A 53,039-nucleotide genomic window follows, 5' to 3' on the forward strand; every position below is an offset into this window, starting at 1 on the left:
AGGTCCTTGCCCATGGACGTGGCCGGGAAGAGCGCGGCGTCGCAGCCGTGCTGCTGGATGAAGTTGACAATGACGGTGGTGTAGCCCTCGGCCGAGTAGGTGCCGAACGCCTCGGCCTCGCCCACGAACACCTTGTCGGCGCCCACGCGGCCCAGCTCGGCCGCGGCCGCTCCGATGCCGGAGCCGCCCAGCACCACGGCGTGCACCTCGGTGCCCAGCGCATCGGCCAGCTTGCGCGCGGCGGTCACCACTTCCTGCGAAACCTTGCGGAGTTCGCCGTCACGCGTTTCGGCGAACGCGAAAATGCCTGGCATATGAGTAGTTCCTCTCGCCTTTAGATGACCTTGGCCTCTTCGCGCAGCAGCCGCAGCAGCGCGGGCACCGCGTCGGCGCCTTCGCCCACGATGCGGCCGGCCTGGCGCTCGGCGGGATAGCTGAGCTTGCGCACCTGCACCCCGGAGTCGCCCGCGGTGGCGTCCTTCTGCTCCAGCGGCTTCTTCTTGGCCGCCATGATGCCCTTGAGCGACGCGTAGCGCGGCTCGTAGGCACCCTTGGTGAGCGTCAGCGCGCAGGGAATCCTGAGCTCCACCACCTCGTGGCCGCCCTCGATCTCGCGGTTCGCCGTCACCTTGCCGTCGGCCACGCTGAACTCGGTGACCGCGCTGGCGCAGGGAATTCCCAGCAGCTCGGCGGTCATGGGCCCCACGGCCTGCAGGTCGTCGTCGATGGCCTTCATCCCGAAGAGCACCAGGTCGTACTCGCGGCCCTTGATCTCTTCGGCCAGGGCGCGCGCGGCGGCCAGGCCCTCGGGCTTGGTGTCGGACTTGAGCAGGACGGCGTCGTCGGCGCCCATGGCCAGGCCGGTGCGCAGCGTCTCCGCGCTCTCGCTGCCCCCTACCGTCATCACCGTCACGCTGCCGGCGCCCGCGGCTTCCTTGTGCTTCAGGGCGGCCTCGACGGCAAACTCGTCGTACGGGTTCAGGACGAACTTGATGCCGGCGGCATCCACGCTCTTTTCGTCGCCGGCGATGCGAACGCGCGCCTCGGTGTCCGGGACGCGCTTCACGCACACGATGCTCTTCACGCGCATCTCCCTTGAGTCGATGGTACGTCCCGGCCGTCCGGCGGCTCGGGAGCCGGGGATTATACCGCGTGTCGCGTGGATCGGGCAACCCGGCTCCCTTCCTTCCGTGAGCAGATGAATCTGCCGCAACAAAAGCAGGAAGCCTCCCCAAACCCCGGGGAGGCTTCACCTGCACGCACGCCGAAGTCGCCGAGTGCGCTCAGGTTTGGTGTGTACCCCCTCTCCCACGCTGTTTGTGGGAGAGGGTGGACGCGTGTCAGCGCGGACGGGTGAGGGCCCCACGGCAGCCGAGGCCTCGGCTTGGGTGACCGCTGCCGCGCCTCGGTTAGTTCGTGCCCCAGGCTAGATCCTTCGGCCCGCGAGGTTCGGCGTGCGGGGCGAGTGCCGCGCGCCGGGGCCTGAATAGAAAAAGTCCAGTTCGTCCAAATCATAAACGGCGCCCGCGAGCCCTTTTCATCCCTCAGGGTCGGCCGGAGGACGGTGAAAGACTCAGGATGACAGGCTCTGGTGCGGCTTGAAGGTTGGGGAGACGCCCCGGACTGGCTCCCTTCCCCCGCGCAGTTTGCGGGGGAAGGGTTGGCGATGGGGGGCGCCGGCCGGCGCACGGGGCTCAGCCTGACACGCCCGGTGTTGTGTGACGGATCCCGAAGCGCGCCCCGTTACTCCTGGGGCCGGATCGGCAGGTCGAACTGGCCCTGGCCGATGTTGATGGTGTTCTGGAAGCCGGGATTGTCTGCCCGGACCGCCACCGCCTGGAAGGTGCCCTTGATCCGCAGGCGCGTGCGCGAAACCACCTCCACGGCCCCCAGCGCCAGGACGTAGCTCTTGGCCATCAGCTCGGAGGGATCTCGCGTGTTGGGCAGATCCGTCGCGGCCACGTCCGGAACGAAAATGCCGATGCGGCACTCCGGCGCCGGCTGCTGCTGGCAGGCGGTGGGATTCAGCTGCAGTGTTCCCTTCTCCGCGTCGCCCAGCAGGAGCGCGAATGCATCTCCCCGCCCCGCCCCGCGCGCCTGGAACGCCACGAGGGCGATGCTCTCCTCCTCGCGCACGGCCGTGGCGCCGGTTTCCGCCGCCGGCACCGTCCCCGGCTGCGCCTCGATGGCGCCCGTGGCCTGGAACGTTCCGCTGACCGCGCCCTGGTAGCTGAAGCTCAGGGTGCCCACCGGATCGAACTCCTCGGACTTCGACGGGCTGTCGCACCCGCCCAGTACGGCGGCGCCGAGGGCCATCGCCAGATACAGCTTACGAAACATCCTCGCTTCTCCTGCGTCGAGTGGGACTGCCCGGCGCGGCACCTTCCGCGCCACGCGCCGCTCAGTGGTCATGCTCATCCATGTCCGATGCCGCCGGGTACTCCGGCTTCACGAAGCGCTCCCACTGGGCGAGGGCATACGACCGCTGCCTGGCGTGCGCTCTCCCGAAGGCGGGATCGACGTTCCGGTCGCCCCCCGAGTACTCGGACTTGCCGAGCACGGCCGACAAGTCGGTGGTGCCGCGGATGGCGTACTTGGCCTGGCCCTCGTGCATGATCAGCTTGAGCGTGGAGGGGCTGACGTCGCTCGTGCAGGTGAGCGTGTACAGAAACGTGCTCTCGCCCACGCCGTCGTGGTCCAGGTCCGTCACCGAGAGACTGCCCTTCACGAACCTGGCGGTCAGGTCCCAGCCGCAGGTCCGCTCGAAGTCCGTCACCAGCCAGAGCCGCTTCCACGCAGCCCCGTTGCGGGCGAAGTGGTAGGCGCGTATCTCGGCGTCACGGCATGGGTGATCGACGTCGCACTCGCCGGCCGCCGGGAACTCGCCCGTCTCGGCCAGCACCACCACGTTCTCGCCGTTGGCATCCCGCCACCGGGCGCCATCTACCACGTCGCCGGTCACGTCGGCGTTCGGGGGCAGCGCCTCCGGATCGAACGAGAGCACCTCCAGGGCTGCCACCTCGGCTGAACGGACCCGTTCCGCCGTGTCGGCGGCCAGCGAGCGGCGGGCATCGTCCTCGGAGGCGGGCTCGCACCCGAGGAGCGCCGCGGCGGCCACACAGCCGAATACGCGGCAGGAGGCATGAATCGACATTCTCATTTTCTGTTGAGATGGAGTGAGACGGGCGAGCCGTGCGGGAGAAGACCCGCCCGGCTCATGATGAAGAGATGGGACGGCGAGACTGCTACCGCGGGGCGGGCTGCAGGCGCGAGGCGATCAGGCGCTCCAGGTGGCCGGTGCTGGTGCACGTCACGTCGTTGCCGGCCGTGTCGCGCGGCCGCGCGGTGGCCTCCAGAACGGTTTGCACCCGCGTGGCGGCCGGCGCTTCGGCATTCAGCTGCGTGGTCATCGTGAGCGTGACGGCGTACGCGTCGGCATTGGGGAGCGACACGGTGTGACCGCAATCCAGGAAGCGCGCCAGGCGCTCGCCGTTCACCCGGCGCGGCATCGTCGCGGGCCCCATGCCGAAGCGCCGCTGCCCTGGATCCACGATGCCGGCCCCGGACAGCCCCAGGCCCTCGTACACGCCGGGGAGCGCCGCCCAGGCCTGCTCCACGGGCGCCAGCACCACGCTGCTGTGCGCGTGCGGGCGAGCGGCCACCATCCGCACCTCCGCGCTTCCTCCCGGTGTTTCGATGATCACCGTGCTCATCCGCTCTGGCCCGACGGGAACCTGGGATGCCTGCGGAGCACAGGCGCAGAGCAGGACCAGAGGCAGGATGGCCGATCGAGGCATGGATGGAATCATCGGGTGAGCGTCGTGAGGGGCACGGGGCGCGAGCCGGTCCCGCCCGTGAGAGCCACTGCCCTCAGGGGGCGCGCTGCAGTTGCCGGGCGATGCGCCGCTCCAGCTCGCCCGTGCTGGTGCACAGCACCGGGTTGCCTGACATTTCGCGCGAGCGGGCGGTGCCCTCCACGAGCGTCTGTACGCGGGTGATGGCCGCGCCCTCGGCGACGAGCTGCGTGGTCACCTGCAGGCGGACGGCGTACGTATCCGCATTGGGGATGAGGCGCGTGGAGCCGCAGTCCACGAACCGCGACAGCGGCGAGTTGTCCAGGCGCCGGGGCAGCGTCGTCGGTGCCACACCGAACTGCCGCGCGGCCTCGTCGATGACTCCGGCCCCCGTCAGGCCCACCGCGGCATACGCGCCGGGAAGCGCCGCCCAGGCGCTATCCAGCGGAAGCAGCACGTTGGCCGTCCGCGGCTCGGCACGCGAACGGACGCTCGCCTCGACCATACCATCGTTGGCGGTCGTCAGGGCAACGGTGCTCACCCGCTCCGGCCCGCGGGGGGTTGGAGCCTGGGCGGCACAGCCGGCGAGAAAGAGCAGGAGAAAGCCGCTGGATCGTGTCATGGAAGGGTCTCGGGAGGATGGGTCGCCGGGAGGAGACGAGGGCGAGTGCCTCGCCCGGACGCTACGCGGATTCCGCCCGCCGCGCAAGCGCCGCGGCGGCGCAGGGCCTTCTTACTGCGCGGGATGGTGGACCAGCGCGTGGAGCTTGAGCATCGTCGCCCAGTTTCTCGACGTCGCCGCGTCGCGGAGCACCTTGCCGGTCGCCTCGGGCAGCTTGCTTGGCAGAATGCCGTCCGGACACCACACGTACGCGAAGCGGCCGGCGAGCGCCAGGCGATCCGTGCCCCAGTCCTGGTCCATCAACGGCTCCAGCTTGCGGCGGTCGGCGGGATCGTAGAGGACGGTCACCAGCAGCCGCGACGCATCGAGCACCTCGTCGCGCCAGGGATTGCCATCCACGGCTTCCCCGATCTCCCGCGCGGTAAGCACCACCACCCGCGAAGACACGCCGGTCCGCTCGCGAAGCGCATCCTCGATGCGCCGCGCCGCGTCGTCCGGGTCTGCTCCAGGCGCGGTGAAGACCACGTTGCCGCTGTTCAGCAGCGTGCTCACGTCGCCGTAGCCGAGGTCCGCGACCAGGGCGCGCAGGTCGGCCATGGCGATGCGCTTGGCCTTGCCCACGTTGATGCCGCGAAGCAGCGCGACGTGCCTGTCCGGCACCGGCATCCCTGCCACGGTGGATGTCAGGACTCGGCGCGAAGCTCGTACTCGAACTCGTACGAGTGCTGCCCGCCCTCGATGATGATCTTCATCGACCCCGAAAGCCCCTCCAGCTCCCCCGTGGCCGAGTCCGGCACCACCGTAAGCGCCAGCTGCTGCACGCCGCGGTTCATGGTGCCGCTGTGCTGCAGGACGAAGGTGCCGGCGCGTCCGTTCAGGGTTCCGTCCACCCGCTCCATCGCCACGTACCCCGCCGAGCCCTGCACGGCGGTGCGATGGGCCAGCATCTCGCCCTTGCTGGTGGCCTGCAGGTCGCCCTGGAACACCTTGTCGATCGAGAGCCGCCCCAGCCCCGACTCTTCGAACGTCACCGCCTGCGGCGCGAGCTTCACTTCGAACGTTCCAGCTGCGTGGGTGGTCGGCATAAGGGTACGTGTAAATGGGATCCAACAGGCCAGCCCGGGGCCAGCAAGGTACGTCGTTGCCGGCCCTGTGCAATGCCCCCAGGGAGGCGAACGTGCAGGACACGAATGCCATACCTGCGTCAATCGGTGCCGCACCTGGCGCGTGACGCCTCGGATCAGGGGGAGGGAGGCGCAAACCGGAAGGTCCGTACGATACCCAGGAACAGGTGCTGGTCCTCCGGCCGGCGGCCCTGCCCCGTGAATAGCTGCGAGTACCCGAACACGTTCATGCGGGTGGAATCCGGGACAGGCCAGGCGTGCACGCTGTACGTCCCTGAACGGTAGCGGGTGACCAGGTACACGCGACGGCCCTGGATCGTTGCGTAGCACTCGCGGGTCCACGACCCGTCGAGCCCGTCCGCCCGAAACGACTCTTCGGCCCATACGCCGCCCGAGAGGCTGATCCGGCGGCCGCGCGAGCGCCACGCACGCCCACCGTGCAGGAACCGGGCGGACCCATCGGGCGCGAACCCCGGAGGCAGGAGAAAGCTGGGCTCCACGCCCACCCTCGTCCACCCCGCCGTATCCCGGGGGAGGACGGCGGCACAGGGGTCGACGGGCGGAGCGGGCGGGCGCCTGGGGAGCGCACACCCGCCCAGGAGCACGCCCGCCGCGACGACCAGGCGAATGCCGGCCGCTCTGCCCATTCCGTCAGAGCCGAACCGTGTACGAAACCCGGACCTGCGCGCCATCGCCCGGCACGATCCGCAGCCCGCCGGCCGAGGCGCCGGACGCGCGCGAGGCGGACACATCCCGCCACTCGCTCGTAGGCACCAGCAGCCCGATCACGGTGCCGCTGGCCAGCCCGATGGTCCCGAGAAGCGTTGCACCGAGCGCCATCTCTTCTTCGCGGCTGAAGATCTCCCACTCGTCGGGGCCGGGGTTCTCGTGCTCGTAGTCCCCGAGAGCCGCACCGAGCACCACGCCGGCCGCCAGGCCGATCCCGCCGCCCCGCAGCACGGAACGCCCTCGGGCGGCGCCCGTCCGGAGCTGCACCCGCTGAACGTCGGCGCAGCGGACGGACAGGAGCGACTGGCCGGGCACCGTCACGGACAGCGCGGTGTCTGACGGCTTGGAGGATTCGGCCACCACGTACGTGTTCGCCCCGGGCGCGTGCAGGCGTACCGTGGCGCCGGCCTGCAGCGCCGGGCAGGCTCCCTGCGCGGCCAGGGTGGAGGGAACGACGGAGAAGGCGAGCAGGCCCAGCATGTAGCGGATACGCATTCGGCAATCTCTGGCTGGTGAACGGGAACCCGCGTCACCGCACCCTTCCACGGTGCCCGCGAGTGGCGGTGGCGGCCACAACATCCGCCGCCGCACGCCTGACTCTACACTGAGCGGCCACTCATGCGCAACCAGCCCCGCCGGTGCGCCGCGGGGCTGGTGGTGGTGTGTCTACGGAATCCGCGGCGCGCGCGCTACTGCGCCGTACCCTGCAGCAGCGGCACCAGCGGCTCGTCGCGCGGGCCGTTCTCGTCGCACACGGCGTAGGTGCCGCCCGGGTACATGCTGACGCCCGCGTGCTCGCCGCGCGCGTTCAGCACGTAGAACTGGATGCCGAAGTTGGGGGTTCCCCGCTCGTTCAGCAGCCGGCGCTCCACCGTGTTCTGCACGATGCGCTTCAGCCCCTCCATCCCGGCGTCCCGGGGCGACATGCCGCGCCGCAGGTTCTCGACGATCAGGTACGACGTCAGGTTGTACAGGTTGGCCTCGCCGCGGCCCGTGCTCCCCGCCGCGCCCACGCCATTGTCCACGTACAGCCCCGCGCCCAGCACCGGCGAGTCGCCCACGCGGCCGGGGATCTTCCACGCCAGGCCGCTCGTGGTCGTGCAGCCGCAGATGTCGCCCGCCGCGTTGATGGCGTTGCAGTTGATCGTCCCGTAGTAGTGGTGCGGATCGATCAGCCCCTCGGCCACCATCTGCAGCCCCGCCTCGTGGCCGGCCTGCGCGCGCTTTTCAGGGTCCAGGAAGCGCGCCGGGTCCGTGCGCCGCTTCCACTCCAGCCACAGCCGGCGCGACTCGGGGGTGTTCAGGTCGTCCTCGATGGTGAATCCCAGCTGCCGCGCGAACCGCTGCGCGTGTTCGCCCACCAGCAGGTGATGGTCGGTGTTCTCCATCACCGCCCTGGCGACGAGCGAGGGCGTGCGGACGCCCTCCAACGCCGCGACGGCGCCCGCGCGCCTGCGGGGCCCGTGCATCACCGAGGCGTCGAGCGACACCACGCCCTCGGCGTTGGGCAATCCGCCGTAGCCCACGCTGGTGTCGGCCGGGTCAAGCTCGTTGAGGTTCACCCCCGCGATGATGGCGTCCAGCACGTCGGCGCCAGCCGTCATGCGCGTGAACGCCGTCTCCACCGCGGCCATGCGGCCGCCGTTGCGGATGTGGTTGCCATTGCCCGACGCGATCACCACCGGCCGCGCGGCGGAGCGGACGATCACCGCGGGCGCGCCGGCCAGCGGCACGGGGAGCGCGGCGGCCACTCCGGCCGCGGCGCCGGTGCGTACGAAGTCACGGCGGCTGATGGGCGTGCTCATGGACACTCGGGCGAGAGGAGTGGGGCAGATGGATTGGATAGCAGCCTACGCAAGCGGGGGCGCGGCAGCAAGCGGAGCAAGGCCGTTCACGCCACGTGCGGCGGACCCTCACGCGACCGGCGTCCAAAGTACACACCCCCGGACAGGAGGGTGATCGAGACCAGGAAGACGGGGACGGCACCGTACTGCGGTTCGCGAAGGAGAAACGCATCCCCGTGGTGCACCTGGTCGTGGTATGCCGTGACCTGATCGCCCGGCGCAAACCGGCTGGCAAGGTCCCATGCCCAGCTTTCGCTTCCAAGCGTCCGGATCGGCGGCACGCGCGTGTCGGCGTACAGGGGAGCGTCGGCAGGATAGCGGTAGTGCACCACCGGCTCCCAGGCGTTCTTGCCGCGGCCGCGCTGCACGACGTCCGTGGAGACCACCACCGCCTGCACGGGCACGTACGTGCGCAACCGCCACCACTGCATCCAGAGCGCCGACCCGGTGGTCCATGCGATGAGGATGAGAAATGCTACAACCGGCGCGAAGAAGATCCAGGTGCCCAACCCGGTGGGAATGCGAATGGAGAAACCACGTTCACCGCTCATGGGCTGGTCGGCTGGGGGATCGATGGGGCGCAGGGCAGCGCCAGGCACGGAGGACACGCACATGTAGCCGGTCCGGTCACCCCTCCGGCGCGAAGAGGCGAACCTGGGTGCAGCCGGGACAGCGCCACGCGTACACCGCAAGGCGGCGGCGCCCCTTGAGCTTGACACCCCACCAGAAGCTCTTTTCCGGCGCGCCTTCCACCCACTGCCCGGCAGACAAGGGGCTCTGCCCGGGAAGGCCGTTCAGCAGAAAGCCGCCCTCCATGCGGCGCTGGCAGTCGGGACAGACAGGTTGGGCCATGGGAGATTTGGAGTGGGGGGCGAGGGTGCGGAGGCTACAACTTTGCCGCGATCTCCCTCCGGCGCCAGCCCGCGTGCAAAACAAAAGACCGCGCGCCGGGAGGGGTTCCCGGCGCGCGGCTCACCAGCGAATCCAGAGTCAGAAGCTGAGGCCGATGCCGAACGCCTTGTAGCTCCCGGTCGTGAGCGCCGCGCGCAGCGTGCCGCCCACCGGCAGCGACACGTCGACGCCCCAGTCCACCACCGCGCGTCCCTCCCACGGGCCCACGTACGGAGCGGGCCCGGAGTGGTGCTCCAGCACCACGCGCGGCGTCATGTACGGGCGAATACTCCCGCCGTCGTACGCGATGCTGAAGCCCAGCGGTGCGCTGACCACCGTCTCGGCGTTCACCCCCACGCCCAGCCCCGTGACCAGCGACGCGCGCACGGGCCCGCCGGCCTGCGGGTTCAGCGGCATCGCGTAGTCGATCCCGGCCATGTACGCGATCTCCCGCCTGCGACTCGTGATTGCCTCGCTGAACGGCCCGGTCCCGAGACCATCCATGATGCCCGCCCGCAGCCGCAGGTCGGCGACGCGCGAGAACGGCCGCACCGCCACCGCGATGCCCATTCCGGCGCCGTTTGCGTCGCTGGACAGAATCTCGAACCGCGACTGATCGAGGGGCGAGCTGAACAGTGGCCCGCCCCACTGCTGTGCGTGTGCCGGCGCGGCGGCGAGAACGGCGGTCGCGACGACGGGAATCAGACGAGAAAGACGCATGGGCATGGCTCCGTGAAGGAGTGTGGATGGATACGGACGCGTCAGGCTACACGCCACGCATCACCACGGTTCCCACGCAGAAAACTGCCCAAAATCCAGCAAAATCACCGGTCAAACGTTCCGACACGGACCGCTAAAAGTTTCAATTCTTTCCCCTGCGCCGTCCCAACTCGCCCGGCCGTGCTGACGCATGGTCCGGTGCGTCACTTCCACACGGCCGCGGAAGCGTATTCGAGACGAAGCGACACATTGATGGGAGATGAAATCGATGGAGGGCCGGACGGCCACACGGCAGCCGCGGGACGAGTCCCCGCGGCTGCCGAGGTGTTCGCCAGCGGCGTGTTCCGCACGGAAGGAGGCCGCGCCGCAAAGCGGCGCGCCGGCTTGGGACGAATGGCTAGCCCTCCTGCTGCGGCAACTCACGCCGAGTGGCGCGCTCCAGCACGGCACGCCAATCACTGCCGGCGAGCCCGGCTCCCATAAGTAGATCTCGCCAGTCAGTAGCCCCTTGGGCGAGCGCCGTATCAAGCTGGGCGCGATCTCCCCTGGAGAGCAGGAGTGCGGCCATTTGGACTCGTTCGCGAAGTTCCGCCCAGTGTTGTTCCGCTGGCGGCTCGCTCAGCGCCCCTAGCTGCTCAAGAACGGTGGCTTGGTCCGCCGGAAATACGGCCGCAACGTATTTCCTGACGAGCGGAGAGACTCTTTCCATGAGACCTGACGTCGCAAGGTCAGTGGTGTAGGGCAAAAACGCGCAGGATCGGCAGCGAGCACGGAACTGTGGCGCTGCCGGTGTGCCAACCAGCCCGGTGGCGTGATCGCCGCAGGCGGCGGTCGTGTTCTAGCCGATGAACCGGCCCCAAGAAGCCGGCAAACGTTATGGAGAGCGTCACCCCGAGCGATGCCCCTTGGAGATGCGTTCAGCAGCACCACGCCGCGCACGCGGCCCATCAGCGCGCAACGGGTCCAGGCGCGAGAAGCCGTAACGTGCCGCCCACGAATCGGACCTGTATGTTCTGGACCACATTCTGCGGCACCTCCACCGAAATGGCTGCCACAGAATGAAACATATGCGCTTTCTTGGCTCGCGGCTTTCGATCGTCCTGACGACCGCGGCCCTCCCGGCGTGCGTCGCCGCGACGGTGTCACCCCCGCCGAAGCCTGCTGGAGCAGCGGACCCGGTGGTACCGCCACCTGCGGCGACCGCCGACAGGCCGCCCTCGCAGAGCATCGAGAGGCTCGCTTTCGGGGCGGAAACCCTCCTGTCCGGGGCCCGGCGGGACACGCTCACCACGCGTGTAACCGTCACCAACCGCGGAACCACTCCCGTGCTGGCGGCGCACGGCGATTGCGCGGTGGAGCTCCGCGCCTGGCGTACGCCTGCACGGCAGGGCGAGCCGGTGTGGCGCTCCAGCCGGGTAGACCACGTCTGCCTGGATTACCTGGACCAGAAGACGCTCGCGCCAGGGGAGGCGTACTCGCCGGACCCGTTCCGCGTCCGGTTCCAGGTGCAGCGCATCCTGGGCGACAGCCTGGCCCCCGCGCGGTACTACTTCGACGCCGAGGTCCGGCTCGTGGACCCGACCCGCACTCCCCAGGGACACCACCGCATCCGCGTCTCCGCCGGCGAGGCGGATCTGCGGCGCCCGTGAGCGGGGGCGTGGACATGGGTTCGCCTCACTCCGTGCCCCGAGCTCGCTCCTCGCTGCGGCGTTTGAGCCCGGCCGCTTCCTGGGCAAGGTACCGCTCGTTGAGGCCCCGCATCATCCAGCCGATGACCCGCCCCAGAAAGCCGCCGAACGTCACCGAGAGCGTTACCCTGGAGCGATGGTCCCCTGCGGTCGGCTCTGCCCAGTGATTCGCTTCGACGGTCGCGCCGGGAGAGCGGCTGAAGAGCCGAAATCCTCGCCCCGGTTCGAGCGCCGTGACCGTCCACTCGGCGGGCGGCACCTTCGGCTGCACGATGCGCAGGCGGTCGCCGAGCGCCAACGGGGCGCCGGCGTCACCGAGGCGCTCTACCCGCGTAACCGTCGGCGTCCACTCCGGCCAGCGCTCCACCTCGCTCAGGACGGCGAACACCACTTCCGGGGGAGCGTCGACCTCTGTCGTAACGGTGAATTGCATTCCTCGTCTCCGAGTCAGGTTTCGCGTGCGCGTTCAGGGAGCCTCGTTGTTCAGCGAGAACCAAGGTAAATCAGGGCGATGAGGAGAAGCAGGTTGATCGCGCCGGTGGTTTGAGCATACCCGGCCCCGGGAAGACGGCGCCACGATCGGCCTCCCGTCGTTGATTTGAGCAGATCTGCGACAAGATAGGTGGAGGGGTCTGCAAGCTGGCTGCGAATGGTGGTGAGTATCGCCTTGTACTCGTCCGAAACTCGATCTCTTTTCCGAATGCGCAGCTGCGTCAGCACGCCGATGATCAGGAGAAAACCCACAGCGCAGGTGCTGATATCGTTCAGCGTACCGAAGGCAGGGGGATTGCTTGCGGTCGAGAGGGCCACCAGGCCAGCCGTGACTGCCGTGACAAGGGTCAGGAGGAAGTTGAGCCGCTTCTCTCCAATGTCTTCGTTGCGGAAGAGCGCTTCAGAGAAGTGGTCGTAGTCCTTCAGGAGAAGTTCGCGCAGGTCACTCATCGGAATCACCCATGAGGAAAGCGGAGGGGAAGCGGTGCGGGGCCGGCGCGTAAACGACTCGCCGGCGAAACTATGGATGGACAGCTCGCCCCGAAAGCTCCTACGCGACGTTGGACGGTACCGACGGGTGGGACGCGCGCTGCTACGGCCGGTACGGCGCGAGGAGCGCTGATCGGCGGCGGCGGATCAACTGCGCGCCAACCCCGACTACCAGGAGCGTGGCCACGGCCACCGTGATGCCGAACGCCATCCCCTGCCCCGGGCGCGGCCGCAGCGCCGGCATCCGTGTGGCAATCTCCGACACGGCAGCCGCGGCCAGCCCCACGTAGGACCACGTCATCCACTGGTAGTGCCGCTCGAGGGCACGCGCACGCGCCACGGGATCGCGGCGCGCCCGGGCCCGGCGTGCTCCGAGAGCCGCGACGGTGCCTGCTACCACGGTGATGAAGCTGAAGATGGCACCCACATGAAACGGTCCGAAACGCCCGAACAAGCGGTAGATCAGGAGCGCCGTCCCGTTGAGCAGGAGCATGCTCACGACGTATACCCAGCCGAGCTGCCGGTGGCGGCGCGTGCCCTTGCGGGTAAGGAGCACCGCCGCGCCCGCTACGAGCGCGGTCGAAGCCGCAATGGTGTGGACCCATCCGAGAGAGATCATCCCTGCCCTACGCCCGCTGCCGCCGCAATGTTTCGCGCGATGTCCAGCGAACCAGCTCTAGTGGCGAGCCCTCGTGCCCGGGAAGCCGGCGGCGGAGCTGGCCGTCAGTCGCACGACGCGGCGGGTTGCTCCGGGATCGGCGTGAATCCCGAGCCGGTCCATCCGATGGCGTGGCCGTGGAGCAGTAGCTCGTCCTGTCCGTCGCGATCGAAGTCCGCCGTGTATTCGTGGAAGCGAAGCGGGTCCGCGCGGATCTCCTGGTAGACGGGCGCACCCCGCGCATCGACCACCAGTACGAGGTATGAGCTCTCGTAATCCGGATACCGGCACGAACGATCGAAGAGAGGGATCGTTCCTACGTAGAGTCGGCCGGATGGGGTCCGGATCTGCCGGAACTGGTCGACGAGGCTCCGGAGCCTCGTCATGTCCAGTGCTGCCAGTACCTCCCGCTGGATGGCGTCAGGGCTCGACGCGTCGTCGATCCCCTTCTGCGTGACGTAGCTCCGGAACCGCTGGGTGATGATCGGGATTTGCTGCCGAGCGATGGGCAGCGCAGCCGTACGCACTGCGGCGGCCAAGCTCGCGGGGGTGGGTTCGCGCAGTGCATACGCGGGGGACACTTGAAAAGCGAGACTCACGCCGAACTTCGCACCCTCGAACGTGCCGGCTTCATCCGGCGCCGCGGCGCTGCGGGTCGGCATCCGCCTGGAGAGGTACAGCCACCCTGACGGATACAGGCCGCCGCGTTTGCTATCACCGGTGGAACGGAATCGGCGCCGGGCGATCACGACGTCGTGGATCGTGTCACCGGTTTTCGGATCCAGGAAGGTGACGCGCTCGTTGACGGTCAGGAGCGGGTCGACAAGTGACGGGTCAGGCTGGAAGATCCATAGCGTGGGTTCACCGGCTCGCGGTGTACCGTGCACGCGCACGACCTCCGCGTACCCATAGGTCCTCCTGACCCGCACCGGTGGGTTTGGCTCGGGGACGACCCCGGCTCTGGAGTCGCGTCCAGCCAGATCCTTGGCCCTGATCTGGCCCTCCAGGAAGTCCTCAGGCGTGCGCTGCTGTGCAGCGGCCGGTGCGGCGGAGGCCAGCAATGCAAACGCGAGCGCTGCGGCGAGCGAGAATCTCATGTGTGGATCCGGGGATCGGTGTGCCCTGGGAACGACCACGCTCGGGAGTATTCGCGCAGCCATTCGTCGCCTGCAACCTCCTTGTTCCAGTAACGCGGAGCAAGCCTGCCTATGGTTCGCAGCGCGCGCGGCCATCCACCCATCCCAATCCGCGACTGCCGCAGCCCGTCTCAGACAGAGGTGCCGAAGCGCTTCGCCGACTGCAGCCGGGCCTTCCGCACCTCCTCCTCGCGGTTCCGCGGCGAGGACTTGGTCTCGATGGAGTCGATGAGCCGTCGCGCACTCGCGGTGATCTCCTCGACCGCGCGATTGAAGGCCTCTTCGTTCGCGCGTGACGGGTGCGTCGTCCCGCTCAGTTTGCGCACGAACTGGAGTGCCGACGCGCGCACCTCGTCATCGGTCGCGGGTGGCTCGAAGTTGGCCAGTGTCTTGATGTTTCGGCACATGAGCGTAGCTCTGATTACAGGTCGGCGAGGAATCGGTGGGCCGCGGCGCCCGTCACCAGACGCCCGGGACCAGCCGGTGGCGTACACGCGCGGCGTACGCCGCATAGCCCGGCAGCTCCCGCTGCAGGACCCGCTCCTCCAGCCTCAGGCGGACCACCATGAGCGCCACCGGGGCCACTGCCGTCAGGGCCGCGGTGTACGACCCCAGCCACAACGCCAAGCCAACGAAGATGAGCGGGTCAGCGGCGTAGAACGGGTGGCGCACGACGCGGTATACCCCCGAGTCCGCGACGGCGTGCGCGCGCTCGCGCTGCACGCGGACCGTGGCGACCGCGAACGCGTTGGCGTAGAGCGCGAGGCTCTTGAGCGACCATCCCAGCGCGAACAGCACCAGCCCCAAGCCGGCCACCGGCCGTGCCGGTTGGGGGAGCAGGTGCCAGTGGAACGCGTCGAGCGCCGCGACAGCGGGCGTGCCCAGGAAACCCGTCGCCAGCACCCCGAGCAGCAGCACCCGGTCGGCCCAGGGCTGCTCCGCGTGAAGCGGGAGCCCGGCGCGTTCCCGCAGGAGTTCGGGGTTTGTGCGATGGACGGCGAATGCGCCGATCGTCCGCACCAGCAGCAGCACCGTCAGCAGCACCCACGCGCGCGGCCACGCGAGCGTGCCGGCGGAGACGAACAGGGCCGTGGCAACGAGCACGGCGTCCGCGAGCAGCCGGAGTACGACCTTCAGCATCGGCGCTTCAACGGTTTCCTGGGTGTATGCTGCGAGTGTGCGGCTCAACGCGGCCTGCGTGCTATCCACCCCAGATCAGGTGCACAGGCTGCGCACGATCCTGGGTGAACTGTGCCGTGTCCAATGAAGCGCTTGCCATCCCGCCTTTCGCGCAGCCTCGACGTTCTGGAGGCTGTCGTCGATGAGCAGCAGGTCTTCCGCGCGCAGCCCAACGGCCGCTCGCACCGCGGCGAAGAACTCCATCTGGGGCTTCCTTGCTCCAAGTTGCGCGGAATAGAAGATCCCGTCCACATGCTCGGCCAAGCCTACCGTCTCCATCAGGTAAGACGCTCTGAGATGTTCCTGGTTAGTCGCCAGGTACACGCGGATCCCCACGGAACGAGCCCACGAAAGTTCCGCCAGCAGCGGGGCGACGATTCGCGAATCGCGCTCGAACCAGTACGAGACGAACTCGGCCGGACTCACACGTGGCGCGATCTTATGCAGTGCAGGCACCAGGTGCTCCATCAACCCGGCGCGGCCGAGCACGATGTTCTCCCAGCACCGGGCAAAGAAGTGCTCGTGGAGTGCGTCAGGAGAGACTCCAAGATCCGCTTCCAGGGACGTCTGCCAGGGGCGCCCGTCTTCTGGCCGGCCATCGACCAGCACGCCATCCACGTCTACCATCAATGCGCTGATCGGCAAAGCGCTCCCTCGTTGCGTCACTCGTGCTCAGTCGCGCAGGCCCACGCCTCTGAGTACAACCCGGCTGCCTACTGAGCGGTGTACCCACCGTCTGCGCTGAGCAGCGCCCCCGTCATGAACCGGCAATCATCGGACAACAGGAACAGGACGGCCCTGCCGATCTCTTCGGGGGTTCCGAGCCGTTGGATCGGTTGTGCCTGCCGCAGCATTGCATGGATTTCCTCGACCCGCATGCCGCTCATCTGGTGGAATCGTTCGATCGATGGCGCAAGCATCGGGGTGTCGATCGTGCCGGGGCAGATGCAGTTGACCCGTACGTTGTGGGGAGCGTAGTCGATGGCGCTGCTCTTGGTGAGCTGCCCCAGGGCCGCCTTGCTCATTCCATACACCGTGCTGGATCCCTTGCCGATGAATACCTGGTCCGATCCCATGAGGACCACATTCCCGTATCGCTGCTTCCTCATGATGGGGAGAACTTCTTTCAGCACGTAGAAAGGACCCTTCAGATTGATGGCCAAAACTCGTTCGAAGTCGGCGATGCTGGTTTCCTCGATGCCGGCGAACAAGTGAACGCCCGCGGCGACGAACAGCAGATCGATCCTGCCTTCCTGGTCCACGATGTTCTGGACGCACCGGCGAACCTGTTCGTAGTCCTGGACGTCACAGGATTGGAACGAGCCGTCCGCGGTCGGCGTGATGTCGAGCACGTGCGTCCGGCAGCCTTCGGCGGCCAGCAGACGCACCGTGGCGTTGCCCATGCCAGACGCTCCGCCGACCACCACTGCCACCTTGCCTTCGAACTCGGCCCTCTTCTGCATTGCGCGTCCTCTTTGATTGTCGATGGGCGCGATCGAGCGGGTGTCGCCCAAGCACGCACGGTTCCGCGGAGCAGGGCGGAACGGAAGGGCGCCGCCGTCTTTGCCTTGCCAATCACGACCTTCCGGCGCGAGGTGCCGGCGGGCAGGGTTTCCTGCCTGCCGGCCCCTGCCCTACATCACGTGAATGTCGTAGAACTCCAGCGTCAGCCGGTCGGCGCCGACGCGCCGGATGATGAAGCGGGCGGTCAGGTCGCTCAGGAACCCGTTGAGCGGCACGTCCGAGTAATGAACCCACCCCAGCTCGTCGTCCCCGTCCACCCGGCGCGGGTCGACGTCGATGGACCGTTCCACGAGCTCGTCACGGTCCGGTCGCCCGCGGAGCGTCGTCACTTCGAACCGCTCGACGCCGTGGTCCTCGCGCATCTCCTGGAGCACGTCGGGATCCGAGTCCACGACGCCGTACCCGTCGATCACACGCTCGAGCAGTTCCGGGGTCCAATCGTACTCCTGCGTCGAGTGAGGGAACGCGCTCAGGGCTTCGGCGAAGCGCTTCTCGGCCAGCAGCTCCGACCACTCCACGACGAGCTCCTTGATCTCGTCATCGCTCGCGTAGATGGGCAGGGTTCGCACTCGCCCGCTCTCCTGACGTGGAGGAGGCTGCACGGCGTCGTGCCTGGCTTCTCCGCTCGTCGATGGCCGCGGCACCCGCCACGAGCGCAACCCCAGGGCGGCGCGGCCCTTTTCACCCGCGAACAGGAATCCGGTCCGCAGGACGCGGCGCCAGTTTCTCGCCCGGACGCCGTCGCTGAAGTTCTCCGCCAGGCAGTCGACGAAGATCTTCGTCAGCAGCGCCAGCCCGCGGTGGAAGGCCGCTTCGGCCTCCGGGTCGCCCTGCACCAGCGGCCACTGGCGACCGTAGACGATACGAATGCTCCGCAGCATGCGCTCCCCGTCGCGCGACGAGCTGGCGCTGTAGCGCCGGTAGCGCGTCACCGCGGGTTCCTCGTAGCACCAGGCCGGGTACGCGCGCGCCACCCGCAGGTAGAAGTCGAGATCGTCCGCGCCCCAGGGATCGCGAAAGCCTCCCACGGCCTCCACGGCCTCGCGCCGGAACATCGCCGACGATGGCGGGATGATGTACCAGTCGAAGCCGAGCAGGATGTTGTACAGCCAGGTTTCGCGCGGCAGGCTGGCCACGCCCCACGGGACGGGAGTTCCCTCGTACGTCATCTCCTCACGCCGGCCGATGACGAACCCGCATTCGGGATGCTCCGCGAACGCACGGAGCCCGGCCTCCAGGGCCTGCGGCAGCAGGTGGTCGTCGGCATCGAGAAACACGAAGTACCGGCCGCGGCTCGCACGGATGCCGGTGTTGCGGGCGACGGCCGATCCACCGTTGGCCTGCCGCAGCGTGACGGTGCCGGCGTGCCGGGCGGTGATGGCGCCCACGTCGAGGGGCGATCCGTCGTCCACGACCACGATCTCGTAGTCGCGGCACGTTTGTGCGGCGACCGTGTGCAGCGTCTCGTCGAGCAGTTCCGCCTGCTTCGGCGTCGCGACGTAGCACGGAATGACGATGGAGACGAGCGGCGCGGGACGCTGCGTCCCGTCCCCCGAATCGGGCAGCGCCACACGTGCATCTACGGGTAGGGTCATCGAGTTCTTAGCAAAAATGTGCCCCGTCCACGAGAGCGTGTACCATGACGAACCATCGGATCTACACCACGAGCGTGGCGAGCGTCTACCTTCACTACGTCGCAACCAGAACACTGCAGCAGGTCACACCCGCCTCTGCCTTCGCCAGCTCGTCGGCTTCGATGGTGCGGACGGTGAAGCCCCGCTCCTCCAGGCGCTCGCGCGTCTGCGGAAACGCAGCCGGGTACAGGAGCACCTGTCCAACCCGGAGCGCATTCGCCGCGAACGGCTCTGCCGGGTGCACCTCGATCCGATCCAGCCCATCGAACGCCGCGGCGTCGACCCAGGCCGGGTTCAGGAGCACCGTGCGCTCGCCCACCTGGGTGACGGCCGTTTTCAGGTGCAGACAGCCCTGGACGGTGACGGATCGAACCTCGTATCCGAAGTTCGAGACGATGCTCTCCATCTGCCGGATCCCATCGGCGTTCGTCCGCTCCGAGAGCCCCACCCAGATGCGGGAGCCCAGGCACAGGACGTCACCCCCGTCGAGCGTACCCGGGGCTTCGATGAAGGCCAGACGCCGGTAGGGCCGAAGTGCCTCCGCGACGGAGGCGACCTCGGTGCGGCGCGACTCCGCGCCCGGCCGGGCGACGACGGCGAGCTCCGGGAGCACGACCGCCGTGTCCTCGACGAACACCGAGTCCGGCAGCTCCGGTGTGGGAGGAAGCCGCTGGAGGGTGCATCCGAGCTCGACGAGCGCCTCCTCGTAGCGGCGGTGCTGCTCGGTGGCACGGGCGAGATCGATATCCACGCGCTCCAGGTGCGTGAGTTCGCACTGGACGATGCTCGGCGGCACTGCTTGCGTCAGCGCGATCAGCATGGAGGAAATTGGTGAGTCCGGGATGATCAGCCAGTACGACGTATCACTTGGTTCGGGGGCTCGGCAGCCACACTGGGTGGCCCAGGGCGGGACCTGACCAGCACGACGCCGACAGCAAGCTGTGCACCGAACACCGTGGCGATGAGCCCTGCAGCCAGTCCAAGCATGGGTCCGGCCGGAGCCATAGCCCAAAGGGCTCTAAGGGTGGAGGCGGCCCACAGCATACCAAGCACGCTGAGCACCGCCGCCGGCCTCCGCCACTTGGAGCTGCGGCCGAGACGGAATGCCAGGATAAGGCCTAGCAAACCGGCGCCAGCCAGAAGGAGCTGTCGCACTCGCTCTTCGACTGAAGCACCGTACATCGGCAGCGCGGATGCGAAGTACAGAAGAATCAGCGCAGTATAGAACTCGCCGGCACGGGCAAGCCAGATCATGTGAGGAAGCTTCAGGGTAAAAGGCCGGCGGGTCACCCGTTCAGTATCACGATCATCACGATGTAAAGCACTCCAGCCCTTATGAGCACCCTGGCTCCAGGCATTCCTTCTGGTTGGAGGGTGCACAGCCGCGGCCAGCGTGGATGGTGCCACACGGTAACGGACTTTCCCACGGCCAGGCGCTCCGCATGAGCCTGATAGACCCCGGAAAAGCGCCAATGACCCAACCCGAACCGCACCCTTCTTCCTACGTACCGCTTGTGAGACACCACGTACGTGTACCGCAGCTTACGGAGTGTCCAGGAAAATCCGTCTTCGCCAATGATCTCGTCGGCCGTCAAGAGCGTAACCGTCCCGCGGACCTGGGGCCAGGATGTAACGCTGTAGGCGAGCCACGACAGGTACACCGTAGCAACCAGCATCAGGGCGCCTGCGCCATAGATGAGGACCTGGTCACCGGAGCAGTCGCACATGGAGGGCTCATGGAGGAGGGAAGCCGCCGAACGAGGCAAAGGTCAGAGGCGCGAGGCCGGCGCGCAAGACCTTCCTCTCAGCCGGAAACGGCTCAGATGCCGCCCTTCGAGCCTGGGCCAAGGAGCCGTGCATGCAGTGTCTTCGCAGGTTGCATGCGTGGGCTCGACTGGCAAGCGACTTCTACGGAATGAACCTCTTTGCATCACGGCTGAAATCTGGATGGTGACCCATGATGCCATCTTTGTGAATCTCGCAAACGAAGCCTGATTCCTGGCCATCGTGCGTTCCTCGATGCGCGTGATCCTTTACGCACGGCTCGAAGGAAAATGCCGTTCGAATCAAATCGGTCGGCAGGACGCAATCGAAGTAGACCCACTCTCGGCAGTTCTTCGACCACGCAGCACCACGGAACGTCTCTTCGAACCCGGCTGCCGTGATGGTGCTCCAACTGAATCAGATGCTGGCAAATCATCTTCTTCCTCTCGCATCCCTACCACCGATTGTCAGGCCGCGGATGGGCCAGACGAGACCAGGTAGGTGGTGATCTCGAGCTGGTGCCCATCAGGATCCTCGAAGTAGATCGAATGGGCAGCGTCATGGTCTTGGAAGCGGAAGGGAATCCCCTGGCGCTGGAGATCCTCCTGGGCAGCCTGGAAGTTCGGCTCATCCACACGGAACGCAATGTGGCGCACACAGATCGTGTCGCGGCCGGGTGGCGGGTTGGGAGTCGGGCTCGCTACCGGGAAGAGGGCGAGCGAGGTGCCGCCAACGCCCACGACAGCGGGAAAGCTCCCCCAGACTTCCTGAAAGATTCGCTGTAGCCCAAGAACCTCCTCGTACCAGCGCACCGAGCGCTCGACATCGCGCACCAGGAGGGCTACATGGTCAATGCACTCCAGTTGGAACATGGCCGTATTCTGGGTACGCTGTGGTGCGAAGCCGGGTTCAGCGGTGAGGCTGCCGTGCATAGTGCCTCCTCAGCAGATCACCTCCGAAATCGTTCTCCAGATCGCGCCAGACGGTGTGGACGTGGTTCGCGTTGCTCTGGGCGTTGTCGTACTCCACCAGCACGGTAGGTCCGTGGATGCGGTAGTAGTGCGGCTCGCGGGGCTGGTGCGCCCCGGCCCAGGCGAAGTGCAGGCGCTCGAACCCGGCCTCATCGATGCGCCGCAGCTGCCTGGATGCCGCGGAGTCTGCCATCCGTCCGGCGTACAATTCCAGCAGCCGGCGCAGCTGCCGCTGTTGCGCAATCGTCATTTCGGCCGCGGGCAGGCCGGCGAATGCCATCCCTCCCACCACGGGAACGTTGCGGGTGAGAATGTCTTCGGATGGCTGCGCGGCGATCGTGGCGCGGGCGCGTTGGCGAGGATCGAGCATGTGCAGCAGCTCGAAGGCGAGGTCCTCTTCCGCGGCGAGCAGCCGAGTCCCTGCCCGCGGGCCGCTGGGGACGCGCGCCGGGTTCGCACCCATGAAGAGCGGCGCGACGATCTGCCCGTGTGGTCCAAGATCCGTGACGTTCACCGAGAGGTGATGGCCTTCGAAGCTCCAGCCCCAGGGGTGCGTACCACCCGGCCCGGCGAAGAGTGCCAGGAAGTAGAGCTCCGGATCGCGCGGGGGCCCCAAGAGACTGCCCGCTCCTTCCAAGTCGCGGAGAATGCCCTCGAGCTCGATGATGCCGCGCGCGAGCCCGGTGCCGCGCTCACTCAGACCGGTGCTCAGGAACTCGAACGCTGCTGCACGTTGCCCGGCATCCATCATCTGCAGAGGGATGCCGGTGCGCCTCTCCGGAACGTACGCCCACCGGGTGCGCTCCGGATGGTCGAAGGGAAACGAGGCGACGGCACGCTGCCGATCGTTCAGCGTCGAGAGGAACGTCCGTGCAGTCCCGGCCCATGCAGCTGTGTCAGAGCCGGCTGCCCCGCCCGCAGGCCGGGGCGGTTGGGCACCGCACCCGAGAAGCGCCGCGGTGATAACGGCGGGGAACAGACCCGTCCATCTGGGCCGGACGTACGTGACAGGTTTCATCATGGAACTCAACGGAAAACGGAAACGCTCCAGCGGGCCCGGCGATCCAACACAATGCAGCCGCGCCCGATCCCGCGCCTAACATACAATCGTCAGTGTAGCGGGCCGCCGCGCAAGCTTGGCGACAGGCCATTCTTGACTTCCTCCAACGGTCCCGTTACTTATGCGCCATAATGCTGCATCAATGACACGCGCCATCGGTGTTCGTCGCGCGTACCTAGGACGTCGACATCACGGAGTCGCAGGCTCGCGCCATGGACTCCGGTATCCCGAACTACAAGTACATTTACTTCTGCTAGGCAACGGCCACGATGCGGCTCAGAAACTACGGGAGGCAAGCTTGGATCGCCCTTGTGGCGATCGGCGTCGCGCTCACACTCCCGGCGTGCGAAGGTAACCTCTTCGGCACATACCAGGGTCCCGCTCCAGCGTCCGCCGATCTGATCAACGAAGCAGCGGTCGTGCGGTCGGTGGTGCGTGATCCCGCGGGTGAGCGCCAGGGGCTGGTGTCGCTGGTGCACTTGGACCGGCTGGCGTACCAGCAGCCGGGGCGACGCGGCGACATCAACCGGGTGGTGGCGCTGCTGCACGGCGACGACGGGCCGTCGCTGGATTCGCTCGGGCTCGAGGTTGGTGACACGGTGGCGGTGAACACCCGGTACGTAGGCTTTACGCTGTCGGGGCCCGGACCGGGACTGATTCCCGGATGGGCCGGCTACAAGTACCTGGAATACCCCATCGCTGGGCACCGCCTGCGCTCGATCTCAAGGTAGGGTCGCGAGCCGGACCGGCCGTTAGGGGCGGCTCGCCCCCGGACCGTCCTCCTGCAGCGCTGAAGTGGCACGACACGCACAGCGATCCGGCGAAAACACACGGCAGCCGCGGGAGGGATCACCTGCGGCTGCCGGGATGTTTTCCCAGCGGCCTGACGACAATGGTGCGGCAGCGCCACACCCCTTCGCGGTCGCCAAGAATGTCAGGCGCTCGCCCGAGTTTGTGTCGCGAGTCGAAGATGAACCGGTGATCTGGTCAGCGGTAGGACAGGCCGGGGAGGTCACGAGCGACCTGCGTGAGCGGACTATACACCGCCTTCCTAGAGTGGTGGATACCCAGCAGCCAAACCCACCCGTTTGCGTCGTTCGCCAGATAGAAGACGGGAGCGCCGCTATCCCCAGAGTCGTTCGTGTAGTTGACGACGTTCTGACAGGTGTGCCTGCGCTTGACCGGCGAAGTCTGGTACTCCGTACGGCAGACGGCCTGGACTACTCCCGAGGTCCAGCCGGTGGTTGATCCAACTTTGTCCAGTCGGTTCCCCCGAGCAACCGTAATTGTGCTGGTCACCTGATCGCGGACGATCCGCAGCACCGGGCGGCTCGCGTTGATAACGGTCGATCCGCGCCCCTGGCCCTCGAGCTTCCGGTTCGCCGGGCGCGCAATGGTCCCGCGCTCCGACTGGCGGTTGGTGATCTGGATTACCGCGGCATCGCTGTTCCGGCTGAGATAGCAGGCCTGAGAAGTGGACCACCAGCTGCAGCCATAGGGTCGGTCATAAGGCGGATCCCGCACCTCGATGCCGACGAAGAGCGGTCGCGACAGCGAATTCTGGAAGAATTCACCGTTGGCGCCCGTGGACACCTCCCCCTGAAAATAGGTGCAGTGGGAATTGGTCACGAACACCGCACCGTGGGTGGGGCTGTAGGCGACGGCGCCGATGCTGCACGAGCTTTCTCCGTAGGGGGTGTAGTGACGGATCCGAATTCCACCCCGCAGTACGTTGAACTCCGAATCCAGGTCCTGCCCCGGAGCCGCGTAGCTCATGGAGGCGTTGATCTCGCCGCCCGACCACACTTCCTCCACGGGCTCCTGGCACGAGGGGTCGTCCGGGTTCAGCTCGCACGGATCGGTGTTGCAGTCCGGACTATCCGGATTGAGAGTGCAGGGATCATTGCAGTCCAGCGCCTCCGGCGCGCACTGATCCACAGACTGGATGCTCAGCGCCGAGGTCGCAATTCCTAGCTCGTCCGCCTGTTGCCGGACCTGCGCTCGCGCACGCCCGGAGGTCACCCCCACGGCGATCCGGTTGATCCCCTCGTCCAGATCTACCCAGCGGACCCCTTCGATTCCGCCCGCGACAGTCTCGAACTGGTCGCGCCAGTCGCTGAGCTCCTGCCAGCTGTATCGCCCCTGGCGGATGATGATCCTGTAGCCTGGCTTCGCGGGAATCAGCCCCACCTCCGCGGCCAATCGATCAGCGGCCCGCGGCGGACGCGGTAGTCGCCGAGCCCGGTACCCGGCCCGCCGAACGCGCCCATCAGTCCATCGGCCGCCCGGCGCTGCAGCGTGCGCAGGCTGATGATCGGCCGCTGCCCCTCTCGGTGGCGGTTGATCGCGCGGTGAGCGTCGACGAGGAACATCGCGTCCCAAGCCTCCGGGATCTTGCTCTCCCAGAACGCACGCAGTTCCTCCTCGCGCTTCATCCCGCCGCCCGCTGAGCGTTGTACGCGATCCGCTTCTTGAGCAGCTCGATCGCGCGGTTCGCATCGGCCGACGTAGTGAGGCCGGTCTTGCCCATGCGCTTCTTGCACGCACCGGCGAAGTACTCGTCTTTCAGCCAGTCGCCGCCGAGCTGCGCGCGAAGGTCGGCGATGTACGTCCGCTGAGCGGGGGTGATCATCGCCGTGACTCCCGCCGGCTGCCTCTTTCCGGAGGGTTTCCTCCCGGGGGTGCCGGCGCGCGCGCCCAGCTTCACCAGGGCGTCGATCACCTGCCGGGTCTGGTCGCGGTTGAGCTGCTTCGTGCTGCGCTGGCCGCTGGCGGCTTCGACCAGGTCGCGCAGCTGCTCAACGTCGAGTCCGGCCTCGCGTGCGCCGGCGAACAGCTTCCGGGTTTCGGCGGGCGTGGGCATACGCCTTCACGCCCCCCGTGTGACGCCCAGGACGCGCGACGCGTCGCGAGCGCCCTCGCAGTAGCCCTGGCGGCGGCCGCGGCGCTCTGAGGCCTGCAGCATCGATTGCAGAAGCTGCGTATCCATGAACACGATGTTGCCGATCAAAGTCGCCCCGCCGTGTTGGCCAGGGGGGTTCGGTTGCGGCTCCGGTTGATCCTTCATTCTCACTCCAACTAGTTCAGGGAGCAGATCTCCGTTTGCACTGCTCGAATCATGTCCTGCAGCGACATCCGCTTCAGCGCGGCCGCACGCTGCAGGTGCTCGAGGCCGCGGCCTCGGAGCAGGTTGTAGGTGGCCTCCAGCTCGTCGGCCGAGTCGATCAGGTAGTTCCCGTGCGGTTCGGTCATGCTGGTGCCCACGGGCCAGGCGTGATCGCACACCAGCCGCCGGATCACCTCCTGGGTGCGGCGCCTCGGCAGCCCGGCAGCGCTCGCGATCTCCGGCACCTGGAGGGCGTTCGCCCGGCCCCACTGGAGCACGCGCGCCACGGCGGCCTCGTCGGGATCCAGCTGATCCCATGAGAGCGCCGGACGCGTCGTGTCCAGGTGGAGCGCGAGCTGAGGGTCCATTGTTTGTTTCTGTTCTGTCGCTACTTCTGCATCGCACGCCTGCGCTTCGCACGTTTGTGCGGATTGCAGATCACGGTATCGCAATAGAGCGCGTTCTTTTCGATCATTCCGCCACACGACCTGCACAGCGTTGGGTTGGGATCGAAGGTCCACTGCTTTCCTTCCTCGTAGCCCGGTTTCGGTGGCGGCGGTTTCCCGGCTTTCCGGGCCCGTGCGCAAGCCTTCTCGTGCCGGCGCTGCGCTCGCCACCTCTCACCGAACTCTGGATCACTCTGAGCTCGGTCCCGGCAGCGCCGTCTCCACCGCGCCTTCTGCCCCGGAACATCGCCTTTACTGGCCATCTGAGAAGCAACCTCGGCAAACCTGCTCTCGTTGCACGTCGGTCTTTCTCCGCCTCATCAGACGTCCGCAACCGGTACAGCTCCGATAGACGCGCGGAAACCGCTCGAACAGGCACGCATCGCAGCACGGGTATTTGGGTCGCCCTGCTTGCCGACCCGCCGCGATCCACGCACGGAACGCACTGGCCGGCCACGCCCTCTCCTCGCCGTCAGGGCACGTGGGGCAGACGAACCACCGCGCTCTGCTCCTCCTAATTTCTGTGGCCATCGTCGCCTGCCGTGACCCAGCGCTTCCTGCGGGTCTGAAATACCCCGTCCACTCGCAGGAAGTAGGACCCGTCCGCCACGTCCCGGTACAGTACGCCCGCAGTCATCGCCGACTGCACCGCCTCTTGGACGCGGCCGGAAGCAGCGTTGTACCGGACCAGCGCCGAAACGACCTGCTCGCGTCCCTGCGCGTCGTATGGCGGTCCATACCGTTCGTTGGCAGCGCTGCGCAGCAGGAGCGCGACGTGATAGTCGACAGCTGCATCCCAGAGAGCCTGCTTCAGCTCGGCCTGGTTCGGCACGGAGAACGGGCGTTTCATAGATCGAGACCGCGCTCCTCAGCAACCGCTTCGAACGCGACGCGCATGCACCTGGTGAAGCCGTCCCTTTCCTCTTCCCAGTCCTCGATGTCGATCTCCTCGGCCTCACCGCAGACGTCGCAGCGGATCTCCACCCTGGCACTGAGATCGTTGTTCGAGTCAGTGGATTGCGCGAACCCCGCCTCGCTCGCGTTCAAGTCATACACATCGTCAGTGACACCGAGGAACCGAACCTGTACGCCCTCGTGGCAGAACCTTTTGTAGTCGGTCTCAGTACGCATCGACACCTTCCTCCTCGACGGAGAGAACTTCGGCGCTGGCCGGATTGCGCAGCGCGGCGTGGAACGTCAGCTGCTGGCGGATCCAGGCGGTGCCTCCCCCGTGCAGCGCGGCGAAGTGGCCGTTGATGTGGACCCGCACCACGTAGGTCACCCCCGCCTCGTCGACGGCGCGGGCGAGGGCGCCGCGATCGGCATAGCCCGACAGCCAGGCGATGCAGGCGTCCAGGACGTCACTCGGTGTGTGCGCCTTGGTGAGCTCGCCCAGGGCATCTCGCATGGCCACGCTCCACGCGCCCGGTAGCGGCGGGGCCAGCCTCTCCTCGGCAGCCGATCCTTCGCGGGATCCCCGCGTGGATCTGCGGGCGAGGTTCCCCACCAGGTGGACCAGCGACGCCGCCACATCCGCGTGGCCATGCAACCCTGCGAGCCGCTGCAGGTCCTCGTGGATAGCCGCGGCGCTCACGAGAGCCACACGTCGCGAGATTCGACCGATGCCATCGGGTGCCCGGAGTCGCAATGAGTCGTCTCGTACATGAGCACTTCGTGCCCAGTCCCCATGTCGGCCAGGGCGACGGTGCGCCGCTGGGTCATCGGCGAGGGCACCTCCACGATCGAGACGATCACCAGGTCCATGAGGCGCCCGTCAGGCAGGATGTAGATCGTCGCAAGGGCATCGCCGGGCGGGAGCTTGCTCGCCGCCTCGATGTCGCGCAGGACGGACTCATTAGGGTTTCCATCTTCATCGAATATCGAGATCACGACGACCGGCCCCCGAAGAGGGCACGCACGGCGCGCAGGACTGCGCGGCGCACGTGCTCGTGGAAGAAGACGCACCGGAACCGGCTCGGCAGCGCGTACTGCTCGACGACGCGTTGCCGGGCGGCGTGGCAGGTGACCCGGTACGGGCAGCTGCTGCACACGCCGGCGGGCGAGTACTCGCCACCACTCACGGGGCCACCCTGAGCACCCGGTGGAACAGCCGCTCGGCCCCGACGATCTCCGGCGAGCGATCCATCTCGTGGACCCAGGACACGTCGATCGGCTCGGTCGGGGGTGTGCCGAGAGGCGGGTCCAGGTCGACGATGCGGCGCGCCCGGCACTGCGGGTTGCGGCACTCCTCGTAATCGTGCGAGCGGGTGCCGGCCTCCTTACGCCAGTCGTGGGCGTCCCCGCAGGGGCTCCCGGCGGGAACGAGGAGCACCGCCTCGCGGCTCTTCCGGCCCGGTAGCGGAAAGAACGGAAGTCGGAGCGGAAGCCGGCTCATGCGGACCCCCAGCGCTGGAGTTCCTCCCGCGTGGCGCTGAACACGTCCTCGACATGCTCCGCCGTGACGCGATCATCGCCCAGGACGTTGGCGCGGTTCAGGGCGGCGGTCGCGCAGTTGTTGACCTGCAGCGCGATCTGCTGGCGGTGGACCCCGAGGCGCCGCTCGATCTCCATGATCGCGTCGTCCTCGAACAGGGCGTCGACCTTCGCGTCGCCCACGAGCGCCAGCCGGGCGGCGATGTAGCCGCGGACCTCACCCCGCTCGATCATCGGACCCAGCTCCATCGTCGTGCAGCGCAGCGCCACCTCGGTCAGGATGGGGCTGCGCTCAGGGTCCATGCGGGTGCGCAGCTCGTGCTGGCCAACGAGCAGGATCCCGAGGAGAGCCAGGTACCCGTGCCGCACCTCGTGCAGGCGCTTCAGGTCCTTCAGCGTTTCGATCGGGAGCTCGTGCGCCTCGTCGATCGCCAGGATGACGCGATGCCCGGCCTTGTACAGGCGGAGCAGGACCTCGGCGAGCATCGCGTCCCGGGCGTTGACGTTCCGCGGGGTGACCTGGTCGGGCGAGTCGGCCAGCTGCCGGAGCAGCTCGGCGACGATGTGGTGCGCGGTCATCCGCCGGCGCTCGATGTTGGCCGGCGCCACGACGATCAGCTTGCCGGCGGTGAGCTCGGCCGCGTCGTGCAGCGCGCGGTCCCGCAGCAGGCTCTTGCCGACGCCGGGCTGGCCATACAGCGCCATCATGCCGGCACGGGTGATGACCTGCGTGAGCCGCATCAGCGCCGCGCGGTGGGCTGCGCTGAGGTAGATGTTCATGAGCCGCGGCTTGCCGTCGGCGTCGGCGATCGCCTCCGGCGCGAACGGGTCTCGGAAGAGCCGGTGCTTCGCGAGCACCGTCTCCGAAAGGAACTGCGCTTCCATCAGGACCTCCGGACGAGGTGTGGCGGTGTTGGGGCGCGCCGGGCGGCGGCGCGCCCCGGCGGGTTCGGGCCCGATCTTCTCCCACAGGTCCGCGGGTACGGGGACGTTGCGCTCGCGGAGGACGGCCTCGACGTCGGCCCGAGGGGAGCCCTTCTGTTCCTCGCGCTTGCCCGCGAGGAACAGAGACCAGCTGGTCTTGCTCCGGCCGCGGCGGTCCACCAGGTCGTTCAGGTGGATGCCGTGCTCGGCCAGGTAGTCCCGCGCGCGGTACGCGACGGCGACGGGAGGCGGGCTCATCGGCGGGTGTCCTCCGGGCGGGAGGTGTTGAGGAGGATCGCCACCGACCAGTCCCCGAGCGGGTCCTGGTCGACGGTGATCTGAACGGCGACGGTGTAGCCGTTCGGCACCTCGGGAAGGAGCCGGGCTACGGCTTGGCGCGACCGCTCCGCCAGGACTGCGGCCGTGGAGGAGATGTGCGCGGCGTTCTTCTCCTGGAAGAGCTGCCATGCGACGCTGAGCGCGCGAAGGATCGCGCCCTTCTTGGCCGAGGCGGTGAGCCGGACCATCAGAAATCCGGCTGGTCGAACGTGGGCAGATCGGTCGTGCCGCTGCGCACCTCGCGCACGACGCGGCGGATCTGCTCTTCCATTGCCATTCGCTTGCGTGACTCGGCGATGTAGAACCGCCGCCGGATCTCGTTGGCGGCCTCGGTGCAGAGGGTGCACGCGTAGCCCAGCGCGCCGTCTTTCGTGCGCGTGGACGCCGCGACCATGGTCCCGCAGGTCTCGCAGGCCGCCGCCGGCGTCACGCGGGCGGCGAGGTCGGGGCGGCTGGTCTCGGCGTTGACGTCGGGCAGCCGGGCGGCGAGGGTGTGGGGCGTGGGATTACACACGTGCCGCCTCCTTGACCGCCGCCGCCACCTGCGGCTCGTCGGCGTAAACACCGCTGTCGATATGGCCCTGCAGTACGAAGGCGAAGTCTAGAGGGCCCATCAGCAGCATCCCGCGCCAAGTGCGGGTCCACACCCACAGAGCGCCTGGCACGTCGCAGCGCGGGCTCCACCCACGCTTCCGCAGGTAGTCCTGCTTGCGGTACTTGAGGTTTTCTTCCGTGGCTGCGATGCGCCGGTAGGGCCGCAGGTCCACCTTCTGGGAATCACGCATGGGCCACCTCCGCCCGCCCCTGCTGAACCTCCTCCTCCGGTCGGGCGAAAGCCTCGCTGGGCAACTCGCGCTGGGACAGCGACACCGCCCACGCGCACATGGTCGTGGACATTTGCTCCGACAGCTCCATCGGGCCGAGCGAGTTGAGGACGCTCTGCGCGAAGCTGCAGGCGTATAGCGCGGTCGTCGCTGAGCTGAGGATGACCGCGGTGGTGGGATCGGATACCAGGGCGACGATCTCGCCCTCATGGTTCCGGAGCCCGTACCACCCACCCACCCGCACGATCGGGAGGGGCATCGCCTCGGGCGTCTCGCGCGCCCAGGCGAGCTCGTCCGGTACGGTGACCGGAACTGCGGGAAGCTTGTGTGATGGCATGGCAGGGTTGTCGCCTTCCTCGAAAGTTTTGCGGTGCCGGTTTTCTACGCCGACACCAGGGTGAGCCGCGGGCCCTGGTGGCCTTCCCCGCGGTCCTTCAGAAACTCCTCAAGCTCAACCTCTGGGATCTCCGGCCGTCCGCAGATCAGCGCCTCGATCACGAGTCTGTCGGCTGCGCTGGGCGGAGTTCCGATCAGCTTCTCCGCCGCGAGGCGGTCGATCACCTTGCTCCGGCGGATGAGCCGCGTGGGCGCGGCGGCGGCGGCGAGCGGGTGTTCCACCTCCTGGGGCCGGCCGACGTAGGTCGTCTCCGACTTCCGGACCCGGTAGTCGAGCACCAGGTGCGGATCGATCGGCACGACCTGGCCAGCGGCGTCGATGATGGACAGCTCCCGGCTGAGCAGATCGCGCTTGCGTTCCACGCCGGCGGGCACCGGCGCGCTCTTGAACTCGCCCGCCGCGTCCGGCATGGCCTCCTGGGCCGCGATCTCGTGCTCCTCGCGATCGAGCACCACGGTGATGCGGCTCATGTCCGCATCGAGGTACAGCACCGGAACCTTGGTCTTCAGGAAGTCGATGAACGGCGCGCGGCGGGGCAGCTGGTACGTCGTGCCCTTCAGCTCGATCGTGAGGTCGGTACGCACCAGGCGCGTCGTCTCCTGGTAGCTGAGCCGCCGCGTGATCTCCGAATCGGGTAGCAGCCGCACCTGGGCGCCGTTGCCGAGCCATCGCTGGAACGGGGCGATGTTCGTCTCGGAATGCGGGCGGCGATTGAGCGCGACGAGGAATTTCCAGAGCGCCTGGTTCATCTCCTCCATCCCGTCGAACCGGCGCCACCTGGTCACCTTCTCGAACGCCTGCACGATCCTGACGGCCGCTTCCACCTTGCCCTTCGCCTGGGCATTGGTCTCGTGTTCGGTGGAGGGCTTCGCGTGGGTGAGCTCGACTTCCAGCTGAGCCATCGCGCGCTTCAGCAGCCCCGAACGGATGCCGGATCCCTGGTCCGCGTACACGCGTTCCGGTACGCCGTAGGCCGGCCAGATCGTCGGGTCCGCCGGCTTGCGCCACGACTTGAGCATCAGGTCGAGCCAGCTCAGGCCGTCCTCGGAGTTGTAGAAGCGGCCCCACCTGACGCGTGTGTGGTCGTCCACCATCACGATCAGCCACACCCGCGGGCGGCCGTTGCCATCCTTGTTCTTGTTGCGGACGACGGCTGCCTCGTAGCCGATGGTGTTGTCCTTATCGATGTAGTAGGAGTGGGCGCAGGTCGAGTCGATCTGCATGAGGTAGCCCGGGTAGGGCGCCTCCCACCGGCGGTGCACGCGCAGGTCGGTGGCGTTGTCACGCCGGCTGATCCGGTCCTCCCGCAGGTAGCGCCGGAGCGTCTCCGGGTGACACGCGAGCTCCGGCAGCCCGGCGTTCACGCGGGCCGCGTTGTACGTGTCGATCGCCAACTCGGCGTCGTAGTCGTAGCGGACCACCATGGCCGCGATCGTGAGGTACTCTTCCTCGTCCATGGCCCGCTTGGCGCCGGCGTCCGAGCGCCGCTTCCGGACACGCACCGTCCCCTCGAGCGCGCGGTAGATCGTGCTCGGATTGACGGAGAGGGCATCGGCCTTCTCTCTCACGAACCGCGAGCGTTGGCCGTGCGGGATCCGCTCGGCCGCGCGGCGCAGCTCGTCCAGTACTTCGTAGGACAGCGAAGGCGTGCGCGGCATTTCAGGCGGCGGCTACGGGCAGCGCGTGGGTTTCGGTGCGGCCAGCGCGGGTGCGGCGACCGCGGATGCGCGCGACACCGCGCAGCTTCTCAACACTGAAGTCAATCCGGTCCCCATTCCCCCAGAGCGCGTCCGTCGCGTACTTGGCACGGAATGCCTGAATTGCTGCGGCAACCGTCTCCAGCCGCGCGGGGGACATACGGTCGGCCCCGAAAGTCGCCTCACCTGCGGCCGTCCAGGCCTCGTCCCAGCGGCGGTTCCTCTGGTCTCCAATAGCGAGCAGCGCGGGGACGAGATCCACGGCGTAGTCGGAGCGGCGCCAGGCCGGGAGCGCAGCGTCGAGGCACTCCTCCATCTCACGGCGCGCAGCCTCGTATGCTCGTGAAGCTTCTTCGGACACGAACGCGTCGAATTCATTCTTATCACGCAGCATCGTCACCACCCCTCGTTGAGGTCGCGCGCCGCCGCGGCGAGCGCGTTGGGATCGAAGTCGTTGTCGCCCACCAGCTCGGCCGGGGAAGCCGCCCCCGCACCGTAGTCGATCAGCACGTTGAGTTCGCTCTGGAGCTGCCGGACGAACCGCAGCACCAGCTGAGGATCCGGCTCGTCGCGGCAGACGATGTCGTTGAGCAGGCGCAGGTGCCGGAAGGCTCGCCCGAATTCCTCCTCCATCGGCGAGAGGTCCTGGATCTCGGCCCGCTTCTCCAGCTCCTTTGCTCGCGTGATCGCTTTGGTGAGGCTGTCCTGCAGCGTGCCGAACTGCTCCTGGCCCACCTTCAACTGCTCCCGCATTGCGGCGACTTCCGCAGCGACGTCGTCCATCAGCTCGCGGATCTCTTCCTTGTGGTCCGCGTCGAGCGGCACGCGCTTGCCGTTCGGGAATTCCACCTCCCCGCTCTCCAGCAGCCGAGGCCGCTCGGCTTCCGGGATCGCGCGCAGAGTCCGCAGCGTGCCTCTGCTGAGGCCCATGTCCGCCGCGGCCTGGAGGAACTCCGCGCCGAGCTCGTCCAGGAGCACGAGCCGCTCGTCGACGGTGCGCCGAGACGGCTCCCCAGGCAGCAGCTGGCAGAACTCCGCCCAGGTCACGCCGAGGGCGGAGTACGCTTCGCTGTCCTTGACCTGCTTCAGGGTGATCAGCATCGACACATCGCTGCTCGCCCTGGAGAACATGAAAGCGCTGGCCATCCCGAGCCGGCGAACGACGTCCAGCGCCGCGGCCTGTTCGCTCCTGGTACTCAGCAGCTGCTGGAACCGGGACGGGACTGGCGCCAGCCGCCCACTTTCCGTGGTCAGATTTTGCGTCATCACTGGGTTTTTTCCGGGACGGAGTGGCGCCGCGGCGCCACTTTGGACACAGCGGACGGCGGGGTCAGGGGTGCCGTCGGCCAAAGAACAGGAGCCTTAGCCGGAATCTTCGCGGCCGCCTCGGCAACGGCGGCCTGGATGCGCGCGCGCTGCTCCGGCTTGGACCACCTGTCGGCCAGATACTTGTAGAGCGTCTGGCGGCTGAGCCCTGTCTCGCGAGCCAGCATGCTCACGGTCAGGCCCACGTCGATCAGAGCTTTCTTGATTTCGGCCGATACCATGTGTAGCTTGTGCCGGGTTTACATGTGTCAACGTTCGATGGAAATATTACCAGCTTAATGGAAGTGTTGTCAACCCTCTTCACAGCACTGATTCCAAACCCTTCATCTTAAACGGTTTCCAACATGGCCGACGCTGCCGACTGGCAGACCCTTAGACCACACCTGGTTGACTATGTGAAGGCTGCCCGGAGCTCGCGGGCAGTTGCCGATGAGATCGGGATATCCCACACTGGCCTGCGCGCGATCGTCGAGAACGACGGGCGCGTGCCGTTCCCGGGGACCCAACAGAAGGTCGCGACCTTCCTCCGGCGAAAAGGTTTCGAGGTGGAAGCGTTTCCGGAAGAAGGCGCATTGGATTCTGGAACCGGTTCCAGCGCTGCCGAGGACCGCCCCGAAGCTGACGTTGAGGATGTACTGCGCTACTTTGCGGGCGAGAACCCTGAGATGTTCCGAATGCTGGAGGTCGTTATCGAGAACATCGCGGAGCCAGGGGAGCGGCGGTACGTGGCGTACACCGTGATCAAGAGCGTCAAGGAAACCCTCATTCACATGCGGCGGCCGATCCCGCCGCGGCTGTTCGAACTCGAGCGGCGGCTGGTCGGGCCTTCATCCCACGCGTGACGGAACCACTTCCCCACATTTGTCGAGAGAGGAACTTTATGTTCGAAGGTCTGATTCTGATGGCGGCGATCTACGTGGCGGTGCGCCTCTTCGACCGGGCAGCTGAGGTAGGGGAGGCTGAGGGTAGCGAGCTTCGGTCGCACGTTCTTGCCGTCGCTGCCGTGCTGTGCCTGGTGTGTGCGGGTTACGCTTTGGCGCACGTCCGCGATTTTGAGGGGATGTTGCTGCAGGCGACTGAGGGCACCGCAAATCCGCCAGGTGCAAGCGCCGCGTTCGGGGGGGGGGGCGCGTTAGGGGGGGGAGGGCCGGGCGGGGGGCGCGCCGCCAAACTCGCACGACTTTCGCGACTTTCGCGACACACTAATTAAGACGACCAAGTACACTGGAGCCTCGCACACCGCGAGGCTCCTTTTCTTTTTGTGCACCAGTTCCCACGTCCCCTTCCCAGATATGCTCACCATCGTGCTGGACCCGGGCCACGGGGGCGCACGCGCCGACGGCCGCCCGGGGATCGACCCCGGCGTAATCGTCGAGGGTGTCAAGGAGTCCGCGGTCGCGGTGGCCTACACGGCCGAGCTGACGCGCGCCCTCCTGCGCGCTGGCCACCAGGTCGTCACGACGCGGACAGGGGACAACGTCGCCCTCACGCTGAGCGATCGCGCAGGAATCGCGAACCGCTGCCCAGGGCGAGTGGTGTTCGCGTCTCTCCATTGCAACGCCGCGCCAGGCGCAGCAGCGCATGGCTTTCAGGTGTTCCACTGCCGCGGGTCCGACGCGGGGCAGCGGCTTGGAGAGACCATCACGGCGGCCGTCGTGCCCGCCGTCGCGCCCAGGACGGATCGCGTGGGAGTGTTTCCGGACCAGAGCATCCACTGCGGCTACACTCAGGCGGCGAACGAGTACGTCGCGAGCCTGCGGGAGGATCGGCGGCTGGACTGGAAGGCTGCAGACGGGAAGGTGCGCGAGCGCTTCGGGCCCCACCGCGGCTACCGCTCTCTCGCGGTGCTTCGGCAGACCACGATGCCGGCCGTGCTGATCGAGCTGGATTTCGTGACGAACCCGTCCGCGCGCGCGCGCCTCCTGGATGACGGCTACCGCCGGTCCGTGTGCGCGGCGATCGCGAGCGGCTTCACCACGTGGGCGAGCTGACGATGGCGAAGAAGACACCGGAGCTGGCGAAGCTGCGGCTCGACGATAACGCGCTCTTCGATCGGGCCGCCCGCTACGAACAGGCGAAGCGGATCCAAGGTCGCGTGGAGCGAATCGCGAAGGAGGTCCAGGGGCAGATCTGCGACGAGCTGCAGCTGCGCGGCGTGGGCAGCGTCGACGACGGACGCGAGACCACCATCACCCTAGTCCAGACCGTCACCTACGACGCGGACGGACTCGCGGGCGAGGTGACACCGGCCGTGCGGCGGGACCTATTCGAAGAGAGCCACGACCTGAACGCCCTGCCGGAAGATGTGCGGGCAACGATCCTGGAAAGCCTCACGCCGGCGCAGCGCCGCGGCATCCGCAGCTTGGCCATCAAGAACGTGAAGGCGCTCCAGGAGGCGATCGGAAAACGGATCACCGTTGCGAAGGCGCGGAAGCACAGGAAGCTCGGCAGCCCGTACATCCGGATCAGCCACGGCGCCAAGCAGGCGAAGCGCTGAAGCTGCTCGTTCGCCGCCCCCCGAGAGGGCGGGGGCGGCGGGCAGAAAAGTCGCGGCTCACCCCGGCCCCCCGCCGCCCGGCCAACCAAACTTATGATGAGGGTCCCGACGATGAAGGACGAGGAGCGGAGGGAATTCGTGCAGCGCCTGGCCGACTGCGAGGAGAACATCCGCAAGGTCGTGTCGGACGTGATGGCCAAGAACTCCGGCGCGCGCGATCGCCGTGCGGCCATCAGCGACCGGGTAACCATCCTGTTCGCCTCCATCGAGGACGCCATCTACCACGACCTGACGGCCGCCGCGAGTCCGCCGGCGAGCAGGGACAAGCGGATCCGCGATCTCCACGAGAAGATGGACTCCGTGCTGTCCGTGCATGCGGAGCTCGACCGGGGCCGCCGGGAGATCTACCACGAGCTCGATGAGATCGAGGTGCGGGAGCAGCGCCTCCAGGCGGAGCACCTTCGCAGCGAATTCGACGCCGAGCTCGACCGCCTGCCGGCCCCCCGCCGGTGATCCAGGCAGTGGACCCGCAGGAGCTGATGGGCTGGGAAGCAGTGCTGCAGAGCCCGGTTGCAGTGGCGCTGCTGCTCCTTGCCGGCCTGATCACCATCACCGGCCCTCTGCTCCTGGTGGTCCGGTCGCAGTATCTCGAGAACAAGGAGCTGAACCGGGAATTCCGGGAGCATCTGCGCGTCACTGCCGACTTCCACTCCGCGTTCGCGAACGCCCAGGCGATCCTCCACCTGCAGGAAATGAAAGATGCGCGGCCCGATGAAACTGCTCGCCCACATTCGTAACGAGCTGCGCTGGTGGTCCATCGAGCGCGACGTCGATCGTGCCCTGGCCGCCAGCGTGCGCGCCGTGCTGAACCTTCGCACCAGGCAGATGCGTGAGGCGGTGCGGCAGGCGCACGCCCTCGGCATTCTGGCGCCGCGCTGAAATGAGCAGTGGCGCACTCACCCGCGCTGCGCCTCCGCGCGCAGCAAATGATCGTGGCCGGCTGGTCGCAGGCGCACGTCAGCCGCGAGCTGGAGATTCCCGCCGCGACCCTGAAGCGCTGGGTCAAGGCGGGCGGGTGGGCGCGGCTGCGCAGGCAGGCGGAGGAGCTGCAGCGCAATGCCGGCGAGCTCGTCCTCGGGATGATGCGCGCAGCCCGGGACAGCCACGATCCGCAGCAGGCGTATGCAGCGGCCACCGCCGCCAGGTTGAGCGGCCTGATGCGGCCGCCAGCGCTGGGTCCAACGCCGGCCGAGGTGGCAGAGGCGCTGCTCGACGTGCTGATCGCGGATCCGGAGCTTGGGCCCGCGCTTCGGAGGCGCCGCGCGGAGGTGCTCACGGCGGTGTCGAAAAAAATCGCCGAGCTCCACGGGCCGGCGGGCTCATGATAGCCGGGGAAACGTTGCGAAACGGGTTTCCCGGGCCCAACGCTGCCCCGCGGGTCAGGTTCGTCGCGTCGGGTCCCGGCACCGCATACAGGGGCCGCTGTGGCTGATCGCATTCTCGACCTCAGCTCACGGCTTGGCGCACGCATTCCGGAGCCCGAACCGGAGGTGCAGCAGCCCGACGCGGCCGCGGATGACGTCGAGGAGATCCGGGCTGAGGCGCGCCGGTACCTGGGCCTGCAGCCGGATGCCCCGCTGGAGGCCATCCAGGCGCGCTTCGCCGAGTGCTACTGGGACCACTGGATCTTCTTCGGGGCTGAGTGGCGGCGGAACAAGCGCGGCGTCGAGAATCCGAACGCGGAGTTCCACCGCACGATCGCGGACCGGCTGCAGGCGCTGGTGCTGCGGCAGACCGAAGAGGACCAGGAGGCGTTCGCGTGCCCGCGCGAGCATGCGAAGACGGTCATCTTCGCGATGCACCTGATGATCTGGGCCGCCGCCAATCAGTTGGCCCGCTTTGGCATCTACATCTCCGACACCAGCGACCAGGCGCGCGGCGTCATCGCCGACATCCGGGCGGAGCTGGAGACGAATGAGCGGCTCGTCGCCATCTACCCCGCCCTGGTCGAGTTCCTGGAGAAGCCGCGGGTGAACTACCTGGTGCTAGGCACCGAGTGCGTGATTGCCGGCGCCGGGTCGATGAAGAAGATCCGCGGTGCGCGCTGGCGGCGCTTTCGGCCGGACCTGGTGGTAGGCGATGACCTGGAGAACGACCAGGAGGTTCTGAACCCCAAGCGTCGGAAGCGGAAGGCAAGCTGGTGGAGCAAAGTCCCGCGGAAGCTGGGCCGCGCCGCCGTGTTCGTGGTGCTGGGGACGATCCTCCACGCCGACAGCTTCCTGAAGAACCAGGTTGCCGGCGACGAGGACGTCTACCGCGCGATCGTCCGGTACCCGGACGAGCTGGAGGGGCTCTGGAAGCAATGGGAGGCGGTCTACCACGATCGCTCCCTGAAGAACCGCAAGGCCGCGGCTCGCGCCTTCTACGTCGCCAACCAGGCGGCGATGGACCGGGGTGCCGAGGTCCTGTGGCCGGAGATGTTCACGCTCTACGGCCTCATGGTAGAGCGGGCGGAGGATCTCGCGTCGTTCCTGTCCGAGCGGCAGAACGATCCGTTCGATCCGGCGGGCAGCTACTTCCCGGAGATCGAGTACCTGGATCAGCGTGAGCTGCCGGCCGACGACCAGGTGCTCCTCACGGTGCAGTTCTGGGATCCCAGCCGCGGCACCACGAAGAGCGACACGTCGGCGCTTCCCGAGATCGACTTCATGAAGGACGGGCGTCGCGTCGTGCGCTGGGCCATCGCCACGCAGATGCGTCCGGACGACGTGATGGACGCGAGCATCGCCCGGCACAAGCTGCGGCGGATCCATGCGACCGGCGTCGAGAAGGTCGCGCTCAGCTCCTACGACGAGCAGCTGGAGGCGCGGGCCCGGGCGGCGCAGGTGACCATCAACCTGGTGCCGGTCACGCCGAAGGGAGACAAGTCGCTCCGCATCAAGTCGCGTCGCGGCGCAGTCGTGTCGAAGCAGCTGCTCTTCAACGATGCGCTGCCGGCGAGCGCCAAGGAGCAGATCTCCTACTACGGCCAGCACCCCAACGATGACCTGTGGGACGCGATCGACCAGGCGCTCACGCTCGGAGACAGCATGATCCAGGACGTTGAGCCGGCGAGCGGTACCCGTGAACCCGAAGCGGAGGATGGCCGCCTCGATCACGAGGGACTGTTCGAGCGGCCCGGTATGCTGTCCCACCTGGCGGAGCGGATCGGGCGCCGGCTGAGCGGGGGCTGGTCGTGAGCGGGTGGCGCGACCGCCTGGTCGAGCGGTTCTTCCCCGACGTCGTCGAGCGCCGGATCCAGGAGGCGCTCCCCGCCGCGAGCAGCACGGGCGAGAACGATGGGTTCCGGCGGCTCACCGATTCCCAGCGCGACCTGGCGCCGCTCACGCACGACCGGCAGCGCGAGATTGCGGTCTACCTGTGGACCTACAATCCGCTCGCCAGGCGCATCATCAACGCGATGGTCGAGTGGGTGATCGGCGAGGGAATCCAGATCCACGCCGACGATGAGCGCACCCGCGACTATCTGAACCGGCACTGGAATGATCGCCAGAATCGCTGGGACCTGCGGCTCGAAGACAAGGTCCGCGAGCTGTACTTGATGGGCGAGCAGTTCTGGCCGGCGTTCACCAACCCGCACGACGGGCAGATGCGGCTTGGGCTGCTCGACCCGGGCCGGGTGAGCCGGGTCATCCTGGATCCCGACAACGCGCTGCTGGCGATTGGGGTCGTGACGAAGGGGCGGGGGCCCGGAGACGAGCGCCGCTTCCGCACCGTGCTGCTCCCCCAGGAGGAAGAGATGCTGGGGCCCGCGGCGCTGGCGGAGCGGGAGGGGATGCAGCAGGGGGAGCTCTTTGCCTTCGCCGTGAACAAGCTCTCTAACCAGAGCCGCGGCATCAGCGAGCTCTTCGCCCTGGCCGACTGGCTCGACGGGTACGAGCAGCTGCTCTTCGCTCAGCTGAACCAGGAGCGGGCCCGGAGCAACTTCGTCTGGGACGTCGAGCTCACCGGCGCCACCGAGACGGACATCAAGAAGAAACTGGAGACGATCAAGCCGCCGAAGCCGTTCTCCACCCGGGTGCACAACGAGAAGGAGAAGTGGAAGCTCGTTGGCCCTGAGACGGGCACGGCCGCGAACAATTCGGAAGCCGCTCGCCTGTACCGCAATCACGTGCTCGGCGGCGCCGCAATCCCCGAGCACTGGGTTGGGGGCGGTGGCGACGTGAACCGCGCCACCGCCGCGGAGATGGGCGCGCCCACGGAGAAGAGCTTCACGGCAAAGCAGCGCGTGATCCGCTACGTCCTGTCGGACGTGCTGGCCATGCAGATCGAGCGAGGGATCGCCGCTCGTGCGCTGCCGGACAACGATGAGACCCGGAAGTTCAGCCTGGTGATGCCCGACCTGAACACGCGCGACATCTCTCGCGTGTCGACGGGACTGCAGCAGGTGACCGCCGGGATGGTGCTGGCGCGCCAGCAGGGCTGGCTCTCCGACGATGTCGCCGCGCGCGTGCTCACCAGCATGCTCACGCACCTGGGCGTCGAGGCGGACGCCGAGGAGATGCTGGACAAGGGGAAGGAGCAGCTCAAGCAGACGCTCGTCGAGGAGGCGGCTCACCTGATGGGGCGTGAGCCCGCGGCGCGCCCGGGTGCCAGCTCCGAGGATGAGCATCGACCAAGGCCGGCGATCGGGTTCCGTGGAGGGCGGCCCTGATGCAAGCGCTCATCGACTTCATCATCCGTAACCTCATGGCATTCTGGCCCCTGGCCAGAGTGAACGCGTGGGAGATCGGTCTGCGGGTGCGCCTGGGGCACGTGCGGGAGGAACTCCGCACTGGCATTCACTGGAGGTGGCCGTTCCTGGATGAGGTTCGCATCCGGGCCGCTACCGCGGGCTGGGGGATCAAGGTGACCCGGCTTCATCTCACCGACCTGGTGGAGGCACGGCAGTACCGGTTTCACCACGGAGACTCTCCGCGAGCGTTCACGTGACACCGGCCGAGCAGCGCAAGCGGTTCATCGCCTCCGTCCAGGCGCAGATCCGCCGGCGCGGGCTGCAGCGGGACGACGGGGTGCTGCGAGTACTCGGGACCCTCATCGAGCTGCAGGCCCGCACGCGGGCCAGCCTGGAAGCGCTGCCGTCGGAGTTCGATGCCGCCCGATTGCCTGGTTTCCTGACGGAGATCGACGGCCACGTGGCCAAGTGGCGAGACCGCGCCCTCGGCGTGATGGACACGGTGCTGGAGCAGGCCTTCGAGCTGGGGCCGCAGATGGTGGATGCGCCGCTCAAGGCCGCGGGGATCAGCGTCCGGCTCCCGATGATACCGGAGTCGCTCCTGGAAGAAGTGAAGGACTACACCGCAAAGCGGATCACCGGCGTTTCCGAGCTGGCCCGCACGCGGATCGGGGACCACGTGCGCCTCACGGTCCTCGGCGGGAAGAGCCCGCACGAGGCCATGAAGGCAATCGGCGAGGAGGTGGATGGGCCCGGCCCGTTCCGGTACGTCAGCTTCCGGGCCGAGACGATCACCCGCACGGAGATGGGGAATCTGCATTCGGCGGCAGGGCAGCGCCGGCTGGAGGCCGCGGCCGAGGTGGTGCCCGGGATGAAGAAGCAGTGGCTATGGAGCGGCAAGGGCCGGGCGATGCATGCCTCGATCACCGGCCAGATCCGAGAAGTGAAGGAGGCGTTCGAGATGCCGGACGGGGCGAAGCTGCAGCACCCGCGCGATCCGGCAGGCGGCGTCGAGCACGTGGCCAACTGTGGCTGCGAGAGCGTGCCCTACATGGAGCACTGGGGCAAACAGTGACGGATCGACCAAACACCCCGTGACAGGAGTTACCCGAAGTGAACACGAGCGCAGCCACGACCACGACCACGCCGGTCGAGCCCGAGGAGATCCCCAGGGAGCTGCTCCTGCTGGTGCAGCGGCCGCCCCGGAAGAAGGGCGAGAAGGCCACCACGTTGAAGCGCGAGGACGTCTTCACCTGGGCGAAGACCAAGGAGGGCGTCGTCGTCGTCACGACGGACGGCCAGAAGCTGTTCGGTGAAAAGGCGGGCTGATCCCGATGCGCTCCTACGTGGCCGTCCTCCAGGAGGCCGGCGCCACCAGCCTCAGCGCCCAGGTGCGGGCCGTCGAGTCGGCGATCTGGGCGCGCAACCAACAGATGGAAGACGGCGGCGGCGGCGATCTCGCCGTCGCCGATACGGATTCGTGGTACATGGTCGATGTGTTTCCCGAGATGGCAATCGTCCGCCAGGGACGCGTGCTCCTCAGCGTGCCCTACAGCTTCAACGCAGAGGGCGCGGTGGAGTTCGGCGAAGCAACTCCCGTCGAGGCGGTCTACCAGCCGATCACCGTCCAGGAGAGCAACAACGTCGCTCCTGCGGACGGTGTCGCGGGGGCCGGCGGGTTGGAGTGGGAAGTCGAGATCATCCACCCCGGGCTCAGCAAGAACGGGCTTTACTACCGGCCGGAGGTCCTGGCTGCGGCGATCCCGCTCTTCGAAGGGATGAAGGTCTACTACTTCGACGACGACGCCCGTGGCCACAAGCAGGACGCCCGTATGAAGCAGCCCCGGCAGATGGTGGGCTGGATTGATGGAGTCCGGCAGCGGGAGGACGGCGTCATCCTCGGCACCCAGCACTTTCTGCAGGGCGGGGCGGCCGACGTCGTCCGCACCCAGGTCACCAGCGCCTGGCGGCGACAGAAGAAGGATCTGTTCGGGCTGTCGATTGACGCTCGCGGGCTCACGAAAGACAGGCTCGTGGAGGGCAGGACGGTGAAGGACGTCCAGGTGATCGGCCACGTCCTCTCCACCGACATCGTGCTGGATCCCGCCGCCGGCGGGGCATTCACCCGCCTGGTCGAGAGCAGCTCGGCCGAGGCACCAGGTCAACCGCAACACGAGAGGAACCACGTGGACAAGAGACAGCAGCTGCTGCGCCTCCTCGAATCCCGCCGGCCGGCTGCGCTCGCGGGCCTGGACCGGGAGAAGGCGGGACTGGCGGAGCTCATCGAGCTGGCCACGACGGAGGAGCTTCAGGAGGCGTTCGCCGCCGGCGCCGGCGGGCAGCCCATCCAGGCCGCCGGCACGGGCGGCGCCGGCGGCGGTGCGCAGCCGTCGCCCGCAGAGATCGCGCTCGCCGGGCTCCACGTGCGCCAGGCGCTGCAGGAGTCGGCGCTCCCCGACTTCACGCAGAAGCGTATCCGCGAGCGGTTCAAGGGGGCGGCTCCGACCGAGGAGCAGATCCAGGCGGCGGTGGACGAGGAGCGCGCGTACCTCGCCGTCGCCAACCCTACGCGCGTCGTGGGCCTGGGCGGCGCGCGGCAGGGCGCCGGCGTCTCGACGGCCGTCGGCGCCGAGTCGATCGACCGCATCCAGGCGGGGCTGGAGCGGGCGCTGGGGTTGGAGCCCGAGAACGCGGAGCTGCGGACGATCGCCCCGCTCAGCCTTCGCGGCGTCTACAACGAGATCACCCTCGGGCAGGACCCGGAGGTGCGCGGGCAGCTCCAGGAGAGCACCGCCAAGGAGATGCTCCAGGAGAACTTCACCAGCGCCACGCTCCCGCGGGTGATGGCCAACGCGCTGCACCGGCTGCTGACCAGGGACTACGCCGCGGTGGACTACGGGGAGAACCGGATCATCTCCATGTCGGGCAGCGCCACGGATTTCCGCGCCCAGGAAGCGGTGCGGATCGGGTACTTCTCCGACATCCCCGAGGTGAACCCCGAGAACGGCGCCTACCAGGAGCTGGCGCCCTTCGGCGAGGAGAGCACGACCTACGGAGTGGGGCAGCGCGGGGCGCAGGTGACGATCACCCGCCGGATGATCATCAACGACGATCTGGGCGTCGTGAAGAAGATGGTCAGCCGGCTCGGCCGCGCAGCCAAGCGCACGTTCGCGCGCTTCGTGTGGGAGTTCTACCGCAGCAACGCGGCCGTGGGCGACGGCACGCCGTGGTTCACGGTGGCGCACGGCAACCTGCTCTCCCAGCCGCTGGACGCAGCCGGGCTGCGTGCCGCGCGCAACGCCCTCTTCAACCAGCGGGAGCCCGGCGCGAACGAGCGACTCGCCCTCCGGATGCACCTCCTTGTGGTGCCGATCCAGCTGGAAGACGTGGCCACGCAGCTCAACACCCAGGGCGGCCTGAACAACGACAACCCCTGGAAGGGGAAGTTCGGAGCCAACGGCGAGAACATCCTGGTGAACCCGCTGCTCGATGACCCGAACGACTGGGGCGTGTTCGCCGATCCGGCCGACGTCGACCTGGTGGAGATCAAGTTCCTGAACGGCCAGGCCGAGCCGGAGCTCCTGATCGCCGACAACCCCACGGTGGGGCAGATGTTCACCCGGGACGAACTGCAGTACCGGATCCGCCACGAGTACGGCGGGGCGCCCACGGATCACCGCGGTGCCGTGAAGTCCGTCGTGGCCGCCGCCTAAAAAACCCGCGCGCCAGTCGCGACACGCTCGCGGCTGGCGTTGGGTAGCTTTGGTCCGCGGGAGAGGTGCATGGTGACACCACGGGATTCATGGGCCCGGTGACGTCCCGGTTCGAATCCGGCTCCCGCGCCATCGCGGCTTTCATCAACAGGGGGGAAAAGAGGCACACGTGCAGAAGCCTTCGATGGGCAGGATTGTCCACTACGTCGACCGCCGCGGCAACCCGTTCCCGGCGATCGTGCGTGTGACGTACAGCGGCGACTCCGAGCTGGTGGACCTCACCGCCTTCACTGACCGGGGCACGGCCGAGGCGGGTGTGAGGGTGCGCCGCTGCGACGAGCACAAGGACAACACGTGGCACTGGCCGGAGCGCGAGTCGTGAGCCTGGCCGATCTTCGCCCGCGCGTCCGCACCCTGGTGCGCGGCGGCGCGGCCAGTGTCGAGCCCGATTACGACGGGCATCTCCGGAACGCCGCGCTCGTTTATTCGCGGCGGCGGCCGCGCCTCCTGGTGCATGATCTGGTGAGCGATGGAAGTGGCCAGCTACCGCTCCCGGCGGAGTGGGTCACCGACTTCAGCGAGCCGCGGTCGGTCGAGTACCCGGTCGGCGGGCGCCCTCCCGAGCTGCTCAGCGCCCGCGAGTACTTCCTGTACGCGAGCCCCGCTGGTGAGGTCCTCGCCCTTCGTGACGTCGACGTGCCGGCGGGCGGCGTCGTGCGCCTCACGTTCAGCGCGCCGCACGTCATCGAGGAGGCGTCGACGACGCTGCCGCGGACGTGCTGGGACACGATCGAGAAACTCGCGGCGGGCAATGCGTGCCTGGAGATCGCGGCCGAGTACAGCCACTCCGGGGACCGCAGCGTCGGCCTCGACATGGTAGACCACGGAAGCAAGGGCAGCGAGTTCGAAAAGCGTGGCAAGACGTACCTGGCCAAGGCCACCGACGAGCTGCCGCAGCTCGAGGGCACCTCGGTGGAGGCGGCGGGCGGGGAGGTGAGCTTCGCCTCGGACGTCTGGTACCTGACGCATCGCTGAGGCGTCGTGCTGAGTATCACCATCGGAGCGGCGCCTTTCGCGGACCCCGGGCCGGTGCTGGTCCAGAACGTATCGGCCGGCATGCACGAGGCGGTCGCGCTCCTGGAGGCCGCGACCAAGCGTGAGACGCCGATCGGCGTGACGGAGGCGGCGCGCGGGTCGATCGCAGGCGAGGTGCGGATGGGCCAGGCGATCGGTGTGGGGCTGCCCGCTGGCGTGGTGGGGTCGCCGCTGAAGCACGTCGACGTCATCAACACCGGCCGGCGCCCCGGGCAGAAGCCGCCGCCCGTGGAAGCACTGGAGCTGTGGGTCCGTCGGAAGGTGCGCATCGAGCGAGTGCATGCGACCGGCAAGAAGGCTGGCCAGGTGAAGACGCGCCTCGGCAAGCGCCTGGTCCGCGCGCCCACGGTGACTGAGGCCCGGGGAATCGCGTTCGTGATCGCGCGCTCGATCGGCGCGAAGGGCATCGAGGGGCGGCACTTCTTCGAAAAGGCGATCGAGGCGAACACGTCGCAGCTGCAGCGGATCTTCGACAACGTGGGGCTTCGCATCACCGTCGACCTCACGCGAGGGAAGTGAAGCCGATGCTGTATCGCGATCGCGCGGCCGAGGTGGCGGCCAGGCTCGCGGCGCTGCCCGGCGCCGGCAGGGTGCATGACCGGGGGAAGGTCGTCCGCACCTCGGCCGAGCTGATCAGGCACTTCAAGGTCGAAGGCCAGGAGAAGATCTGCGGGTGGTTCGTCACCCGCTTCGCCGGCGCCGCGGACCCGGGCGCGCCGGCGCACTGGGAGGACCGGATGAAGCTGATCCGTTTCTGCGGGGTCCAGGACGAATCGGAATCGGAGCTGGACTTCCAGGAGTCGCTGGACGACGCGGTCGTGGAGTTCCGCGACAACCCTCAGCTGAGCTTCGGCACCGTGGCTGGCGAGCTGAAGATCCTGGTCGCTGAACCCAGGGATTTTATGGGCGGCGCCGTCTTCCACGTCGCGGAATGCGAACTCGTCGTAAGCCTCGACTTCTATCACGACCTGACCGGGAGGAGCGAGTGACGCTCGTTAACGAAGGGAACCTGGGCGGCCGCGACTTCGCGGTGACGAGGGATGATGGCGGCGCCCCCATCGCGTTCGTCTGCCTCGGCTGCCACCAGGAGTTCCCGATGGACCAGATGGACGATGGGAGCGCGGTGGAAGCGTTATCAAAGCACGAGTGCGGTAAGGCCGCGCCCCGCGCCGCCGGGCGGGCGGCCACGAAACCCAAACTTGAGGAGACGGCCTGATGCGCCGGACACGACTGCACGGCCTGCTCATGAGGCGGGAGGCCCTCTACGGGATTGACTCCGGGCCCACTCCCCTGGCGCACGGCGTCCAGTTGGAGGAGTCGCCGTGGAACACCTTGGAGGTGGACTACCTGGAGCGGAACGAGCGAGACCAGGCAGCGGGTTCCGGGCTTGGGTCCACCAGCGGGGCCCAGCCGAGCGGTCGCTGGGCCAAGTTCCGCGCTGTGATCGCGCTGAAGGGCGCCGCTGCCGCCGCCGACGTCCCCGAGATCGACGTAGCCTTTGCGGCGTGCGGACTGGTCCGCACCGACGACGCCACGCCCGGGGCCGAGAAGCGCACGTGGGCGCCGATCGCCGCGGGCCAGGAGGGCGAGAGCGTGACGGCCTACGCTTACGCTGGCGGGCTCCTGTACCGGATCGTCGGCGTTCGCGGGAAGATCACCAACGTCCAGCTCACCGCTGCCCAGATCTGCCGTGTCACCATGGAGTTCAACGGGCTGCTCGCCGGCGATCCTGAGGACGCGGTGCTGCCGGCGATCACCTACGCGCAGCGCGCGCTCAAGCCCCCGGTCGCGGGCGGTGGCGCGCTGAGCCTGAACGGCTACGGGCCGCGGTGGCACAGCTTCGCGTTCGACATGGGTACCGAGCTCGTCGCGCTCGCCCGGGGCAACGCACCTGGTGGGCACGCGGGCTACGGTATCGTGGACTACAAGCCGGTGGTTAAGGCCCAGATCGACGTGCCGCCGGTGCTCGCCGCCTTCAACCCCTGGGCGCTGGAGCGCACGGCCGAGGTGTTCCCTTGGAGCATCGCGCTTCCCGGCGCGCAGTACAACTCCTGGGTGATTGCGGGGCCGGCTGGCCAGATGGCTAAGGCTCCTCCGGGTGAACGCGACAAGTTGGCGATGGTCGACGTGCAGATCCGTGTGTGCGGCGATGACACCGATCCCGCCGCGGCCCCGTTCCGGTTGGTCCAGAGCTGAACCCAAAGGCCGGCTCCTCTGGGGGGCGGGGAGTTGGTGCCCGTTCCGTAGGGGCGCCCCGCGCCTGTTCCCTTTCCCCTTCCCATCCAACGAAAGGCACCGACCCAAATGCACAGCCTGCCCCGCCGCGTGAAGGAACTGCCGATCCCCATCCCAGGTTGCCCGGGAGTCGTAGTCCACGCCGAGCCGCTGACCGACGAGCAGTACCTGGTCATCAACGAAGGTGCGGTCCTCCAGTACGTGGACGGCCCCGACGGTGAACGCGTGAAGCGCTACGCGTTCCCGCTCTCCCCCCACGTCGAGTTCTTCCGGGACCGGCTCCGCTCCATCTCCGAGCTGGACATCGCCGGCGAGCCATTCGATCCGGCGAACGACGACCACGTCGCCAGCATTCCGGCGACGTGGAAGGCCGCCGTTCTCCAGCGGCTGGTACGCTACGCCCAAGGTCTGACGGAAGAAGAACTGGGAAACTCGCTGCCGCCGGCCGAGACCTCGTCCACGGATACAACGTCCTCGCCGACCTGAGCCCGCGCCTGCAGCGGCTGGTCAAGAGCTTCACATGGTTGGAGCTCTTCAAGAAATCGCCACTAGACCTCGGGCTGCGGCCGGAAGAACTCGACCCCGCATGGGAAGAGGCGATGATGGTCCTGAAGGCGGCGACTGAAGATGAGCAGCGGATGATGCGAGAATGAGCGGCACCAGGCACGAGATCGAAGTGGCACTGACCCCGACAGGCGGGCCGGAAACGGTCCGCCTTTTCGGGTTGGTGAACGCTTCACTCCACGAAACTGCTGGGGCTGCAACGACCGTGGCTGCGGCGACGGTCGGAGTGGACCGTGCCATCGAGAGCACGAACCTGCGTGGGTTCGCAGGTGCCGCCGCGAACGCAGCGGGCCAGCTGAAACCGATCGCTCCCGCGGCCACCCGGGCGGCAGAGGGCGTGTGGCTACTGGAAGCCGCCACGACTCAGGAAACGGCGGCGGGCAAGGTTCTGAACGGTACCCTGCAGGGCAGCGCCGAGTCCATGAACACCATTCCGCCGGCGGCTGCCGCCGCGGCGGAGGGTATCGAGACCCTCGCAGCCGAAAGCAGCAGGGCAGGCAACCAGGTCGAGGCGCTCCTCACCGACATGAACGCCCTCGTCAAGGACGGTTTTGACCGGGTTGTTTCTGGGTCCGGGCGCGCGCGCAAGGCGTTGAAGGACGTGGTCCCGCCGGAACTCGCGGCCGAGTTGAAGGTCATCGAGGCTCGCCTGAAGGACCTGCACGAGCAGCACGACGCGGGCGGCAGGATCCAGGGCGTCGGCAACTCGATGACCATGGGGATCACCGTGCCGGTGATGGCGGCCGCCGGCGCAGCGACGGCGATGCAGCTGTCGTTCGAGAACTCGCTGACTCAGTTGGAGACGCTCGTCGGCATCAGCAGCGAGCAGGTGCGCGAGTGGCGCGGCGAGCTGATGGAGATGGCGCCCGCGGTGGGCCAGTTCGCGGCCCCTCTGACGGACGGAATGCTCGCCATCACCGGCGCCGGTGTGCGCGGCGCTGAGGCGATGGAGCTGCTGGAGTACTCGGCAAAGGGCGCGTCGATGGGACTGGGCGAGGTCAACGACGTAGCCCGCCTCGGCACCGCCGCTGCCCAAGCCTACGCCGAGCAGCAGCTGGGTGGGAAGCGGGCGCTGGAGATCATCTTCGCGACTGCCCGCGAGGGCAACTTCGAGGTCTCTCAGCTGGCCGGCAGCATGGGAAGGGTGCTGCCGATTGCCGCCCAGCTGGGCGTCGAGTTCGAGGACGTCGGCGCGTTCATCGCGTCGTTCACCAAGGTCAACGGAGACGCCTCCCAATCGGTGACCGGGCTGGTGGCGTTCCTCCAGGCGTTGATCGCCCCAACAAAGGAGGGCGCCGAAACACTCGCCAAGGTAGGACTCTCGGCAGCGAAGCTACGGGAGGAAGTCAAAGACAAGGGGCTCACCCAAGCGCTCATCGACCTGATCGCGCTGTTCAAGAACAGCCCAGAGGAGTTGGTGAAGGTCATCCCCTCCATCGAGGGCCTGGTGGGGGCGCTGGGCACTGCGGGGTTGCAATCGGCCGACTTCACGCTGGTCGCTGACAATATCCACAAGTCTGCCAATGTCATTGACGATGCATGGGCCATCGTCGAAGACCGTGACGGCCACAAGCTAAAAACCGCCACGATCGAACTGTCGAACCTGGGAATCACCATCGGCGCCGAGCTCGCGCCGGCGCTGGTGGACCTGGTGAGGGCCGGCGTTCCCGTGATCCACTTCGTCGGCGACGTGGTGGAAGGGTTCGGGCTGCTGCCCGGGCCAATCAAGACGACGGCGTTCGTCATCGGCGGCGTCGTGGTGGCGATGGGTCCGTTCATCACCGTGCTTGGCACCGGGGTCCAGCTGCTCACGAGCGTGAGGATCGCCGCGGCAACGGCCTCCGCGGCGAACGCCCTCGGAGGTATGCCCGTGCTGTTGAGCGGGACCGCTGCAGCTGGTGTCGCGGCCGGCGCCGGTGCTGAGACGGCCGCCGCCGGCATCACCGCCGCCAACGCCGCCGCACGGGGGCTCGCGATCACCCTGGGCGTCGGCGCCGCGGTGCTGGTCGGACTGGGGCTTTTGGCCGCCGCCTTCGGGAACGCCGCCAGCAAGGCGCGCGAGATGGGCGAGACTGGGGAAGAGTCGGTCCGGAAGGTCCAAGCGGCGCTCACGCAGATGGACGTAGCCACGCTGCAGGGCGAAGAGGCGGCAGTCCGAGGGTCGCTTGAGCGCGTCCGCCAGGATCTCGCGAGGGAGCGGGCGGCATACCGCGGCCTTTCCGACAAGCCTGTCGTCGTCGCGGTCCGGCGCGTCGGCACTGGTGAGCGCGAGACGCTCGTCAACGAATACGGTCCCAGTGAGCAGGACCAAGCCGAGCAGCGTCTCCAGGTGCTCGCGTTGCAGCAAGTCCAGCTCGAGCAGCGCCGCGCGCAGATCGCCGCGGAGATCGCGAGCCAGCGGGCTGCGGCCGCACAGGCTGCTGAAGCACGACGCCTGGCAGACGCCACAGCTCGGCGCGGCGCCCAGCTGCTCGGCGTAGAAGATCCAGACGACGAGAAAAAGAAGCGCACTCCAATTCAGCTCGGGCTCCCGGGCACGCGTTTCAGCGACATCCCGCAGATGGGCGTCGGCAGCGCAGCTGCACTGGCGCTGCAGCCTCTGGATGCCGAGGTGAACACCGCCTTCGCCGCGGTGCAGGGACACTTCGCGGATCTGTCCACCCGCTCGGCCGAGTTGACCGTTGAGCTCGCCGTTGCAGGCGAGACGCTGGACCGGCTGCCACGCGGAAGCGAGGCCTTCAAGGATACAAACGAGCGTGTCCACGACCTCCGCATCGAGCTGCAGTCCGTGAACACGGAGCTGGCTGCCGTCCTTGCGGGGATGCAGCAGCTCGGGCGACAGGAGGGAATCTCGGTCGATGCGAAGGGCTTGCTCCCGATGATGCCCTTCACTCCCGACCCAGCGGCATTGCAGGCGATCACCGACCACGGCTTGCGTCAGCTGCAGGCGTTCGCAACTCAGCCCGGCCGTCGCGATTCGTATGGCCGCCTGGTCAACGGCCGCGGAACCCTTGCGGACGTTGTGGCGCGCGACCAGCAGACCACAACCTCGTCGATGCGAAAACGCGACGTTGAGATGGCCGCCCGCGCGGGAATCCAATGGGGGGACCTGTCGGAAGCGCAGCGGGCGACGGCCGGAAAGGAGAAGGACTACGCGGCGCTGTTCCGGAAGTTCCACGAGGGCGCGGACGAGATGGATCGGGCGGCCGCGGTAGCCGTTGGTGCGATGGGAGACGTGGCGCTCGCCTGGATCGAAGGCTCGGCCGACATCGAGCAGGCGGTGATCTCCAGCTTGACGACGATCGCCCAGGGCCTGCCTGGAATGGACCCGTTCACTGGAGCTCTCATCGGCACCCTTGGCAAGGTGATCGGCGGGCTTTTCGCCAGCCGTGAGCGCGATCGCGAGGATGATCGGGTGCAGCGTGTCCGCTTGGAGGAGTATTCTGATCGCGCGCTGCAGCAGCAGAAGCGGCGTGAGGGTCCCGATCGTGTGACCCTGCAGATGATCGACTCGCGGACCGGCCGCACGACCTCTGAGACGGAGTACTTCCTACGGCGACGAGCCCAGCGCGACGCCGTCGAGCGCCTTCCTCCAGCAACTACCCCCTGACGCATTTATGGGACGACCTCTGTTCCTGATCGAAAACCTGGCCAACCAGGTGATGTTCCCCGCGCACCTGGTCACCGCCAGCAGTGAGGCATCCCGCGCGGAAGTTTGGCGCGTAGCCACAGGCCGGCGTTCGTGGCGCGATCGGTGGACGCCGGGGACCGACGACGCCGAGTCGTGGATCCGGATCGAGTGCGCCTCACCCCGCTCCGTCGACATGCTCGTGCTGGACCGCGGTCACAACCTTGCCGGCCGCCGAGTGATCCTGGAAGCATCCGCGGACGGGTTCGTAGCCAACGTGACTCCAGTGCTCGACGTGGTCATCCCGGCCGCGGCTGCGGTGCCAGGCTCGATTGACGGAGACGCCGGCGCCCTGACGGAGGAAGGCGCATGGCTGAAGCGATTTCCAGCGGTAGCCGCAGCGGATTGGCAGCTCCGAGTTCCCGCCATGGGCCCGGGCCTCAGGCCTGAGATCGTCGGCCTCTGGGTGGGCCGGGCCTGGTCGCCGCTGCAGTACCTCGATTTGCCGTGGGGAGACGAAAGCATCGACCTCCAATACCAGGCAGTCACCACGGACGCCGCCTGGTCGGGCGCTGGCCGGGGCACCCGGGCGCGCACTGGTGAGATCGGCATCAAGCTCTCGCCGGGCGAGTACCCCTTGGCGCGGTACCACATCCGCGATCTCTGGTGGGTGCCCCGGCCGGGGTGGCTCGTGTACGACTCGGACCAGGCTGAGCGCGCAGTGCTCGCCCTGCCGACGCCGGGGCGGGCCGGGTTCGAGC

General features: G+C 67.8%; 72 protein-coding genes, 1 tRNA gene and 1 pseudogene (2 of these 74 running past the window's edge). 26 read left to right on the forward strand and 48 right to left on the reverse strand.

All coding sequences use genetic code 11. The features are described 5' to 3' along the window. From VF632_RS21475 to VF632_RS21540, 14 genes are all read right to left on the reverse strand, one after another. Window positions 1-314, reverse strand: the beginning of a protein-coding gene (locus VF632_RS21475; protein WP_331024974.1) for an electron transfer flavoprotein subunit alpha/FixB family protein. The gene continues 670 nt to the left of window position 1, outside the view; 314 of the gene's 984 nt are visible here — the first part of the coding sequence; the start codon lies at window positions 312-314; its stop codon lies beyond the left edge, outside the window. A gap of 20 nt (window positions 315-334) precedes the next feature. Beyond that, window positions 335-1,084, reverse strand: a complete 750-nt coding sequence (locus VF632_RS21480) for an electron transfer flavoprotein subunit beta/FixA family protein (RefSeq protein ID WP_331024975.1) — start codon at window positions 1,082-1,084, stop codon at window positions 335-337. A gap of 659 nt (window positions 1,085-1,743) precedes the next feature. Beyond that, window positions 1,744-2,340, reverse strand: a complete 597-nt coding sequence (locus VF632_RS21485) for a hypothetical protein (protein ID WP_331024976.1) — start codon at window positions 2,338-2,340, stop codon at window positions 1,744-1,746. 61 nt (window positions 2,341-2,401) lie between these two features. Beyond that, window positions 2,402-3,154, reverse strand: a complete 753-nt coding sequence (locus VF632_RS21490) for a M949_RS01915 family surface polysaccharide biosynthesis protein (RefSeq protein ID WP_331024977.1) — start codon at window positions 3,152-3,154, stop codon at window positions 2,402-2,404. Window positions 3,155-3,245: 91 nt separating this feature from the next. Next, window positions 3,246-3,704 carry a hypothetical protein gene (locus VF632_RS21495; protein WP_331024978.1) on the reverse strand — a complete coding sequence of 153 codons (459 nt, stop codon included), beginning with the start codon at window positions 3,702-3,704 and terminating at the stop codon, window positions 3,246-3,248. Window positions 3,705-3,870: 166 nt separating this feature from the next. Then, window positions 3,871-4,416 (reverse strand): hypothetical protein, encoded by a 546-nt coding sequence (locus tag VF632_RS21500; protein WP_331024979.1) that lies wholly within the window; start codon window positions 4,414-4,416, stop codon window positions 3,871-3,873. A 111-nt stretch (window positions 4,417-4,527) separates the two neighbouring features. Further along, the gene (locus VF632_RS21505) at window positions 4,528-5,076 is read right to left on the reverse strand and encodes a DUF1697 domain-containing protein (RefSeq protein WP_331024980.1); all 549 of its coding nucleotides are present in this window, start codon (window positions 5,074-5,076) and stop codon (window positions 4,528-4,530) included. Between the two features lie 23 nt (window positions 5,077-5,099). Beyond that, complete coding sequence (locus VF632_RS21510; RefSeq protein WP_331024981.1) at window positions 5,100-5,501, reverse strand: DUF3224 domain-containing protein; 402 nt, start codon at window positions 5,499-5,501, stop codon at window positions 5,100-5,102. Between the two features lie 155 nt (window positions 5,502-5,656). Then, window positions 5,657-6,187 (reverse strand): hypothetical protein, encoded by a 531-nt coding sequence (locus tag VF632_RS21515; protein WP_331024982.1) that lies wholly within the window; start codon window positions 6,185-6,187, stop codon window positions 5,657-5,659. A 4-nt stretch (window positions 6,188-6,191) separates the two neighbouring features. Then, on the reverse strand, window positions 6,192-6,764 hold the full coding sequence (locus VF632_RS21520; RefSeq protein ID WP_331024983.1) for a hypothetical protein: 573 nt from the start codon (window positions 6,762-6,764) through the stop codon (window positions 6,192-6,194). A gap of 194 nt (window positions 6,765-6,958) precedes the next feature. Further along, window positions 6,959-8,074, reverse strand: coding sequence for a N(4)-(beta-N-acetylglucosaminyl)-L-asparaginase (locus tag VF632_RS21525; protein ID WP_331024984.1), 1,116 nt, complete (start codon window positions 8,072-8,074; stop codon window positions 6,959-6,961). A gap of 86 nt (window positions 8,075-8,160) precedes the next feature. Next, window positions 8,161-8,664 (reverse strand): DUF3592 domain-containing protein, encoded by a 504-nt coding sequence (locus VF632_RS21530; RefSeq protein ID WP_331024985.1) that lies wholly within the window; start codon window positions 8,662-8,664, stop codon window positions 8,161-8,163. 76 nt (window positions 8,665-8,740) lie between these two features. Beyond that, window positions 8,741-8,965, reverse strand: coding sequence for a PF20097 family protein (locus tag VF632_RS21535; protein WP_331024986.1), 225 nt, complete (start codon window positions 8,963-8,965; stop codon window positions 8,741-8,743). A 138-nt stretch (window positions 8,966-9,103) separates the two neighbouring features. Next, window positions 9,104-9,724, reverse strand: a complete 621-nt coding sequence (locus VF632_RS21540) for a hypothetical protein (RefSeq protein ID WP_331024987.1) — start codon at window positions 9,722-9,724, stop codon at window positions 9,104-9,106. A 1,178-nt stretch (window positions 9,725-10,902) separates the two neighbouring features. Here VF632_RS21540 and VF632_RS21545 point away from each other — a divergent pair. Beyond that, window positions 10,903-11,373 carry a hypothetical protein gene (locus VF632_RS21545; RefSeq protein WP_331024988.1) on the forward strand — a complete coding sequence of 157 codons (471 nt, stop codon included), beginning with the start codon at window positions 10,903-10,905 and terminating at the stop codon, window positions 11,371-11,373. A gap of 25 nt (window positions 11,374-11,398) precedes the next feature. Here VF632_RS21545 and VF632_RS21550 read toward each other — a convergent pair whose 3' ends face one another. From VF632_RS21550 to VF632_RS21605, 13 genes are all read right to left on the reverse strand, one after another. Continuing rightward, window positions 11,399-11,845 carry an SRPBCC family protein gene (locus VF632_RS21550; RefSeq protein ID WP_331024989.1) on the reverse strand — a complete coding sequence of 149 codons (447 nt, stop codon included), beginning with the start codon at window positions 11,843-11,845 and terminating at the stop codon, window positions 11,399-11,401. A 50-nt stretch (window positions 11,846-11,895) separates the two neighbouring features. Continuing rightward, window positions 11,896-12,354 carry a hypothetical protein gene (locus VF632_RS21555; protein ID WP_331024990.1) on the reverse strand — a complete coding sequence of 153 codons (459 nt, stop codon included), beginning with the start codon at window positions 12,352-12,354 and terminating at the stop codon, window positions 11,896-11,898. Between the two features lie 142 nt (window positions 12,355-12,496). Then, a complete protein-coding gene (locus VF632_RS21560) occupies window positions 12,497-13,012 on the reverse strand; it encodes a DUF2306 domain-containing protein (RefSeq protein WP_331024991.1) in 516 nt (171 codons plus the stop codon). A gap of 104 nt (window positions 13,013-13,116) precedes the next feature. Further along, window positions 13,117-14,148, reverse strand: a complete 1,032-nt coding sequence (locus VF632_RS21565; protein WP_331024992.1) for a hypothetical protein — start codon at window positions 14,146-14,148, stop codon at window positions 13,117-13,119. Window positions 14,149-14,318: 170 nt separating this feature from the next. Continuing rightward, a complete protein-coding gene (locus VF632_RS21570; RefSeq protein ID WP_331024993.1) occupies window positions 14,319-14,594 on the reverse strand; it encodes a DUF2277 domain-containing protein in 276 nt (91 codons plus the stop codon). A 52-nt stretch (window positions 14,595-14,646) separates the two neighbouring features. Continuing rightward, on the reverse strand, window positions 14,647-15,327 hold the full coding sequence (locus VF632_RS21575) for an isoprenylcysteine carboxylmethyltransferase family protein (protein ID WP_331024994.1): 681 nt from the start codon (window positions 15,325-15,327) through the stop codon (window positions 14,647-14,649). Between the two features lie 75 nt (window positions 15,328-15,402). Further along, window positions 15,403-16,005, reverse strand: coding sequence for an HAD-IA family hydrolase (locus VF632_RS21580; RefSeq protein WP_349264029.1), 603 nt, complete (start codon window positions 16,003-16,005; stop codon window positions 15,403-15,405). 74 nt (window positions 16,006-16,079) lie between these two features. Next, window positions 16,080-16,829 (reverse strand): SDR family oxidoreductase, encoded by a 750-nt coding sequence (locus tag VF632_RS21585; RefSeq protein WP_331024996.1) that lies wholly within the window; start codon window positions 16,827-16,829, stop codon window positions 16,080-16,082. A 171-nt stretch (window positions 16,830-17,000) separates the two neighbouring features. Next, window positions 17,001-18,485 (reverse strand): glycosyltransferase family A protein, encoded by a 1,485-nt coding sequence (locus VF632_RS21590; RefSeq protein ID WP_331024997.1) that lies wholly within the window; start codon window positions 18,483-18,485, stop codon window positions 17,001-17,003. 94 nt (window positions 18,486-18,579) lie between these two features. Then, window positions 18,580-19,344 (reverse strand): hypothetical protein, encoded by a 765-nt coding sequence (locus VF632_RS21595; RefSeq protein WP_331024998.1) that lies wholly within the window; start codon window positions 19,342-19,344, stop codon window positions 18,580-18,582. Window positions 19,345-19,810: 466 nt separating this feature from the next. Next, window positions 19,811-20,251 (reverse strand): DUF3592 domain-containing protein, encoded by a 441-nt coding sequence (locus VF632_RS28310; protein ID WP_414682909.1) that lies wholly within the window; start codon window positions 20,249-20,251, stop codon window positions 19,811-19,813. 504 nt (window positions 20,252-20,755) lie between these two features. After that, window positions 20,756-21,220: a VOC family protein gene (locus VF632_RS21600; RefSeq protein WP_331024999.1), complete on the reverse strand. Its 465-nt coding sequence runs from the start codon at window positions 21,218-21,220 to the stop codon at window positions 20,756-20,758. Then, entirely contained in the window at window positions 21,198-22,280 is a 1,083-nt protein-coding gene (locus VF632_RS21605; protein WP_331025142.1) for a DUF3500 domain-containing protein, read from the reverse strand. Before VF632_RS21605 ends, VF632_RS21600 begins: the two co-directional genes overlap by 23 nt. A gap of 470 nt (window positions 22,281-22,750) precedes the next feature. Here VF632_RS21605 and VF632_RS21610 point away from each other — a divergent pair, with 470 nt between their 5' ends. Continuing rightward, window positions 22,751-23,050 carry a hypothetical protein gene (locus tag VF632_RS21610; protein ID WP_331025000.1) on the forward strand — a complete coding sequence of 100 codons (300 nt, stop codon included), beginning with the start codon at window positions 22,751-22,753 and terminating at the stop codon, window positions 23,048-23,050. Between the two features lie 163 nt (window positions 23,051-23,213). Here the strand turns inward: VF632_RS21610 and VF632_RS28115 are convergent. From VF632_RS28115 to VF632_RS21710, 21 genes and pseudogenes are all read right to left on the reverse strand, one after another. Next, window positions 23,214-23,300 (reverse strand): annotated as a pseudogene (locus VF632_RS28115) (succinate dehydrogenase iron-sulfur subunit); the annotation flags it as partial. 6 nt (window positions 23,301-23,306) lie between these two features. Then, window positions 23,307-24,521 carry a hypothetical protein gene (locus tag VF632_RS21615; RefSeq protein WP_331025001.1) on the reverse strand — a complete coding sequence of 405 codons (1,215 nt, stop codon included), beginning with the start codon at window positions 24,519-24,521 and terminating at the stop codon, window positions 23,307-23,309. Then, window positions 24,500-24,754: a hypothetical protein gene (locus VF632_RS21620; protein WP_331025002.1), complete on the reverse strand. Its 255-nt coding sequence runs from the start codon at window positions 24,752-24,754 to the stop codon at window positions 24,500-24,502. The genes VF632_RS21615 and VF632_RS21620 overlap by 22 nt, the downstream gene beginning before the upstream one ends. Continuing rightward, window positions 24,751-25,182 carry a phage protein GemA/Gp16 family protein gene (locus VF632_RS21625; protein WP_331025003.1) on the reverse strand — a complete coding sequence of 144 codons (432 nt, stop codon included), beginning with the start codon at window positions 25,180-25,182 and terminating at the stop codon, window positions 24,751-24,753. The genes VF632_RS21620 and VF632_RS21625 overlap by 4 nt, the downstream gene beginning before the upstream one ends. Window positions 25,183-25,188: 6 nt before the next feature. Beyond that, window positions 25,189-25,386, reverse strand: coding sequence for a hypothetical protein (locus VF632_RS21630; RefSeq protein WP_331025004.1), 198 nt, complete (start codon window positions 25,384-25,386; stop codon window positions 25,189-25,191). A gap of 11 nt (window positions 25,387-25,397) precedes the next feature. Continuing rightward, window positions 25,398-25,793 carry a hypothetical protein gene (locus VF632_RS21635; protein ID WP_331025005.1) on the reverse strand — a complete coding sequence of 132 codons (396 nt, stop codon included), beginning with the start codon at window positions 25,791-25,793 and terminating at the stop codon, window positions 25,398-25,400. A gap of 592 nt (window positions 25,794-26,385) precedes the next feature. Beyond that, the gene (locus tag VF632_RS21640) at window positions 26,386-26,721 is read right to left on the reverse strand and encodes a hypothetical protein (protein WP_331025006.1); all 336 of its coding nucleotides are present in this window, start codon (window positions 26,719-26,721) and stop codon (window positions 26,386-26,388) included. After that, on the reverse strand, window positions 26,718-27,002 hold the full coding sequence (locus VF632_RS21645; RefSeq protein ID WP_331025007.1) for a hypothetical protein: 285 nt from the start codon (window positions 27,000-27,002) through the stop codon (window positions 26,718-26,720). Before VF632_RS21645 ends, VF632_RS21640 begins: the two co-directional genes overlap by 4 nt. Next, on the reverse strand, window positions 26,992-27,279 hold the full coding sequence (locus VF632_RS21650) for a hypothetical protein (protein ID WP_331025008.1): 288 nt from the start codon (window positions 27,277-27,279) through the stop codon (window positions 26,992-26,994). Before VF632_RS21650 ends, VF632_RS21645 begins: the two co-directional genes overlap by 11 nt. A 182-nt stretch (window positions 27,280-27,461) precedes the next feature. Further along, window positions 27,462-27,761 carry a hypothetical protein gene (locus VF632_RS21655; RefSeq protein WP_331025009.1) on the reverse strand — a complete coding sequence of 100 codons (300 nt, stop codon included), beginning with the start codon at window positions 27,759-27,761 and terminating at the stop codon, window positions 27,462-27,464. After that, window positions 27,758-27,952 carry a hypothetical protein gene (locus VF632_RS21660; protein WP_331025010.1) on the reverse strand — a complete coding sequence of 65 codons (195 nt, stop codon included), beginning with the start codon at window positions 27,950-27,952 and terminating at the stop codon, window positions 27,758-27,760. The genes VF632_RS21655 and VF632_RS21660 overlap by 4 nt, the downstream gene beginning before the upstream one ends. Further along, complete coding sequence (locus tag VF632_RS21665) at window positions 27,949-28,266, reverse strand: hypothetical protein (protein ID WP_331025011.1); 318 nt, start codon at window positions 28,264-28,266, stop codon at window positions 27,949-27,951. Before VF632_RS21665 ends, VF632_RS21660 begins: the two co-directional genes overlap by 4 nt. Next, complete coding sequence (locus VF632_RS21670; RefSeq protein WP_331025012.1) at window positions 28,263-29,486, reverse strand: ExeA family protein; 1,224 nt, start codon at window positions 29,484-29,486, stop codon at window positions 28,263-28,265. The genes VF632_RS21665 and VF632_RS21670 overlap by 4 nt, the downstream gene beginning before the upstream one ends. After that, window positions 29,483-29,755: a hypothetical protein gene (locus VF632_RS21675; RefSeq protein ID WP_331025013.1), complete on the reverse strand. Its 273-nt coding sequence runs from the start codon at window positions 29,753-29,755 to the stop codon at window positions 29,483-29,485. Before VF632_RS21675 ends, VF632_RS21670 begins: the two co-directional genes overlap by 4 nt. After that, on the reverse strand, window positions 29,755-30,081 hold the full coding sequence (locus tag VF632_RS21680; RefSeq protein WP_331025014.1) for a hypothetical protein: 327 nt from the start codon (window positions 30,079-30,081) through the stop codon (window positions 29,755-29,757). Before VF632_RS21680 ends, VF632_RS21675 begins: the two co-directional genes overlap by 1 nt. Beyond that, window positions 30,074-30,352, reverse strand: coding sequence for a hypothetical protein (locus tag VF632_RS21685; protein ID WP_331025015.1), 279 nt, complete (start codon window positions 30,350-30,352; stop codon window positions 30,074-30,076). Before VF632_RS21685 ends, VF632_RS21680 begins: the two co-directional genes overlap by 8 nt. Beyond that, window positions 30,345-30,728 (reverse strand): hypothetical protein, encoded by a 384-nt coding sequence (locus VF632_RS21690; protein ID WP_331025016.1) that lies wholly within the window; start codon window positions 30,726-30,728, stop codon window positions 30,345-30,347. Before VF632_RS21690 ends, VF632_RS21685 begins: the two co-directional genes overlap by 8 nt. A gap of 44 nt (window positions 30,729-30,772) precedes the next feature. Then, a complete protein-coding gene (locus VF632_RS21695) occupies window positions 30,773-32,446 on the reverse strand; it encodes a hypothetical protein (RefSeq protein WP_331025017.1) in 1,674 nt (557 codons plus the stop codon). A 1-nt stretch (window position 32,447) separates the two neighbouring features. After that, complete coding sequence (locus VF632_RS21700; RefSeq protein WP_331025018.1) at window positions 32,448-32,885, reverse strand: hypothetical protein; 438 nt, start codon at window positions 32,883-32,885, stop codon at window positions 32,448-32,450. Beyond that, complete coding sequence (locus VF632_RS21705) at window positions 32,882-33,751, reverse strand: hypothetical protein (protein WP_331025019.1); 870 nt, start codon at window positions 33,749-33,751, stop codon at window positions 32,882-32,884. The genes VF632_RS21700 and VF632_RS21705 overlap by 4 nt, the downstream gene beginning before the upstream one ends. Continuing rightward, complete coding sequence (locus tag VF632_RS21710) at window positions 33,751-34,032, reverse strand: helix-turn-helix domain-containing protein (protein ID WP_331025020.1); 282 nt, start codon at window positions 34,030-34,032, stop codon at window positions 33,751-33,753. The genes VF632_RS21705 and VF632_RS21710 overlap by 1 nt, the downstream gene beginning before the upstream one ends. A gap of 123 nt (window positions 34,033-34,155) precedes the next feature. Between VF632_RS21710 and VF632_RS21715 the strand changes: the two genes are divergently transcribed. The 24 genes from VF632_RS21715 to VF632_RS21830 form a co-directional block, all read left to right on the forward strand. Then, a complete protein-coding gene (locus tag VF632_RS21715) occupies window positions 34,156-34,653 on the forward strand; it encodes a hypothetical protein (RefSeq protein WP_331025021.1) in 498 nt (165 codons plus the stop codon). 450 nt (window positions 34,654-35,103) lie between these two features. Next, window positions 35,104-35,802: an N-acetylmuramoyl-L-alanine amidase gene (locus tag VF632_RS21720; protein WP_331025022.1), complete on the forward strand. Its 699-nt coding sequence runs from the start codon at window positions 35,104-35,106 to the stop codon at window positions 35,800-35,802. A gap of 2 nt (window positions 35,803-35,804) precedes the next feature. Beyond that, entirely contained in the window at window positions 35,805-36,308 is a 504-nt protein-coding gene (locus tag VF632_RS21725) for a hypothetical protein (protein WP_331025023.1), read from the forward strand. A gap of 111 nt (window positions 36,309-36,419) precedes the next feature. After that, complete coding sequence (locus tag VF632_RS21730) at window positions 36,420-36,821, forward strand: hypothetical protein (RefSeq protein WP_331025024.1); 402 nt, start codon at window positions 36,420-36,422, stop codon at window positions 36,819-36,821. Further along, a complete protein-coding gene (locus VF632_RS21735; RefSeq protein ID WP_331025025.1) occupies window positions 36,818-37,105 on the forward strand; it encodes a hypothetical protein in 288 nt (95 codons plus the stop codon). The genes VF632_RS21730 and VF632_RS21735 overlap by 4 nt, the downstream gene beginning before the upstream one ends. Beyond that, window positions 37,080-37,247 (forward strand): hypothetical protein, encoded by a 168-nt coding sequence (locus VF632_RS21740; RefSeq protein ID WP_331025026.1) that lies wholly within the window; start codon window positions 37,080-37,082, stop codon window positions 37,245-37,247. The genes VF632_RS21735 and VF632_RS21740 overlap by 26 nt, the downstream gene beginning before the upstream one ends. Window positions 37,248-37,294: 47 nt before the next feature. Then, window positions 37,295-37,693, forward strand: coding sequence for a hypothetical protein (locus VF632_RS21745; RefSeq protein ID WP_331025027.1), 399 nt, complete (start codon window positions 37,295-37,297; stop codon window positions 37,691-37,693). Window positions 37,694-37,792: 99 nt separating this feature from the next. Beyond that, window positions 37,793-39,547 carry a hypothetical protein gene (locus tag VF632_RS21750; RefSeq protein ID WP_331025028.1) on the forward strand — a complete coding sequence of 585 codons (1,755 nt, stop codon included), beginning with the start codon at window positions 37,793-37,795 and terminating at the stop codon, window positions 39,545-39,547. Next, window positions 39,544-41,022 carry a hypothetical protein gene (locus VF632_RS21755; RefSeq protein WP_331025029.1) on the forward strand — a complete coding sequence of 493 codons (1,479 nt, stop codon included), beginning with the start codon at window positions 39,544-39,546 and terminating at the stop codon, window positions 41,020-41,022. Before VF632_RS21750 ends, VF632_RS21755 begins: the two co-directional genes overlap by 4 nt. Then, entirely contained in the window at window positions 41,022-41,300 is a 279-nt protein-coding gene (locus tag VF632_RS21760; RefSeq protein WP_331025030.1) for a hypothetical protein, read from the forward strand. Before VF632_RS21755 ends, VF632_RS21760 begins: the two co-directional genes overlap by 1 nt. After that, window positions 41,297-42,118, forward strand: a complete 822-nt coding sequence (locus VF632_RS21765) for a hypothetical protein (protein WP_331025031.1) — start codon at window positions 41,297-41,299, stop codon at window positions 42,116-42,118. Before VF632_RS21760 ends, VF632_RS21765 begins: the two co-directional genes overlap by 4 nt. A 38-nt stretch (window positions 42,119-42,156) precedes the next feature. Next, window positions 42,157-42,372, forward strand: coding sequence for a hypothetical protein (locus tag VF632_RS21770; protein WP_331025032.1), 216 nt, complete (start codon window positions 42,157-42,159; stop codon window positions 42,370-42,372). 5 nt (window positions 42,373-42,377) lie between these two features. Then, entirely contained in the window at window positions 42,378-44,756 is a 2,379-nt protein-coding gene (locus VF632_RS21775) for a hypothetical protein (protein WP_331025033.1), read from the forward strand. Between the two features lie 56 nt (window positions 44,757-44,812). Then, window positions 44,813-44,888: transfer RNA gene (locus VF632_RS21780), tRNA-Met, on the forward strand. Between the two features lie 37 nt (window positions 44,889-44,925). Beyond that, on the forward strand, window positions 44,926-45,138 hold the full coding sequence (locus tag VF632_RS21785; RefSeq protein WP_331025034.1) for a hypothetical protein: 213 nt from the start codon (window positions 44,926-44,928) through the stop codon (window positions 45,136-45,138). Next, on the forward strand, window positions 45,135-45,791 hold the full coding sequence (locus VF632_RS21790) for a hypothetical protein (RefSeq protein ID WP_331025035.1): 657 nt from the start codon (window positions 45,135-45,137) through the stop codon (window positions 45,789-45,791). Before VF632_RS21785 ends, VF632_RS21790 begins: the two co-directional genes overlap by 4 nt. Before the next feature lie 6 nt (window positions 45,792-45,797). Next, on the forward strand, window positions 45,798-46,370 hold the full coding sequence (locus tag VF632_RS21795; protein ID WP_331025036.1) for a hypothetical protein: 573 nt from the start codon (window positions 45,798-45,800) through the stop codon (window positions 46,368-46,370). Next, window positions 46,367-46,840, forward strand: coding sequence for a hypothetical protein (locus VF632_RS21800; RefSeq protein WP_331025037.1), 474 nt, complete (start codon window positions 46,367-46,369; stop codon window positions 46,838-46,840). The genes VF632_RS21795 and VF632_RS21800 overlap by 4 nt, the downstream gene beginning before the upstream one ends. Next, window positions 46,837-47,067, forward strand: coding sequence for a hypothetical protein (locus VF632_RS21805; protein WP_331025038.1), 231 nt, complete (start codon window positions 46,837-46,839; stop codon window positions 47,065-47,067). The genes VF632_RS21800 and VF632_RS21805 overlap by 4 nt, the downstream gene beginning before the upstream one ends. Further along, the gene (locus tag VF632_RS21810; protein ID WP_331025039.1) at window positions 47,067-48,047 is read left to right on the forward strand and encodes a hypothetical protein; all 981 of its coding nucleotides are present in this window, start codon (window positions 47,067-47,069) and stop codon (window positions 48,045-48,047) included. Before VF632_RS21805 ends, VF632_RS21810 begins: the two co-directional genes overlap by 1 nt. A gap of 108 nt (window positions 48,048-48,155) precedes the next feature. Next, window positions 48,156-48,572: a hypothetical protein gene (locus tag VF632_RS21815; RefSeq protein WP_331025040.1), complete on the forward strand. Its 417-nt coding sequence runs from the start codon at window positions 48,156-48,158 to the stop codon at window positions 48,570-48,572. Between the two features lie 38 nt (window positions 48,573-48,610). Beyond that, window positions 48,611-48,739, forward strand: a complete 129-nt coding sequence (locus VF632_RS21820) for a hypothetical protein (RefSeq protein ID WP_331025041.1) — start codon at window positions 48,611-48,613, stop codon at window positions 48,737-48,739. Next, window positions 48,736-52,260, forward strand: coding sequence for a phage tail tape measure protein (locus VF632_RS21825; protein ID WP_331025042.1), 3,525 nt, complete (start codon window positions 48,736-48,738; stop codon window positions 52,258-52,260). Before VF632_RS21820 ends, VF632_RS21825 begins: the two co-directional genes overlap by 4 nt. 7 nt (window positions 52,261-52,267) lie before the next feature. Further along, on the forward strand, window positions 52,268-53,039 hold the 5' portion of the coding sequence (locus VF632_RS21830; protein ID WP_331025043.1) for a hypothetical protein. Its footprint extends 68 nt past the window's final position; 772 of the gene's 840 nt are visible here — the first part of the coding sequence; its start codon is at window positions 52,268-52,270; the stop codon falls past the right edge of the window.

The sequence above is a fragment of the Longimicrobium sp. genome, assembly GCF_036388275.1.
Taxonomy (GTDB): domain Bacteria; phylum Gemmatimonadota; class Gemmatimonadetes; order Longimicrobiales; family Longimicrobiaceae; genus Longimicrobium.

Excerpts from the sequence above, each read along its gene's own strand:
- VF632_RS21600 (WP_331024999.1), bottom strand. The coding sequence starts at position 21,220 with ATGCACGGCAGCCTCACCGCTGAACCCGGCTTCGCACCACAGCGTACC.
- VF632_RS21620 (WP_331025002.1), bottom strand. The coding sequence starts at position 24,754 with ATGAAGCGCGAGGAGGAACTGCGTGCGTTCTGGGAGAGCAAGATCCCG.
- VF632_RS21775 (WP_331025033.1), top strand. The coding sequence starts at position 42,378 with ATGCGCTCCTACGTGGCCGTCCTCCAGGAGGCCGGCGCCACCAGCCTC.
- VF632_RS21535 (WP_331024986.1), bottom strand. The coding sequence starts at position 8,965 with ATGGCCCAACCTGTCTGTCCCGACTGCCAGCGCCGCATGGAGGGCGGC.
- VF632_RS21500 (WP_331024979.1), bottom strand. The coding sequence starts at position 4,416 with ATGACACGATCCAGCGGCTTTCTCCTGCTCTTTCTCGCCGGCTGTGCC.
- VF632_RS21525 (WP_331024984.1), bottom strand. The coding sequence starts at position 8,074 with ATGAGCACGCCCATCAGCCGCCGTGACTTCGTACGCACCGGCGCCGCG.
- VF632_RS21630 (WP_331025004.1), bottom strand. The coding sequence starts at position 25,386 with ATGAAGGATCAACCGGAGCCGCAACCGAACCCCCCTGGCCAACACGGC.
- VF632_RS21590 (WP_331024997.1), bottom strand. The coding sequence starts at position 18,485 with ATGACCCTACCCGTAGATGCACGTGTGGCGCTGCCCGATTCGGGGGAC.
- VF632_RS21550 (WP_331024989.1), bottom strand. The coding sequence starts at position 11,845 with ATGCAATTCACCGTTACGACAGAGGTCGACGCTCCCCCGGAAGTGGTG.
- VF632_RS21570 (WP_331024993.1), bottom strand. The coding sequence starts at position 14,594 with ATGTGCCGAAACATCAAGACACTGGCCAACTTCGAGCCACCCGCGACC.
- VF632_RS21730 (WP_331025024.1), top strand. The coding sequence starts at position 36,420 with ATGAAGGACGAGGAGCGGAGGGAATTCGTGCAGCGCCTGGCCGACTGC.
- VF632_RS21650 (WP_331025008.1), bottom strand. The coding sequence starts at position 27,279 with ATGCGAGATGCCCTGGGCGAGCTCACCAAGGCGCACACACCGAGTGAC.
- VF632_RS21675 (WP_331025013.1), bottom strand. The coding sequence starts at position 29,755 with ATGGTCCGGCTCACCGCCTCGGCCAAGAAGGGCGCGATCCTTCGCGCG.
- VF632_RS21760 (WP_331025030.1), top strand. The coding sequence starts at position 41,022 with ATGCAAGCGCTCATCGACTTCATCATCCGTAACCTCATGGCATTCTGG.
- VF632_RS21720 (WP_331025022.1), top strand. The coding sequence starts at position 35,104 with ATGCTCACCATCGTGCTGGACCCGGGCCACGGGGGCGCACGCGCCGAC.
- VF632_RS21560 (WP_331024991.1), bottom strand. The coding sequence starts at position 13,012 with ATGATCTCTCTCGGATGGGTCCACACCATTGCGGCTTCGACCGCGCTC.
- VF632_RS21640 (WP_331025006.1), bottom strand. The coding sequence starts at position 26,721 with ATGAAACGCCCGTTCTCCGTGCCGAACCAGGCCGAGCTGAAGCAGGCT.
- VF632_RS21510 (WP_331024981.1), bottom strand. The coding sequence starts at position 5,501 with ATGCCGACCACCCACGCAGCTGGAACGTTCGAAGTGAAGCTCGCGCCG.
- VF632_RS21555 (WP_331024990.1), bottom strand. The coding sequence starts at position 12,354 with ATGAGTGACCTGCGCGAACTTCTCCTGAAGGACTACGACCACTTCTCT.
- VF632_RS21690 (WP_331025016.1), bottom strand. The coding sequence starts at position 30,728 with ATGCCATCACACAAGCTTCCCGCAGTTCCGGTCACCGTACCGGACGAG.
- VF632_RS21740 (WP_331025026.1), top strand. The coding sequence starts at position 37,080 with ATGAAACTGCTCGCCCACATTCGTAACGAGCTGCGCTGGTGGTCCATC.
- VF632_RS21705 (WP_331025019.1), bottom strand. The coding sequence starts at position 33,751 with ATGACGCAAAATCTGACCACGGAAAGTGGGCGGCTGGCGCCAGTCCCG.
- VF632_RS21695 (WP_331025017.1), bottom strand. The coding sequence starts at position 32,446 with ATGCCGCGCACGCCTTCGCTGTCCTACGAAGTACTGGACGAGCTGCGC.
- VF632_RS21665 (WP_331025011.1), bottom strand. The coding sequence starts at position 28,266 with ATGAGCCGGCTTCCGCTCCGACTTCCGTTCTTTCCGCTACCGGGCCGG.
- VF632_RS21710 (WP_331025020.1), bottom strand. The coding sequence starts at position 34,032 with ATGGTATCGGCCGAAATCAAGAAAGCTCTGATCGACGTGGGCCTGACC.
- VF632_RS21685 (WP_331025015.1), bottom strand. The coding sequence starts at position 30,352 with ATGCGTGATTCCCAGAAGGTGGACCTGCGGCCCTACCGGCGCATCGCA.
- VF632_RS21520 (WP_331024983.1), bottom strand. The coding sequence starts at position 6,764 with ATGCGTATCCGCTACATGCTGGGCCTGCTCGCCTTCTCCGTCGTTCCC.
- VF632_RS21815 (WP_331025040.1), top strand. The coding sequence starts at position 48,156 with ATGCACAGCCTGCCCCGCCGCGTGAAGGAACTGCCGATCCCCATCCCA.
- VF632_RS21485 (WP_331024976.1), bottom strand. The coding sequence starts at position 2,340 with ATGTTTCGTAAGCTGTATCTGGCGATGGCCCTCGGCGCCGCCGTACTG.
- VF632_RS21625 (WP_331025003.1), bottom strand. The coding sequence starts at position 25,182 with ATGCCCACGCCCGCCGAAACCCGGAAGCTGTTCGCCGGCGCACGCGAG.
- VF632_RS28310 (WP_414682909.1), bottom strand. The coding sequence starts at position 20,251 with ATGTGCGACTGCTCCGGTGACCAGGTCCTCATCTATGGCGCAGGCGCC.
- VF632_RS21825 (WP_331025042.1), top strand. The coding sequence starts at position 48,736 with ATGAGCGGCACCAGGCACGAGATCGAAGTGGCACTGACCCCGACAGGC.
- VF632_RS21745 (WP_331025027.1), top strand. The coding sequence starts at position 37,295 with ATGATCGTGGCCGGCTGGTCGCAGGCGCACGTCAGCCGCGAGCTGGAG.
- VF632_RS21810 (WP_331025039.1), top strand. The coding sequence starts at position 47,067 with ATGCGCCGGACACGACTGCACGGCCTGCTCATGAGGCGGGAGGCCCTC.
- VF632_RS21585 (WP_331024996.1), bottom strand. The coding sequence starts at position 16,829 with ATGCAGAAGAGGGCCGAGTTCGAAGGCAAGGTGGCAGTGGTGGTCGGC.
- VF632_RS21645 (WP_331025007.1), bottom strand. The coding sequence starts at position 27,002 with ATGCGTACTGAGACCGACTACAAAAGGTTCTGCCACGAGGGCGTACAG.
- VF632_RS21595 (WP_331024998.1), bottom strand. The coding sequence starts at position 19,344 with ATGCTGATCGCGCTGACGCAAGCAGTGCCGCCGAGCATCGTCCAGTGC.
- VF632_RS21575 (WP_331024994.1), bottom strand. The coding sequence starts at position 15,327 with ATGCTGAAGGTCGTACTCCGGCTGCTCGCGGACGCCGTGCTCGTTGCC.
- VF632_RS21715 (WP_331025021.1), top strand. The coding sequence starts at position 34,156 with ATGGCCGACGCTGCCGACTGGCAGACCCTTAGACCACACCTGGTTGAC.
- VF632_RS21515 (WP_331024982.1), bottom strand. The coding sequence starts at position 6,187 with ATGGGCAGAGCGGCCGGCATTCGCCTGGTCGTCGCGGCGGGCGTGCTC.
- VF632_RS21635 (WP_331025005.1), bottom strand. The coding sequence starts at position 25,793 with ATGGACCCTCAGCTCGCGCTCCACCTGGACACGACGCGTCCGGCGCTC.
- VF632_RS21540 (WP_331024987.1), bottom strand. The coding sequence starts at position 9,724 with ATGCGTCTTTCTCGTCTGATTCCCGTCGTCGCGACCGCCGTTCTCGCC.
- VF632_RS21725 (WP_331025023.1), top strand. The coding sequence starts at position 35,805 with ATGGCGAAGAAGACACCGGAGCTGGCGAAGCTGCGGCTCGACGATAAC.
- VF632_RS21490 (WP_331024977.1), bottom strand. The coding sequence starts at position 3,154 with ATGTCGATTCATGCCTCCTGCCGCGTATTCGGCTGTGTGGCCGCCGCG.
- VF632_RS21670 (WP_331025012.1), bottom strand. The coding sequence starts at position 29,486 with ATGAGCCCGCCTCCCGTCGCCGTCGCGTACCGCGCGCGGGACTACCTG.
- VF632_RS21530 (WP_331024985.1), bottom strand. The coding sequence starts at position 8,664 with ATGAGCGGTGAACGTGGTTTCTCCATTCGCATTCCCACCGGGTTGGGC.
- VF632_RS21565 (WP_331024992.1), bottom strand. The coding sequence starts at position 14,148 with ATGAGATTCTCGCTCGCCGCAGCGCTCGCGTTTGCATTGCTGGCCTCC.
- VF632_RS21605 (WP_331025142.1), bottom strand. The coding sequence starts at position 22,280 with ATGATGAAACCTGTCACGTACGTCCGGCCCAGATGGACGGGTCTGTTC.